Here is a 57,671-nt window from a genome sequence, read left to right on the forward strand (position 1 = left end):
GTCTACTTTGCGGGTTCTCCACAGGTTTCCGTCGAAATCGGTCTAATTTGAGGCTAAACCTCACCTTTAGACCACAGCCTGTGGATAACATTGTGGATAAGCCTGGGGGTTGGTAGATGGCAGTTGTAGATCTCGAACTCTCCCAGTTATGGGGCCGCGTGGTCGAGCATGTTTCGGTGGGTGAACCTCAACACCGAGCATTCTTGGCGATGACCAAACCTTTAGGCCTTCTACAAAAAGAGGGTGGGGCGACCAGTCTCCTGGTTGCCGCCCCGAACGCCTTTGCAAAAGATGTACTTGAGTCCCGTCTTCGCAATGTGATCAATGAAGTGCTCACCGCCGAACTTGGCGAGAAAGCAAATATTGCAGTGATGGTCGATGAAACGATCGAGTTGGCAGATCTGCCCGCTCCTGCTGTTGCTGTTGAGGTAGTCCCCTCTCGTTCGGGTATGGGCCGCGATATCTCTGGTGCTCCTAAATCAGATGAGCTATCCCAATTAAATGCGCGCTATATCTTTGAAACATTTGTTATTGGCTCTTCCAACCGCTTTGCCCATGCCGCAGCGGTGGCCGTGGCCGAGGCGCCAGCAAAGGCTTATAACCCACTCTTTATCTATGGGGAATCTGGCCTTGGAAAGACTCACTTACTGCATGCAATTGGTGCCTATGCCAAGGAGCTTTATGGCAATGTGCGCGTCCGATACGTATCTTCGGAAGAGTTCACCAATGACTTTATTAACTCTATTCGCGATGATAAAGCTACCGCTTTCCAGCGCCGCTACCGCGACCTAGATATTCTGTTGGTTGATGATATTCAGTTTTTAGAAAATAAAGAGCGTACTCAGGAAGAGTTCTTCCATACCTTTAACACTTTATATAACGCCAATAAGCAGATTGTCATTTCATCAGATCGCCCACCTAAGCAGTTAACAACTTTGGAAGATCGTCTGCGTTCACGATTTGAGTGGGGTTTGATTACAGATATTCAACCGCCTGAACTTGAAACCCGTATTGCGATTCTGCGTAAAAAGGCAGCCCAAGATAAGTTAAATGCCCCCGATGATGTTCTTGAATTTATCGCCAGTAAAATCTCTACCAATATCCGTGAGCTTGAGGGTGCTTTGATTCGCGTTACCGCTTTCGCATCGCTAAACCGCCAGCCCGTTGATATGGGCCTTGCTGAAATTGTGTTAAAGGATTTAATCCCCACCAATGTTGCAACTGAGATAACAGCCCCAACGATCATGGCCCAGACTGCGGCTTATTTCAGCCTTACCCTCGATGATCTCTGTGGCACCTCTCGCTCTCGCGCATTAGTTAACGCTCGCCAGATTGCGATGTATCTATGCCGTGAGCTCACCGAGTTATCGCTGCCAAAAATCGGGCAGACTTTTGGCGGGCGCGATCACACAACAGTGATGCACGCCGACCGAAAGATCCGAGAGTTGATGGCAGAGCGCCGCTCGATCTATAACCAGGTAAATGAGTTAACGACGAGAATTAAGCAGCAGACGAAGTAGGTAGGGGTTAGGCGGTAATTGTCCGTTTTCACCCTCTTTACCCCCAAGGTGTGGATAAAGTGTGGATAACTGTGGATATGTAGGGTAAATATGTGGGTAAAGCAGGTTCTACTAAAGAAGGTGTGGGGGTGTTGATATGGATCTAGCGTTTATTCACCTATTCACCCACAGCTTTACCGGGGTTTTCCACACCGTTGTGGGGTTAAATCTAGGTTTTGACCTGGGGTTTTTCCTCTTACCCACAGTTTTACTCTGCGGTTACTACTACTACCTTTACATATATAAATCCCGTTTCCAAGCGGACCATCCCCAAAATAGAGTTAGTTCACTACATACAACCAATCTGATGAGTGCGAGGGCTACGGCGTGAAATTTACAGTGGATCAAAATTCTTTAACCGATGGGGTGAACTGGGTTTCTCGTTCACTCTCCACCCGCCCGATTAAAACCGAACTCCTTGGAATTAAGATTGATGCAACCGGTGATGAAGTCTTTCTCTCCGGCTCTGATTTAGAAACATCGAGCAAAGCACACTTCACAGCAGATATCGCTAATAAAGGCGCAGTACTTGTTCCAGGAAAACTACTAGCTGAAATTTGTAGATCACTTCCTAATAAACCGATCACTATTACATTGGACGGCACCCGAGTACTTGTTACATCAGGGGCGGCTAAATTCACTCTTCCTACACTTTCACTCTCTGAGTACCCAAACCTTCCAGAACTCCCTGAGACAACCGGCAGTGTTGCAAGTGACACCTTTGCAACAGCGGTAGCACAAGTGGCAATAGCTGCCGGGCGCGATGATTCACTACCAACACTTACCGGCGTCCATGTTGAAATAAATGAAGACACCATCACACTTGCTGCAACAGATCGCTACCGTCTAGCGGTACGAGAATTCAATTGGAGCCCGGCCACACCCGGTGTTTCAACAACAGCTCTCATGCGCGCTCGCACTTTAGCTGATGCCGCTAAATCACTCGTTGGAACAAAAAACGTCTCGCTCTCTTTTGCACCAGCAACATCTAATGATCGCCTGGCTGGATTTTCTGGCGATGGTAAAACAATGACATCTAGAATGTTAGACGGAACATTTCCTCCATATCGCCACTTACTACCGACTGAGATGACAACAACTGCCGTTGTTGAAGTAGCACCATTTCTAGATTCAGTCCGCCGAGTTGCGCTAGTAACAGATAAAACAGTTCCACTGCGTCTTGAGTTTAAAGATGGTGGGGTATCACTTGAAGCTGGCGCGGGTGAAGAAGCACAAGCGACAGAGACAATCGATGTGCTGTTAAACGGTGAACCCATTTCTATTGCGTTTAACCCAGTCTTTCTAGCAGATGGCCTACAAGCTGTTGGCACACCTTTTGTGCAGATCTCATTTACTGGTTCAAATAAACCAGCGATTCTCACCGGGCGCACCGAACCAAATGGTGCATCTATTGATAATTACCGCTATCTCTTAATGCCAATGCGCTACGCCTCATAAAGTAAAAACAACAATGCGCGTCACCAAACTAGCGCTGACAAATTTTCGTTCATACCCACATCTTGAACTTGAATTTCCAGCAGGCCCTATTACCTTTGTCGGCAATAACGGCAGCGGCAAAACAAATATCGTTGAGAGTTTGATCTATCTTGCCTATCTTTCTTCCCACCGTGTTGCTAACAATCAACCACTTATCTCACTCGGTGCAGATCAAGCAATCATCCGTGCCGAAATCGAGAGCCAGAATCGCACACTACAAGTCGACCTTGAGATCAACGCGACAAAAACAAACCGCGCAAGAATTAACGGCAATCCGGTTAAATCACAACGCGAGATATTAGGCGCACTACAAATTATTTACTTCTCCCCAGAAGATTTAGATTTAGTGCGCGGAGACCCCACCCACCGCCGCGATTTTCTAGACAAGTTACTCATCACGCAATCCCCACGTTTAGCAGGTGTGATCTCTGATTATGAACGCGTGGTCAAACAACGAAACACACTACTTAAAACCAGGGCGCCAGAAAGCTCACTCATCCCCTGGACAGAACAACTTATTTCCTATGGCGCACAGTTATCGGCAGAGCGCATCAAATTAGTAGATGACCTAAACCCTTATGTGGCAGCAAATTATGAAAACCTCAATGAAGTTAAACCGGCTTCAATTTCATACAAGTCATCGACCGATAACTTGTCTGCAGATATTGCCCACAACGCAGAAATGTTGACGCAACGACAGATAGAAGTAGCACGACAAGAACAAGATCGTGGTGTTTCACTTATTGGCCCACACCGTGATGACCTACATCTACAACTCGGTGATTTTCCAGCTAAAGGTTATGCCAGCCACGGTGAATCGTGGTCGATGGCAATCTCACTTCGTATTGGTGCCTATAACCTTCTTAAATCTGAAGGGGCAGAACCCGTACTTATCCTCGATGACATCTTCGCCGAGCTAGACACCACCCGCCGCCAACAACTCACATCGGTGACACAGATGGCCAAGCAAACATTTATCACAGCAGCTGTTGAATCAGATCTACCAGCCGAACTACTATCTGAGAAGTTCTATGTGAAACCGGGGGTTGTTACCAAGTGAGTGAAAAACCCCAAAGCAAACGAGATTTTGCAGTAGATCTCTTTCGAAGTTACAAAACCGGATTTATTAAAAAGAAGAAAAATGTCGAGCAGCGCTCAAACACCCCCGGAGATCCAACTCTAATTTCTAATGTGTTGAGCGAACTTATCGAAGAACGCGATTGGAATTCCGGGCTAGCTGAAGGAACCCTCTTTGCTACCTGGGCCCAAGTAGTAGGTGCCGACATTGCCCAGCACACAACACCACTTTCATTACTCGATGGCCGCCTGCTCGTGCAGTGCTCATCAACTGCTTGGGCAACCCAACTCAATCTTGTCGGGCCATCCCTACTTGAGACCATCAGGTCTAGTGCGCCCGGTGCACTTGTGGAATCGCTGGATTTCATCGGTCCAACTGCCCCTAGCTGGAAGCGTGGCCTACGCACGATCTCCAATGGCCGCGGCCCCCGCGACACCTATGGCTAACCCCAGGGAATAAAACCCCACCCCTTCCAGTTATACCCCTTGAAACCTGAGTCGACTCGACTCAACTCTTTGCGTAGAATCGACTCAGGTTACAAACCTCGACCCACCCTGGCTCGAGTGGAAATAACGAAATTAAAGAAGGAGCAAGACCATGGCTAGAGCAGTCGGAATCGACCTCGGAACTACAAATAGCTGCGTATCAGTACTTGAAGGCGGAGAGCCAACAGTTATTGCCAACGCAGAAGGCGCTCGCACAACACCATCGATCGTCGCCTTTGCAAAAAATGGCGAAGTTCTTGTTGGTGAAGTGGCTAAACGTCAATCAGTGACAAACGTTGAACGCACAATCCGTTCCGTTAAGCGTCACATGGGTACTAACTGGTCAATCGATATTGATGGCAAGAAATACACCCCACAAGAAATTTCAGCACGCGTACTACAAAAGTTAAAGCGTGATGCAGAGGCCTATCTCGGTGAAACTGTCACAGACGCTGTTATTACCGTGCCGGCCTACTTCAACGACGCGCAACGTCAAGCAACGAAAGAAGCTGGCGAAATCGCCGGCCTTAACGTGCTTCGCATTATCAATGAGCCAACAGCTGCCGCACTTGCCTATGGTTTAGATAAGGCAGATAAAGAACAAACCATTCTTGTATTCGACCTTGGTGGCGGAACCTTCGACGTTTCACTCCTTGAAATCGGAGACGGCGTTGTTGAAGTAAAGGCTACCAATGGCGATAACAACCTTGGTGGCGACGACTGGGATCAAGCACTCGTTGATCACCTTGTTAAGACATTTGGATCTGCAAATGGCATTGATCTCACAAAAGATAAGATGGCGATGCAACGTATTCGTGAGGCTGCTGAAAAGGCGAAGATTGAACTTTCATCCTCTCAATCAGCAACCATCAACTTGCCATACATCACCGTTGATTCTGAGAAGAACCCATTGTTCCTTGATGAAACAATTACCCGCGCACAGTTCCAAACACTTACCGCAGACCTACTTGAGCGCTGCAAGAAGCCATTCCAAGCCGTCCTTAAAGATGCTGGAATTCCTATTGCAAACATTCAATCAGTGGTACTTGTTGGTGGGTCAACTCGTATGCCAGCAGTGGTTGATTTGGTACGCGAGCTCACCGGCGGAAAAGAGCCAAATAAGGGCGTAAACCCCGATGAAGTAGTCGCAGTGGGCGCATCCCTTCAAGCCGGAGTACTTAAGGGTGAAGTAAAAGATGTGCTTCTCCTTGATGTGACACCACTTTCACTTGGTATCGAAACAAAGGGTGGCGTGATGACGAAACTCATCGAGCGCAACACCACAATTCCTACAAAGCGCAGCGAAATCTTCACCACAGCTGATGACAATCAGCCCGCTGTTCAGATTCAGGCCTACCAAGGCGAGCGTGAAATGGCTGCTTATAACAAGAAGCTAGGCATGTTCGAACTCACTGGAATCGCACCAGCACCTCGTGGAGTTCCACAAGTCGAAGTGACATTTGATATCGATGCCAACGGAATCGTTCATGTATCTGCAAAAGATCTTGCAACTGGAAAAGAGCAAGGCATGACTATCACGGGTGGATCTGCTCTTTCTAAGGAAGAGATTGATCGCATGATGGCTGATGCCGAAGCACACGCTAACGAAGATAAGCAGCGTCGCGAAGAGGCCGAGATTCGCAACACTGGCGATTCACTTGTCTATCAGACTGAGAAGTTCTTAACAGAGAACGCAGATAAGTTCACCGAAGGTGAAGCTGCAACAAAGAAGACTGAACTAGATGAGGCACTTGCTGAACTTAAGACTTCTCTTGGCGGTGCCAACTTCGAATCAATTAAGTCAAATACTGAGAAAGTTTCGACAATCTCACAAGCACTCGGTGCGCTCATGTATGCAAATGCAGCAGCTCAAACTGATGGCGCAACAGCAGGGTCGGAAGATCATGTTGAAGATGCTGAAGTTATTGATGCCGAAGAAGCTAACTAATGTCAGAGACAACAGAGGAAGTTGTTGAAGAAACAACACCTGTTGTAGCAGAAGTTGTAGAGGAGGCTGCGCCGGTTCTTGAAACAGACCCGGTTGCAGCCCTCACAGCTGATTTACAACGACTTCAAGCAGAGTATGCCAACTACCGAAAGCGGGTAGAGCGCGATCGCACCCTGGCCCATGAACTAGCAATCGGTTCTGTTCTCACCGAACTTCTTGCGATTCTCGATGATGTTGACCGCGCAAGTGAGCACAACGAACTCACTGGAGGCTTTAAGGCGGTGGCAGATCAGTTAACTGCAATTACCAACCGCATTGGGTTGGAAAAATACGGTACTGAAGGTGAAGCTTTCGATCCACAAATTCACGAGGCTTTGTTACACGACACATCATCTGAAGTCAGCGTTCCCACTGCATCAAAGATTTTGCAACCAGGTTATAAGTTCAAAGAACGCATCTTGCGCCCGGCACGCGTTGCAGTGACTGACCCAGAAAACTAATTAGTTATGGCTGCCAAAGATCTCTATGAGAAGGATTTCTACCAGGTCCTTGGCGTCGATAAAAAAGCTAGCGCCGATGAAATTAAGAAAAAATACCGCTCCTTAGCGCGCGATTTACACCCTGATAAAAATCAAGGAAATGTTGCACTAGAAGAGAAGTTCAAGGCTGTCTCTGAAGCCTATGACATTCTCTCTGATTCAAAAAAACGCGCAGAGTATGACGAAGCGCGTTCTATGTTTGAACGTGGCGGATTTAGAGCACCTACCGGTGGACAAAACTTCCAAGGTGGAGATTTCAATGACATCTTTGGTGGCGGTAACCCACAAGATATTTTTGCCAATCTCTTTGGTGGTGGCGGCAGGCGCGGCCCACGCAAAGGCTCTGATCTACAAACAGAGTCAGCTATTACATTTAAAGAGTCAGTATTTGGCACAACCCTTGATCTCAAACTCAACACCGATGGCAACGGGCCACAGAACATTTCGGCTCGCGTTCCTGCCGGAGTAAATGATGGCGCCAAGATTCGGGTTAAAGGAAAAGGCGCACCAGGTGAGGCTGGCCCTGGAGATCTTTTTATTCAACTACAAGTTAAGCCTCACCCAATCTTTTCTCGCAAAGGCGAGAACTTAGTTCTCACACTCCCTGTTACTTTTGCAGAAGCAGCACTGGGTGCTGATATTAAAGTTCCCACACTTGCTGGCGATGATGTCACTGTGCGATTAGCAGCCGGTACACCTACAGGTCGGGTCTTGCGGGTAAAGGGGCGCGGAATCAAAAAGGGCGCAATTACTGGTGACCTACTTGTCACTATCGAGGTGCAAGTACCTCGAAAGGCAGAAGGTAAGGCGCAAGAGGCAATCAAAGCATTTGCCGCCGCCACGGCACACGAAGATGTGCGCGCCGAATTTATTTCTAAGGCAAAGCTATGACAAAAGATTTGCCACAAGAAGATCATCCAGATGATGATGCTGGACTTTATGTGATTTCAGTTGCAGCAGAACTTTCCGGGCTGCACCCACAAACTCTGCGCCAATACGATCGCTTAGGTTTGGTATCACCTGATCGCACAGTAGGTCGCAATCGTCGCTACTCACTTCGCGATATTGCATCCCTTCGCATGGTGGGCCGTCTTGTCGGTGAAGGAATTAATCACGCGGGTATTAAGCGAATTATTGAGTTAGAGACTGCTGTTGCAAGTATGGCGATGGAGGTTGCAAAGCTGCGCATCGAAGTAGATGCACTTTTGATAGAGAACCCTCCAAAAGGGCTGGCAACACGTAAGAAGAGCGATGTTATTATTTACAAAGAAGAGAGTTAAGCGTTTAAGAACTTAGTTCGCCCAGCCCACTTACCTAAAACCGGTTCTACCGGTGATTTCAATACGCCTTCAAGCAGTGTCGCATAAACATCTCGGAAGTCGGTCGTCACCGCCAAATCACCTTTGATGAGATTTTTTAAGGAAGGTTGGTCTCCATAAAATCCACCTGCGACTCGGTCGCCAATAACAAACATCGGCCCTGAAGTTCCATGGTCTGTTCCTTGGGATCCGTTTCCAACCACGCGACGCCCAAATTCACTGTAAACCACAACTGTTACATCACTAGCTCGAGTGGTGGACTTCAACTGAGCAAAAAAGCGCGAAATTGAATCAGAAACAACCCCCAATAGTTCTGCTTGTGCGTTCGCCTCATTAGCGTGTGTGTCGAACCCGCCTAATGAAACCGACCACACCCGTGTGGGTGCTCCGGCAGATATTAATTTAGAGACCACATCTAATTGTTGTGCGAGATCGCTATCGCCGCCGGCATTGCCACCATTGACGGTAGGCAAATCAGGAATCGAAGGAGCAGGTGCTTTCAAAATAGGCTGAACAGTTGACGAGACTGAGAAAAGATTGCGCATAGAGGTAGCAGCCGCAGCCATAAGTGGAGAATCAGTCCTTGATTTACTAGCTAGTTTCAAACAATTTTGACCAATTGAACCCTTAGGAATGAGTAGTCCACCGAGAGGTAATACCGAACCAGATCTTTTAGCCCCAGCAAATAACGGGGGCAACACAGAACCTAGCGAGATTGCAAGCATTGAATCTTCTGCCTGACCATCAATCCACCTACCAAGCCACCCGGTATTGATCTGATTAGTAGGTGAGGCGCTCTGCCACTTTGCCATGGAAGAAAAGTGAGAGCGATCAGGATTTGGGTAACCAACTCCGCGAACAATTGCGACCTTTTTCTGGTCCCATAAAAGTTTAAGATTTTTCATCGCAGGGTTGAGCGCTAATTCGGCATCGAGTGGCAACATTGTTTCTGGACTATATGAAATATCAGGACGAGATGAAAAATAGATTGGGTCGGTATAGGGAATTACTGTGTTTAGCCCATCATTTCCGCCGTAGAGAGTGACCATTACAAGAATTGGGGTACCTGCGGCAAGTGGTCGACTAATTGCTGCTTGGGCAATTTCATCAACACTCAGCAGCGAAGCGCTAGCGCCAACAGCCACAGTTCCGGCGGTTAACCTCAGGAATTTTCTGCGCGTTAATGTGTCCATGTCATCCTCCTAGGCGTTCACTACATACTCGGGGCTACACAACGCCAAGACGGCAAATTCAAGTGGGTCACTTAATGAGTTACGTAGAGCTGCTTGAGTTCTCGGGCTCCATTGCGCAACACCTAACCAATCGGTACTTGATAGAACTCGACGTTCAACCGGAATCTCCAGCAATCCTCGTAATTGGCTCTGTTTTACCAACCAGGTAGCAAAAGCAATCCGATATTGGGCAGATGCTGAAGATAACCAAGCCTCCCCAGAAGGCCACCCGCCAACACTTGGTGGGTAAAACGGAATCTGCCCTAACTTGTTTAAGTAATTCTTCAACTGGGCAGGCGTTTTTAACTTAGATGGAGTCAGTTCCAGAGCTCGCGCGGCGGAGATAAACCAATCTACCGGGGATTTAACCATTGCATTTTTAGGATCTCGCATCGCAGAATCTTTTGCTACAGCTGCTACCACGCTGGAAATTTCACGATTAGCAAATGATTGGATCCCGGCAAAATTATTTGGCATCGCTTCTGTGCTTGATATGAAGCGATACCAGAGCCTTTCCGAGATGAAACGAGCACAGTCATCTCTTGCCACTAGAAAATCTGAGACTTCTTCGCCAGTAAAATGCTTTGTGGTCCCCAACAAAGTCACTGCCTTTAAATCATGCCGCTTGAGGTTGAAGGTAACGGTGCCGGAACTGTTTGCAATTTGGTATCCAGTCAATGAGCGCGCTATAGCTTTAACATCATCTTCGGAATATCGGTTTACGCCAAGAGTAAAGAGCTCCATGAACTCGCGGCCAAGGTTTTCGTTAGGCGACTTGAAGGTGCTCTCTTGACCATCTAACCAATATTGCAAGGCACCGTCAGTGAGCATTGCCCGCGACATCTCAGCAAAGTTACCTAAAGCATATTTTCGAAAAGTTTCATTCTGCTTATACATAGGCAGTGGATGGTTTATCTTCGAAATCGAAGTGGCCCAATGACCGTGCCAAAACCAAGTCATTCGTTCCGTTAGCCCGTTATCACCAAGGGCCATCCGATCCATCCACCAAGAAATAAGGTTTTCAGTTTGAGATCTCATCCCCACAGCAAATGGAATTATTTCAGGAGTATTTGGCTCAGGCCTTTTACCCAAATCCGTAAAAGTTGGAAGCGTGATTGACGCTAATCCTAAATCCACACTAGGAACTGTTAAGAGCGAGTCACGTGTTGCTGGGACACCCTGCTTCAAGTAAGTGGTGAATTCACCGACACGTGGCCCAAAACCAAACCGGTGCACTAACCGAGAAGTCTCTAATCGGTCTAGGTTCACGAGACCACGTTAACAATGAAGTACCGAAGCGGTAAGGTTCAAACATGAATTCTAAGGGTATTCTCCGGGAACAAATCCGCAACAAAGCTGTTGTCCACGGCAAAGTGATCTTGTCTTCCGGTATCGAAGCTGATTACTACGTAGACCTTCGCCGCGTCACACTCGATCATGTGGCAGCCCCACTTGTAGGTGAAGTGATGTTAGAGCTAACGAAAGATTTAGATTATGAAGCAGTAGGTGGGCTCACATTGGGCGCCGACCCGGTTGCAACAGCGATGATGCATGTGGCAGCGCGTAACGGTAAAAACATTGATTCTTTTGTAGTTCGCAAGGCCGAGAAAGCACATGGCCTACAACGACGCATTGAAGGACCAGATGTGAAAGGTAAGAGAGTTCTGGCTGTTGAAGATACTTCTACAACAGGCGGGTCAGTTCTTACGGCCGTTGAAGCACTGGTAGAAGCTGGTGCAATCGTTGTGGGTGTTGCTGTCATTGTGGAACGCGGTGCGAAACAGAAGATTTTGGATGCAGGATATAAGTACTACGCAGCCTATTCGCTACAAGATTTAGGCCTGTAGTTACTTCATATACCGCTTGGATTGCCACTCTCTAAAGATTTCAATAGCCAGCGGCACTAGCGAAATCAACACGATTAGGCCAACGACACCATAAAGATAATAATTTGCCGAGTTTCCTAGAACATCGCCCAAAAGATAGCCAACTCCGATTGCAACCTCGGTCCAGATAATTCCACCGATAGCGTTCCAAGTTGAGAATGTTTTTCGCTCTAATTGCACAACACCGCAGACCGGGTTGATAAGAGTTCTTCCAAAAGGAATAAAACGTCCGAAAACCAAAGCTTTCCGAGGGCCATACTTTCTTAACCACTTTTCAACAGTTTGGACCATCTTTTGGTTAAAGAAGCGACTATCTGGACGATCAAAGAATTTTCTGCCGTAGGTCCGGCCAAACCAATAACCAACCTCACCACCAGTTATTGCAGCTATTGGTGCGAGAATAAACAACAACGGTGTGGATAATTTAGCGTCTCCCAAAATATCCGCACCTGCGCCAGAAGCAGCAATACCTGCTAGAAAGACAACCTCACCGCCTGGAAAGACTAAACCAATTAAAAGCCCGGTCTCCATAAAAATAATGCCGAGGACCCCAATCAACCCCAAAGTGGAAACCACAGAATTGGCATCCAAAAGGTTTGTCAGGAATTCCATGAGTCCGAGGGTAAGGTAACCGCCGTGATTACGCATCCTTCTGGCGCGCTCGGTGATGAAAAATATCGTCCGCAATTTCACTTCGCCCCTGAAAAAAATTGGATGAATGACCCCAACGGACTTATTTACTACAAAGGTGAATATCACCTTTTCTTCCAACATAACCCAACCGAAAATATCTGGGGGAATATGTCGTGGGGACATGCGGTAAGCACTGACTTACATAAATGGGAAGAGTTACCTGTTGCAATCCCCTGCACAGATGAAGTCGGAATCTTCTCTGGCAGCGCAGTTATTGATCACACAAATTCAACAGGTTTCGGAAGCGTAGAAAACCCAGCAATGGTTGCGATTTACACCGAGCACAAAAATGACAAAAGCAAACAATCTCAATGTTTAGCCTTCAGTCTTGATAACGGTAGAACATTTACTAAATATGAAGGAAATCCAGTTCTTGATATTGGCTCCCCAGATTTTCGCGACCCTAAAGTGCAGTGGGTAGATAACCAATGGCTGATGACAATTGCACGACCAGATCTGCACCAGATTTCTTTCTTCACTTCACACAACCTCAAAGAGTGGAAACACCTCAGCGATTTCGGCCCAGCTGCAGAAGTCGGTGGATGTTGGGAGTGCCCAGACCTACTTCAACTAGGAGATAAATGGGTGCTTATCGTTTCACTCAACCCAGGTGGTTATCAGGTTGGATCTGGAACGCAATACTTTCTCGGGCAATGGAACGGAAAAGAATTTATCGCAGACGATGTAAAAACAAGATGGCTTGATTATGGCCGTGATAATTATGCTGGGATTACTTTTGCCAATGCACCGGGTGGCCGCAGAATATTTCTCGGTTGGATGAGCAATTGGGAATATGCCCACACCTTTCCCACCCAACCTTGGCGAGGGGCCATGACGTTACCGCGAGAACTCTCACTACACGGCGATCGCATTATTCAAACTCCAATTAACCACCCCAACGGTTTTCCTGAAGTTTCATTTACAACATCAGATGGCGCAATCCGCATCTGTGAAAATAATGAACGATATGTCGAAATCGGAGTGCGCAACCAAAAGTTATATGTAGATACATCGCGTGCATGGTGCAATCTAGATGTACCGACGCTGCAAGAGATTGCAATCGAAAAAGGCGAGATTGATATTCGCGTAATTGTCGATCGCGGTTCAGTTGAAGTCTTTGCAGTTGGTGGGGCAATCGTCCTGACGAACTTGGTCTTCCTTGAGACCGCCCTAACCTCAGTCCAGCCCCTTGCTGGCGCAAATAACCTCAAGGCCGCAGGACTGCAAACCACTCACGCGTAAACTGCAAAAATCCGCAAAAAAGCGTTGTAGGAGCGTTATTGCCCAACCTCTCAAACCCTTCGCATCTGGCTTTATCGTTTTCCCACAGTCGGCCAACCTAGGACGCCGGCTAACCTCGAAAGGAAACACTTCATATGAAGAAGTCAATGAAACTCGGAGCACTCGCTCTAGCTTCAACGCTTTCTTTGTCATTGATTGCGGTTGCTACACCATCAGCATCTGCAAACACATGCCCAAGAAAAGCGACAGTAACAATGCTCGGAACAATCAAGCCTGAAATTCAGGATCAGTTCCTTGCAGCAGTTGCTGATTACAACAAGGCACAAAATTGCTACACAGTTAAGTCAGTTCCTGGCGATCGCAAGCTCACATTCCTTCAGAACGTGACACCAATGTATGCAGCCAAGAACGCACCAACAATCATGTACACACTTCAAGAGATTCCAGATATGGCCGACAAGGTTTTGGACCTCAAGTTAACACCTCTTGCACGTCTTGTCTCTAAGAGCCTGCTTGCATCAGGTAACGTCAACGGGCGTCAAGTTGGTGTTCCATCAACAGCTGAAGCATTCGGACTTCTTTACAACAAGAAGGTTCTCGATAAGGCTGGCGTAGACCCATCGAAGATTGCAACTCGCGCAGACCTCGAAGCTGCATTCAAGAAGATCGAAGCTTCTGGTAAGAAGCCACTTCACTTCTCAGCTATCTGGTGGTCACTTGGTGCACACTTCACAAACATCTTCCACACCAATGTAGGAAAGACAAAAGAAGCTCGCCTTGCAGGCTTGGATGCTCTTGTAGCTGGAAAAGCAGACCTTGCAAATAACGCTACCTTCAAGAACTGGGTAGCGACCATGGATCTTCTTAAGAAGTACAACGCAGGCAAGGTAAATCTCACAGATACCGAATATGACGCTTCAATCGCCAACCTTGCAGGAGGCGACTTCGGATTCATGTTCCAAGGTAACTGGACAGAGCCAAACTTGATCACAGCCTCAAAGGGCGATGATTTCGGTCTTATGCCTCTTCCAATCAGCAACAACGCTAAGGATTACGGAAACGATTCAATTCCTGTCGGTGTTCCTGGCTACTTCATGATCGATGCACAGCAGTCAACAAAGTGGCAGCAAAAGGGTGCACTCGACTTCCTAACCTGGCTCTACACATCTCCTGCAGGACAGAAGCGGGTAGCTGGTCCAGTTGAAGAAGGCGGCATGAGCTTCATCCCTGTTTACAAGGGCTTCAAGGTCGAGCCAAAGACTTACATGGCGAAGGAAATTTCAAAATTTGCTTCGGCAGGTAAGACTCTTGACTGGATGAACTCTTACTACCCAGCTGGCCTCCAAGAGGAAGTTGGAAAGGTATCTATGCAGCAGTACTTCACCGACAAGATCAGCGCAGCTGACCTTGCTAAGGCGATTGAAGCTGCATGGAAGGGCAAGCCAAAGACTTGGCGTGGAGAAGCTGCTTAATTGCGCCTCAACCACTTTAACGTCTAAAAAGAAGTAAATAGAATCATCCCGGGGCGAGGAAACTTGCCCCGGGATGATTTCACTTAGGAAGGGGGATTCGAGTGACTCGAGCAAGATCAATAAAGAAATTTTTGAAATTTACTGGCCTTCCACTTGCAATCTTCATCATTGTTCTCGTAGTGCCCTTTGTAAATGGTGTCTATTACTCCTTTACAGATTGGGATGGTTTCAAAACCACCAAATTAGTTGGATTTACTAATTACACAGAATCATTTGCAGATCCAAGATTCTGGTCAACCCTAAAATTCACTGCGCTATTCGTTGTGGTATCACTTGTTTTGGTCAATGCGGTTGCGTTTGGACTGGCACTCATTGTTACCTCAAAGCTCCGAAGTAGAAATCTCCTGCGCACCTTCTTCTTTGTACCAAACCTCATCGGTGGCGTTATCCTCGGTGTTATTTGGCAATTTATCTTCAATAGTGCGCTCGTTGCACTTGCTGAGAAATATGACTGGGAGCCCTTTAAAGAATCCTGGCTACAAGATACAAACAAGGCGTTCTGGGCGCTAATCATCGTCACCATCTGGCAATCATCTGGTTACATGATGATTGTTTACATTACAGGGCTCATCTCAATCGAAAAAGATCTCATTGAAGCCTCTGAAATCGATGGCGCATCTCCACTGCGCGCGCTCTTTTCCATCAAGATTCCACTGATGGCACAAGCCTTTACCATCGCGCTCTTCTTAACGCTGCGAAATGGCTTTATGGCCTACGACGTCAACGTGGCACTTACCGGCGGTGGACCATTTCGCACAACTGAGCTGATTTCACTACACATCTTTGAAGACGCTTTCGCTGAAGGTGATTTCGGTACTGGCCAAGCTAAAGCGGTCATTATGTTCTTAGTAGTTGCCCTGGCAGCTCTTGTCCAAGTAACGATCTCAAAGAGATACGAGGTGCAACGATGAAGACTCGCGCACGTTGGGGTAAACGAGCCACATTCGCAGTCGGCATTACTCTCGCCTTCGCCTATTTCTTCCCATTTTTCTTGGTCTTTGTTAACTCAGTTAAGTTGAAGTATGACATTTTAGAAAACCCATTGTCTTTCCCAGCGCCTATAACTTGGGATAACTTTCAGCAAGCCCTCACTAAGATGGAATTTTTCCGCTCACTTACCAACTCACTCATCATCACGGTCTTTAGCGTCTCATTACTGATTGTCTTCTCTTCTATGCTTGCCTACTACTTAGCGCGCACCAAGACAAAGTCATCAAAGTACATCTTCTTGGGGCTTGTTGCTTCAATGATTGTTCCCTTCCAAGCTTTGATGATTCCATTCATGGCGCTCTTTGCTCCATTTGTTTCCTGGAACAATCGCGCCTCCCTTGTCTTTTTCTATATTGGTTTCGGCGTCGCACTGTCTACTTTTTTATATCACGGTTTTATCTCCACAATCCCTACCGAGATTGATGAGGCAGCATCTATTGATGGCGCTTCAGATATGGAGGCATTCTGGAAAATTATCTTCCCAATGATGCGACCTATCACCGCAACGGTTGCCATTATTAATGCTCTTTGGATCTGGAATGACTTCTTATTGCCGCGTCTTGTGCTCACAAGAGAGACACAGACGCTGCCGTTATCTACCTATCTCTTCTTTGGGCAGTATTCAATTGAATACGGACAAGCGATGGCCGGACTTGCACTGGCTGTTATCCCAATCGTGATCTTCTATTTAATCCTGCAAAGGCAGTTCATTTCAGGTATTTCGCAGGGTGCCATTAAGTAAAGCGCACGGTCAAGTAATTAGTTAATCTTCAATACCGATTGGCGCTGCACTAGTTCAGTCGGCACAACCATCTGCCTTACAACAGATTCTGGCTTTTCAATCAACGCCATCACTTGCGATGCTGCAAGCTGGCCTAAGAAGCGCACGGGCTGCGCAACTGTTGTCAGCCCGAGCGTGACACCGAAATCATGTCCGTCATAACCCACAATTGAAATATCTTCAGGTACGCGCATACCTTTCTTGCGCAGTGCCTGATACACACCAAAGGCCATCTCATCTGATTCACAGAAGATCGCTGTAGGTAACTTCTTACGGTTTAAGAATTCCTCCATCGCAATCTCAGAGGTTGTACTAGTGAAATCTGAATACAGCTCATTTCGTGGATTGAATTCAAGGTCGTTTGCCTGCAAGACCTCCATAAATCCCTGCAAGCGTTGGTTAGCCACTCTAAAGTCGAAAACCGGTTCTTTCTGCCCAGTCATAATCGCAATATCGCGATGGCCCATATCAACCAGGTGCTGCGTTGCAATTCTGCCCCCCAGCACGTCATCAATCGAAACCGATGAGCAGAGCTCACTGGCTACTCCCAGTAACGAAACTGGAATACCGAGATTCAACAAACGCTCGAATTCTTTTTCGCTAGGCGGAAGAGAAATCACAATCAACCCATCGACCTTATCGACCAACTTCTTCTGCATCATCACACGTTCACGCGCATCAACCTGGGCAAAGTTATAGAGCAGCAGATCAAGACCTGCTTCACGTAGCGCCTGTTCAACTCCAGAAATTGATTGCGAGAAATACCAACGCGAGATAAAGGGCGCGATCACACCGATCGTATTTGTCTTCTCGTTTTGCCCACGCGGCAATAAATCTGGGCGGACCGGATAATCTAAATCGCGAGCTGCATCAACAATCTTCTTACGGGTCTTCTCGTTGACATGATGGATTCCCCGCAGCGCGCGCGAGACAGTGGCCGGTGAGACCCCAGCCTTCTTCGCGATTTCGACGATGCCCGACATAAGAGTTAAAGGCTATGCAAAAAACTGCAAAAATCAATACCTCGATCCAGGCTGGAGTTTTCCCCGTAATAGATATGTATATGTACACTCGGGCAATCTGCGCGCCTTGCCCTCGAATGGGGCGCCCTGAATCTCCAACGGAGGAGAACCCATGAGAGCTTCTGCTGCTCTAAGTAATGTCCAAGTAACAGGGACTAACCTAAATATCACCTACATCGTTTTGGCGGTGGCACTTGCTGCCCTTGGTATCGCCTACGCGTTGCGCCAGCAAGTACTTGCGGCCAACGATGGCACTGAGAAGATGCGCGAGATTGCTGAAGCTGTTCAAGAAGGAGCGGCGGCATATCTTGCCCGCCAGTTCCGCACCCTTTCATATTTTGTGGGAATTGTTTTCTTCCTACTTTTTGCACTGCCCGCCGACACAACTGCTATTCGCGTTGGTCGCTCTATCTTCTTCCTTGTAGGCGCTGGCTTCTCAGCTTTGGTTGGTTATAACGGTATGTGGCTCGCGGTTCGCGCAAACGTGCGCGTTGCTGAAGCTGCTCGTCAGAAAGATGGCACCAAGGCAGTTCAGATTGCTTTCCGCACCGGTGGTGTTGTTGGTATGACAACGGTAGGTCTTGGACTAGTTGGTGCAGCACTCGTTGTTATTTTATTCCGCGAGAACGCACCTGTTGTTCTTGAAGGATTTGGTTTTGGTGCTGCGATGCTCGCGATGTTTATGCGCGTGGGTGGCGGAATCTTTACTAAGGCAGCTGATGTGGGAGCAGACCTCGTCGGTAAAGTTGAAAAAGGTATTCCAGAAGATGACCCACGAAATGCGGCAACAATTGCAGATAACGTGGGCGATAACGTCGGTGACTGCGCTGGTATGGCAGCTGACCTTTTTGAGTCATATGCGGTAACACTTGTTGCAGCTTTGATTTTAGGTAAGGCAGCATTCGGTAACGAAGGTCTGATCTATCCGCTCATCGTGCCAGCAATCGGTATCGTCACAGCGGTAATCGGAATCTTCGCAACTCGCTTGCGTTCAACCGATAAGTCAGCAATGACAGCTATTAATCGCTCATTTTTCATGTCAGCGATTATCTCTGCTGGTCTTACCGGCCTTGCAACATTTACGTACTTGCCAGGTAAGTTCAACTTGCTTACTAACTTCTCACCTACGGTGCTAGAAGAGGCAGGCAATATCAATCCACGCGTGCTGGCATTTGGCGCAGTCATTATCGGAATCGTTTTAGCTGCCGCTATTCAAGTACTTACCGGCTTCTTTACTGAAACAGGCAAGCGCCCAGTTAATGATGTGGCAGCCTCCTCTCAAACAGGTGCGGCAACAGTAATTCTGGCTGGTATCTCAGTTGGTTTTGAATCAGCTGTCTACTCTGCAATCTTGATTGCATCAGCAGTCTTCGGCGCCTTCTTACTCGGCGGCGGATCTGTTGTTCTCTCACTCTTTGCTATCGCACTTGCAGGAACCGGACTACTCACAACAGTGGGCGTCATCGTTGCGATGGATACCTTCGGGCCTATCTCAGATAACGCACAAGGCATTGCTGAGATGTCAGGTGATGTGAAGGGTGAAGGTGCACAGATTCTTACCTCACTGGATGCCGTTGGAAATACAACAAAGGCAATTACTAAGGGAATCGCAATTGCTACCGCAGTACTAGCTGCAACGGCGCTCTTTGGTGCATTTACTGATGCCATTAAGGAAGCTGTCATTAAGGCAGTGGGAGTGCAAGATGATGCATGGACGCTCGCAAACAAAGAGTTTGGTGGCATTCTTGACATCGCAGACCCACGCAACTTAGTTGGTTTGATTATTGGAGCCGCAGTTGTCTTCCTCTTCTCAGGTCTAGCGGTGAATGCGGTATCACGTGCGGCAAGTGCCGTTGTTGTTGAAGTTCGTAATCAATTCAAGATGCATCCAGGAATCATGAACGGTACAGAAAAGCCGGAATATGGTCGTGTGGTTGATATCTGTACTCGCGACTCACTACGTGAATTGGTAACACCAGGACTACTTGCAGTCATGGCGCCAATCGCAGTGGGATTCGGTCTTGGCGTTGGTGCACTCGGTGCCTACCTAGCTGGTGCAATCGGCACTGGAACACTGATGGCAGTCTTCCTATCTAACTCAGGTGGTGCGTGGGATAACGCAAAGAAGATGGTTGAAGATGGACATTACGGTGGCAAGGGCACAGAGGCACACGCTGCAACTGTTGTCGGAGACACTGTGGGAGATCCATTTAAGGACACAGCTGGTCCTGCTATTAACCCACTGATTAAGGTGATGAACCTGGTTGGCTTGTTAATTACTCCAGCAATTGTCAGCTTCGCACTTCCGGCGCGATCATCGATGTCACTTGTTATTGCACTCGTTGCAACAGCGATCATTATTGGAGCGCTGATTCGTAATCGTCGTCAATCGACAACTATCGAATACTAAGAGCGAGTAACTTCCCCTACACGCATGGCTAGAGTCCTTAAGAAGCTGGTGATCGTTGAATCACCAGCGAAGGCGCGCAAGATTGGCGGCTACCTCGGCGATGGTTACATCGTCGAGGCTAGCGTCGGTCATATTCGCGACTTGCCGCAGCGAGCTGCTGATATTCCTAAAGAAGTAAAGAAGTTAGCCTGGTCGAAAGAGGGCGTCGATATTGAAAATGATTTCGCCCCTTTATATGTAATCAACCCCGATAAGAAGGCGAAGGTTGCCGAACTTAAAGAGTTGATGAAAGAGGCAGATGAGATCCTGCTGGCAACGGACGAAGACCGCGAAGGTGAAGCCATTGCTTGGCACTTAGTAGAAGTTCTGCAACCAAAGATTCCCATTAAGCGGATGGTCTTTAATGAGATTACCGAAGAGGCAATTAAGGCTGCTGTAGAAAATACCCGCGATCTTGATTACAACCTGATTGACGCCCAAGAAACTAGGCGCGTGCTAGACAGGCTTTTTGGCTACCGACTTTCACCAGTCTTGTGGAAGAAAGTGATGCCACGTATTTCAGCTGGGCGCGTGCAATCAGTTGCCACCAAGTTGATTGTGGAGAAAGAACGCGAGCGGATGGCCTTTATCTCATCCTCTTGGTGGGATTTAAATGCCAAGACTGATCTTGGCTTTACCGCGCGGCTACTCTCGGTTGATGGCAAGAAAGTAGCTGCTACCAGTGACTTTGGCGCCGATGGCGCGGTAAAAGAAAAGTCCCTGAAAGATATTTTGTTATTGGATGAAAAGCAGGCAACCGCACTCACCGAGAGCCTTAAAGGCACACCATTGACTGTGAAGTCGATGGAAGAGAGTCCGCGTACTGAACGTCCTAAGCCGCCTTTTACTACATCGACCATGCAACAAGATGCTGGTTCACGACTTGGGTGGGGCGCCCAGATTACGATGCGTATTGCTCAGCGTTTATATGAAAACGGCTACATCACCTATATGCGTACTGATTCCATCAATTTATCTGAGCAAGCAATCAAAGCTGCCCGCGCAGCCGCTAGCTCGCTCTATGGCAAAGACCATGTTTATGAAAGCGCTCGTGTCTATCAAGGAAAGACAAAGAATGCCCAGGAAGCCCACGAAGCAATTAGACCGGCCGGAGATGTCTTTAAGACACCAGGTGAGTTAGCACCAGAGCTATCACGTGATGAGTTCGCACTCTATGACTTGATTTGGAAGCGCACTGTGGCATCGCAAATGGCTGATGCTAAGAAGATGCAGATGCGGGTTGATTTTGATGCAACGACAGCCGATAAGAAAGCAACCATCTTCCGCGCCAATGGCTCTGTGATTACCTTTGCTGGATTCCTCGCTGCATATGATGATATTGCTAGTGATGAAAACAAGGATGAAGAATCTGAAGATCGCCGCCTGCCTGCCATGACAGTGGGGCAATCAGTCAAAGTTGAGGAATATTCTTGTGAAGGCCACGATACAAAGCCACCTGCGCGCTACACCGAGCCAACACTTGTAAAGAAACTGGAAGAGCTCGGTATAGGCCGGCCATCAACATTTGCCTCCATCATTCAAACAATTCAAGACCGCGGCTATGTCTCAAAGCGCGGGCGCGCACTTGTGCCCACCTTCTTAGCATTTTCAGTAACAGGCCTATTAGAGACTCACTTTACGAAGCTAGTGGATTATGACTTCACCGCATCAATGGAAGAAGATCTCGACAAGATTGCAGCCGGGGAGGCGGGCCGGGTTGATTGGCTCCGTGATTTCTACTACGGCGTTAACGGTGAGCCAGGCCTTAATGAGTTAGCACTTGATTTGGGTGTGATTGATGCGCGTGCCACAAACACAATGAATTTATCTGACACTATTGAAATTCGGGTGGGCCGCTTTGGTCCTTATCTGCAAGAGAACCTACCTGATCAAGATCGCAAGCTTGCCAATATCCCAGAAGGTTTAGCACCGGATGAGCTCACACTTGCTAAAGCAATTGAGTTACTTGCCGCTCCATCAGGTGAACGTGAGTTAGGTGTGGACCCCAAGACAAACTTTGAAGTGGTTGCAAAATCGGGTCGCTTTGGTCCCTACATCACTGAAATCTTTCCGGCAGAACCGGTAGAACTTAACGATAAAGGTGAACCGAAGAAGAAGCGCAAAAAGAAAGATGCGCCAAAGCCAAAGACGGCATCGCTTTTATCAACAATGAACCTAGACACCATCACACTCGATGATGCGCTGCAGCTGCTCTCTCTTCCACGTGTGCTGGGAACTAATAGCGCTGGTGATGAAATCACGGTGCAGAACGGTCGCTATGGTCCATATCTTAAGGCTGGTGCTGACTCACGCACCTTAACTTCAGAAGATCAACTCTTTTCAATCAACCTAGATGAAGCACTTGAGATTTATTCAAAACCAAAAGAGCGACGTCGTGGTGTGGCAAAGCCGCCACTAAAAGAACTTGGTATTGATCCGGGCAGTGAAAAACAAGTCATCATTAAAGATGGACGCTTTGGTATGTATGTCACCGATGGCGAGACCAATGCAACGCTACGTCGTGGTGACACCCTGGAAGCAATGACACTTGAGCGTGGCCTAGAACTACTGGCCGGACGCCGTGCGTGGGAGGCAGAAAATGGCCCATCTCCAAAGAAGTCACGGAAGAAGGCAGCTAAAGCAAAGCCAGGTGCAACTGCGCCGACGTTAACCAAGAACACAGTGAAGAAAGCTGCAACAAAGAAGAAAGCGGCTAAGAAGGCGTCAGGAAAAGCAAAGAAAGATTAATTCAAGAGTTCGTTAAGACTTTCAATCCCAATCGGTCTGCATTCTTAGCCATTTGCTTATCTAATGTAATTAGCCCTCGAATCAAAGTAGAGAGAGTTTCTGCTGTCGCAAGATGGATAGCATCAGCAGACTTTGCTGTGATTTGAGCTGGGTAAGTCTCAGCACGAACAAGAATTGATTCAGTCATATCTACCAATTGAAATTGAGATAAAACTTTTCGGGCCCGTGGAAGTAAAGTTTCATCAAACTTATTTACGCGGCGTAGGACCTCAACTTTAGATAGACGTGAGGTGACTGGGACTGATTCCAAAATATTTTTTAGTGCAAGGGCTTCGGACTCATCAAAAATTACTGCAACTATTGCAGACGAATCAACATACCAACTCAATATCGAGCCTCACGGCGCTCTTTGAGAAACTCAGCTAAGAGACTTCTTCCATCGGGGTTTGGCAGCGGCTCGAAAACCTTTGGGTCAAACTTATCTTTTGCTGGCGTTACTAACCCAGCATCAATGAGATCTTGAATTGATGTCGGTTTAATAGGGTGAATCTCTGCAACCGGCTTTCCCCATTCGGTAACGATGATGATCTCACCGCTCTTTACAAGACCAAGTACTTTTGAGGCTTCTTGACGGAGTTCTCGGACACCGACAGACAATTTCTTTGTGATCATATCTTCAAGGAGAGAAGGGCTTTTAACTTTCGAAGGTGCTTTCTTCACTGCACGGGTTGCACTTTTTTTCGCTGATGTGGCCATGGCTAAATGTAGCACAAAAGTAAAAGTGCTACATTATCCACAGCCCCAGCCACTTACCCCTATCAATAGGAGTTTTTAGCTGCGCCGATACACTTCCGTAATGACCCCCGAGAGATGGCTGCTCACAGGTGGCGCTGGCTATATTGGCGCCCATATCGCAGATGAGTTCATCTGCAGTGATAAATCTGTAGTCATCATTGATTCGCTCTATCAAGGCCTGGAATCCCGCATCACCTTCCTGCGGGCAAAACATGGCCTGGAGATTCCCTTTATCAAGTGCGATATCCGTGATTACAACGAGATTGAAAGCTTAATCCGCGAATATAAGATCGATGGCATCATTCACACCGCGGCTCTAAAAGCCGTCGGTGAATCAATGGAAAAACCAGATGAGTATTTCCAAGTAAACCTAGAAGCAACTAATGAATTAATCGAAATAGCAAAGCGCAATGGCGTGAAGAAATTTATCTTCTCATCAACGGCGGCCGTCTATGGCAGTCCAGACACCATGGAGCCATGCAAAGAAGATGGCCCCAAGGCACCCATCTCTCCTTATGGAGATTCAAAGTATCAAGCAGAATCAAAGGTGACCGCTTTTATTAATACTCCCGGTAACCATGGAACATCACTGCGTTTCTTTAATGTGGTGGGCACCGCAGCACAAGAGCTACTCGATAACTCAGTCGAGAACTTAGTTCCCATTGTTCTAGGCAAATTAAATAAAGGCCAAGCTCCCGAGATCTTCGGCACCGACTACCCCACCGCCGATGGCACATGTGTTCGCGACTATGTCGATGTGCGAGATATTGCCCGCGCACATTTAGCAGCAGCCGATGCCACAACGCCACTGCCACCAGCTATGAATATCGGCACCGGACGCGGGGCATCTGTGCGCGAGATCATTGATTTAGTTCTGCAAGCAACGAATAAGACTGAGACTCAAATTATTCAAAGCCCGCGCCGAGCAGGAGATCCAGCGTTCTTATGTGCCGATGTGGCGCTTGCAAAGAGTGCGATGGGCTTTAGCTCTAAGTACTCACTTGAAGAGAGCATCCGCAGTCTGTTCTAGGCTCTAAAGTCATTATCTGATGCGCCCGATAGACTTCCCTCATGCCAGCTAGCCTGCCCACACCTGCTGCTCCTAAGCAGGATGCCACCCGCAGCGTCCTTGCTATCCCAGCATTTCGCAAACTTTGGAAGGCGATGGTCTTCTCTTCCTTAGGTGATTGGCTTGGTCTGCTTGCAACTACCGCCCTGGCCGCACAACTTTCTGGCGGTTCTTATGCCACTGCAAACTTTGCTATCGCTGGTGTCTTTATTGCGCGATTGTTACCCGCAGTATTTCTTGGCCCCATTGCCGGAGTATTTGCAGATCGCTTTGATCGCCGCCGCTTGATGGTGGTCATCGACATCCTGCGCGCTGCCCTCTATATCTCTATCCCAATCGTGCACACCTACTTCTGGCTCTATGCCGCCATGATTTTGGTTGAATGCCTCACGCTCTTCTGGTCACCAGCGAAGGAAGCATCAGTACCTAATCTGGTCCCACGAGATAAGTTAGAAAATGCTAATCAAGTCTCACTTCTTGCTGCCTATGGCACCGCACCCATTGCTGCAATTCTCTTCACTCTTCTTACTCTGCTCTCAGGCGCCCTTGCAACGATTAGCCCACTGCTACCAACTAACTCAGTAGATATCGCCCTCTACTTCAACGCTCTCTCTTTCCTCTTTGCCGCCTACACAATCCGTGGTCTAAAAGAGATTCCAAAAGGCGCCGCCTCTAAAAAAGATGCGGAGCAGAACATCGGCCAATCACTGCTACAAGGCTGGAAGGCTGTCTCGCAATCAAAGATTATTCGCGGGCTGATCATCGGCATGATTGGCGCCTTCTCAGCAGCAGGCGCCGTCATTGGCCTTGCTCGCACATTTGTAGGCGACCTTGGTGGCGGCGATGCCGCATATGGTGTGCTCTTCGGTGCGGTTTTCACTGGCCTTGCCATCGGTATTGCATTTGGCCCAAAGATATTCGCCCAGTTCTCACGCCGCCGTTTATTTGGCGCTTCTCTTTCAACCGCTGGCTTCTTCCTTGTGTTGCTGGCACTGATTTCAAATCTGACACTGTCAGTCATCATCGTGATCTTCCTCGGTGCCTTTAGCGGCATCACCTGGGTCACCGGCTTCACGATGCTCGGCATGGAAGTCCACGATGATGTTCGTGGTCGCACCTTCGCCTTTGTGCAATCACTGATTCGCATTACCTTGGTAGCAGTCCTGGCCACCGCGCCCATTATCGCTGCCACCATTGGTGAACATAGATATGAATTCCAGAACACCACCCTTGACTACAACGGCGCCCAAATAACTATGTTGCTCGCAGGAGTTATCGCAGCACTGATTGGCTACATCTCCTACCGCCAGATGAAAGACCGCCCACAAGTTTCACTTTGGTCCGATATCGTCGCAGCGTTACAAGGAGAACTTGGCGCCATTACTGGCGCCCAAACCCAGAGCATCTTCATCGCCTTTGAAGGTGGCGAAGGCACCGGCAAATCAACGCAATCTAAGTTACTTGCTAAGTGGTTAGAACAAGAAGCTGAGACCGTTCTTCTGACCCGTGAACCCGGTGGCACCACACTTGGAAAAGATCTGCGCACCATCTTGCTCGGCCACGAAACTGGCGCGATTTCACCCCGCGCCGAAGCGCTGTTATATGCAGCCGACCGCGCCCACCATGTCTACTCAGTTATTCGCCCCGCACTAGACCGCGGCGATGTCGTAATCACCGATCGCTACTTCGATTCCTCTATCGCCTACCAAGGAGCTGGCCGCGTTCTCATTCCCGGTGAAGTAGCGCGCATCTCTAGGTGGGCCACCGAAAGTTTGTATCCAACCCTGACCATCATCATCGATGTTCCAGCCGAGATTGGTCTTGCTCGTCTGCAATCTCGCGATCGCCTAGAGGCCGAACCCACAGAATTTCACGAACGTGTGCGCCAAGAGTTCTTACAGATCGCCATGATGGACCCAGAGCGCTACTTCGTAGTTGATGGCACGCAGTCTGTCGATGAAATCCACAAACAAATCATTGAACGAGTAGCAGAGCTACCAGCGCTCAAGCGCAACGCAGCTGGCCCGCACCAAAATCGTTTACTGCGCCCAATTCGTTTTGCAACGAATGCCGTCACGCATCGGATAAAGAAGTAAGTGAGCTCTGTCTTTGATGACCTAGTAGGTCAAGAACACATCATCGAAATTCTAAAAGCAGCTGTTGCAGCATCCCGCACTGGCATTGAGTCCCAAGAGATGACACACGCTTGGTTATTCACTGGGCCCCCAGGATCGGGTCGATCAAGTGCCGCGGTTGCCTTTGCGCAAGCACTGATCTGTTCAAAGGATGGTTGCGGCACTTGCTCTGATTGCAATGCGGCAAAGACACATGGTCACCCCGATGTTGAAATCATTCGCACTGAAGGTTTATCAATCAAGGTAGAAGAAGTGCGTGAGCTTCTTACCCGCGTTGCCTGGGCGCCCTCTATGGGCGGCTGGCGGGTAGTTGTGATGGAAGATGCTGACAGGCTCACTGAATCAGCTGCTAACGCCCTACTTAAGGCAATTGAAGAGCCTGGCACGAGAACGGTCTGGTTGCTCTGTGCTCCCACCTTGCATGATCTCTTGCCCACCATCCGCTCTCGCTGTCGTCACCTGCAGCTGCGCACGCCATCCCTACAAGCTGTTACCAACGTGCTGGTGGCCAGAGACAAAATCGCCCCAGCGATGGCAGATTTTGCAGCCCGAGTCTCACAGGGGCACATCGGCCGTGCCCGGTATTTAGCAACGAATGAAAGCGTGCGCGGGAACCGCGCTCGCATTATGGCCTTGCCGCTACAACTTGGTTCACTGGCTGCAGCATTTGCCGCTGCGCAAACACTTGTTGACTTAGCAACGGCCGAGGCAAACACATCTAGTGATGAACGAGATGAGAAAGAGATTGAAAAGCTGCAAGAGGCTTATGGAAAAGGTGCAACTGGTCGTGGCATGGCAACAGGCGGCGCCAAGGCGGTGAAAGAGTTGGAGAAGGAACAGAAGTCGAGATCAACAAGGATGGTGCGAGACTCCATCGATGGCGCACTTCTTGATATCGCCACCTTCTATCGCGATGTGATGATGGTGCAATCTGGAAACACCGAATCAATGATTAATACCGATATGCGAGAGGCAATAGAGAGCTACGCCGCCAAATCACCAGCACACTCAACTATTAACAAGATAAGTGCCATCATGGAAGCACGCACCAACCTTGCCCATAACGCAGCACCTCTTGTCACCTGTGAAGCTCTGATGTGCCGACTGGCAAGAGCGTAGATGCAGACTTTCTCCACCAATCCAGGTAAAGCCCTCTCAACTCGCACAGGTAAAATCACAGCAGCTATAACAGTTTTCGCACTCGCACTCTTTTCAACCGTTTCTTACATTCAATCAAGACCAGAAACACCTACAACTCTTGCTGCTTACTACAGCCAGCAGCTGCAATGGCAAAGCTGTTATAAGAATTACCAATGCGCAGATCTTCTTGTGCCCATTGATTACACAGAGTTAAAGACCGGCACTTTTCAGATATCAGTCCTGAAATACCCAACAACGGGTGAGAAAAAACTACGCAGCCTGATTGTTAACCCCGGCGGCCCAGGTGGTTCAGGTGTGGATTACGCCTACGCCGCCGAATACCTCTTTAGTCCTGCAATTCTTGATGCCTATGACATCGTGGGCTTTGACCCCCGTGGGGTCTCGCGCAGCGAGCCAATAGTTTGTTTGAGCGATAAAGAGCTAGATGCCAACTATGCCTCTGATTCAAAGCCAGATAATGAGCAAGAGTTTGCTCAGATCTTGATTGAATCGAAGAAGTTTATTCAGCAGTGCGAAGAGAAAAACAAGCATCTGACTTCATTTAGCACAGCAAATGCCGCAAGAGATATGGATATCTTGCGAGAGGCAGTAGGTGATAAGCAACTGAACTACATGGGTAAGTCTTATGGCACATTCCTTGGCACCCTCTATGCCCAATTCTTTCCAGACAAAGTGGGTCACATGGTGCTAGATGGCGCAGTAGATCCCACTATCTCTAACTTCCAGCAGGGGCTTACACAAGCAATTGCTTTTGATAAAGCATTTGCAGCCTTCGCTGCAGATTGCACTACAAGGAGTAATTGTCCACTACCGAAAGAGAAAAGCGCAGCGATAGCTGAGATGAAGAAGATACTGAGCCAAGTAGCCAAAAAACCAAATAAGAGACTCTCTGAGTCCCTAGTTCTGCTTGGCATAGCAGCAGCGCTCTATGAGAGCGCAACTGGATGGCCAAAGCTTCGCAGAGCGATTAAAGACGTGAAGGAAGGCAAAGGCGACAGGTTCTTAGCGTTAGCCGATGAATACACGGGGCGCACAGAAGAGGGTGACTACACCGCCAATGAATTTGATTCTGGTGCAATCATTGATTGTTTAGATTTCGCAGGTGCACGCAGCGTTAAACAAATGAAAGAAGATGCAAAGATATTTGCTGAGCAAGCACCGCTCTTTGGTCCCTACCTGGCCTATGGCGGGCTGGTCTGTCAGTACTTTGACACACCTAAAGCCACGGAAGTTGTGCCCACAAAGACTGCCAACCCGATTGTCATTATTGGCACAACAGGTGACCCGGCCACGCCTTATGCATGGGCGCAGGGACTGCACAAGATCCTGACTAATTCAGTTCTTATCTCACTGATAGGTGATGGCCATACGGGGCAAGGGCAGGGTAATAAGTGTGTTGATGGGCAGGTGGATGATTTCTACCTCACCAATAAGAGCCCAAAAACTTCATCCTGTGCTTGAGAGTGGTCATTTGCACCCCCTGCCATGGTGCAGAATTCCCCCATGCGCTTAGATCATGTTTCTTATGTGACTTCCCACGACCAACTAGCTGACACTGTGCAAAGACTAGGTTCACGCCTAGGAAGCACATTTGTAGATGGTGGTATCCACCCACGCTTTGGTACACGTAACTTCACTGCATCACTCAAGAACGGTCAATACATCGAAGTTGTATGTCCGCTTGATCACCCAGCTACAGAACAAACTCCTTGGGGTAAGGCAGTATCAAAGAAAGCTAACGAAGGTGGTGGTTGGTTTACTTGGGTATTCTCAACTAAAGACATTGCACCAATTGCTTCAAAGTTCGGCCGCGACGCAGTTGAAGCGCATCGCACCCGCCCGAATGGAACAGATCTAAAGTGGAAGCAGATTGGCGTAAAAGAGATTGCGGATAACCGTGAATTCCCATTCTTTATTCAATGGCTTTCTGCAGATCACCCTTCACAAGATGGAACACCACTTGCTGAGATCGAAAAGATCGTAATTGCCGACAAGGATCAACTAGCTGATTCTTGGTTCAAAGAAGAAATCCTTGCATCTCTTGGGGACGTAAACATCGAATGGGTCGACCCGGTATCAAATGATGACCAATCTGGGATAGTGGCGGTGCAATTATCTACCCCAACTGGTGTGGTGATTCTCGACTAGTGGCGGATCAATCCCAGGGTAAAGTTGTAATCTGTGATTATTACAAGCAGGCAGATTTTAAGTAAAAACAAAACTGGAATATGGAAGTCTTAATTGAGAATTTGTATAACAGGCGCCAGTGGTTTCTTAGGGTCATGGACTGCCCAACTTCTTGCCAAAGATTTTGATGTATTCGCAATAACCCGGGAACAATCCTCGGCGTTGTCATTGAAATCAAAAAAAGAAATAACCCTAATCTCAGAAAAGGCAGAGAATTGGGCAAGTGTTATCAACGATATTGGACCAGAAGTTTTGATCATGCACCACTGGCAAGGCGTAGGTAATGCATTGAGGAACAGCACTGATCAGTACCTAAATGTAAATCAAGTTAAGTCATTTGTTAAATCACTTAATCCAATTAATCAAGTCATTGGAGTGGGCAGTCAAGCCGAGTTGGGCCCGCGAAAGAATTTGATATTTGATGATGATCCCTCTAATCCAACAACCCATTATGGCCAAGCAAAATGCGAGGCACGAGACTTCCTTATGAATCACTTTGAAGAAACCGAAACGAATTTCAAGTGGGCAAGAATTTTCTCAACGTATGGGGCCACTGACAAAGGAAATTGGCTTATCCCAAGCGTAATCGGGAGCTTGAAGCTTGAAAAACCGTACTCATTAACCAAAGGAACTCAAAAATGGAATTATCTTCACGCATTTGATGCCGCTGAGGCATTCAGAGTTCTAGCGACAGGCGGCGATCCGGGAATTTACAATGTCGGGCATACCAAGGATTGCGTCATTCGAAATGTATGCATCGAAATTGCTGGATTAATGGGTAAGGATTCCGAACTACTCAAGTTTGGAGAAATTCCGATGAGGGCAGATCAAGTCTATAAGTTAGAAGTTTCCACCAAGAAACTACAGAATCTTGGGTGGAGCCCCAAAGTTGAACTAACTCAAGGGTTGATTCATACCATTAAATGGATACTTGGTGAGACCCCAAACCCAATTCAACTGAATAACGGATCATCAATCGATTTCGACAATATGTTCGCTTAGAATAATTCTCAAGAGAGGATTGCTTCGATTCGCGCTTCAACATGCTTGCTGGAAATTCCCTTTAGATCCCGAAGATAAGCTTGGCTCCCCACCACGGAGAGATCGGATTGGTCTGCTGCAATCAGTTCTAGTCGAGTAGAAAAACCAAAGCTATTTAACCGTTCTAATATTGCAGAACCTAGTCCTCCGACGGGAGAATGTTCTTCTAGGGAGACCAGCAAGGAAAAGCTAGATAGTTCTGACAGAAAAGCTTTAGTCAAACCTTCTATTGAAGGAACTAGAAATATTGATGTGTAGATACCCTTAGTGGTTAAATTCCGAGCCGCTGATATTGCCTCATTTGCGATGCTACCTGCAGTTAATATTGCACAATCGTCCCCATCCACAACTTTGTAGGGTGAACGGTCGAATTTGATTGAGTTTGGAGAATGGATTAACGGTTCACCATCTTTGCCCAGCCTCAAATAGGCTGGATTTCGGCTGCTGCATAGATATTCTGTAATAACACGAACTTCTTCACTATCTGAAGGCAGCAGAATTTCTAGATTGGGAAGCGATCTCATCACAGCGATATCCTCTATGGCATGGTGGGTGTAACCCTGACTTCCATATGAATAGCCCGCCCCCACAGAGACGATAACAACAGAATTATTCATCGCACAGACGTCATTTCTGATTTGTTCTAAACATCGCAAGGTTGGAAAATTTCCTATCGAATATACAAAAACCCTTTTCCCTTGCGAAGCCATTCCGGCTGCCATTCCCATCATGGCTTGTTCGGAAATACCAGAATTAATGAATTGTTTAGGTAGCTCTTCAGCAAATTGATCGATTACACCATAGCCCAAGTCACCTGTAATCAGAATAATGTTTGGGTCACTTTTTGCTGCAGCTAGTAATGACTGCATAAAGGCTTTTCTCAATCTTCAATTCCCAAAACCTCAAGTAAAGCCAATTCCAATTCCTGATCGGTAGGCGGTTTGTAATGCCACTTTACGGAATTTTCCATGAAGCTAACCCCCTTGCCCTTTATTGTGTTTGCGATTAGCACCTTGCAAGTGTTTCTTGTCTCGAGCGCCAATTGAATTTCTGCAATTGAGTGACCATCAATTTCGGACACCTGCCACCCAAACGATTTCCATTTCTCTCCAAGCGGTTCCAGAGGAATCGTATTTTCAGTGAGATCCAAAGATTGGATTCTGTTCCTATCAATCACAACTATTAAGTTATCCAGCTTAAACCGGTTTGCAATTAATGCAGACTCCCACGTCGTACCTTCATTACATTCCCCATCCGAAATAACAACTACCACAGGAGACATAACGTTAGAAATTTTTCGTGATAGTGCAACGCCTAAACCATAAGGTAGACCATGTCCGAGAGATCCCGTGGAGAGTTCAACACCTGGGACATCTTTTGAAGTTACATGCCCACCAAGCCTTGCAGAATCGTTACAGTACTCAGCGAGCCAATCTCTTGGAAAAAAATCTAATTCTGAAAGCACTGCATATAGTGCCGCTGCGGAATGACCTTTAGACAAAATTACAATTTCACGATCTAAATCGTTCAATGTGTGATTTTTTGGCGCACTGGGCCTTGCGTAAATTGCCGCGAGTATGTCAACCACCGAAAGCGCTGATGCAACATGCGAAACTTGGGCCCTATGAGTCATCTCTAGAATGCTTTTTCTAGCTCTCTGTGCTAAGAGCACCCCGCGTGCAACATCAGTATCGGAGATCATAAAATCCGCCTTGATTGAACTGAGACACATTCACAATTCAATACTATAGCCTTGGGTCTTAGATAATCCGCGAGGTAGGCTCAAGGTGTTATTAGAATAATTCGGAGGGTGCAATTGAAAGCAGTACTGCTGGCTGGGGGAATGGGCACCCGCCTCCGTGAAGAGACAGAATACCGTCCTAAGCCGATGGTAGAGATTGGTCAGCGACCAATTTTATGGCACATCATGAAGAATCTGTCTACACAAGGTCTTTTCAATTTCGTAGTCTGTTTGGGATATAAAGGGGACTACATTAAGGATTATTTCTTAAACTATGAGGCACGGGTTAATGATGTAACCGTGGAGCTAGGTGCCAATCGTGGGAGAAATCAACTATCCAACTCCGAAGAAACTAATTGGATCGTTACGCTTGCAAATACAGGGCTGGCCACGATGACAGGTGGGCGAATCCACCGCATAAAAAAGTATGTGGAAGGCGAAAGATTCCTATGTACTTATGGTGATGGGTTAGCGGATATAAACCTTCCAGAACTCATCAAGTTCCATGAAGACCATGGAAAAATTGCGACTGTTACAGCTGTGATGCCTACATCGAGATTCGGGGCAATTGAGATTGCAGCCGACGACACAGTTTCCAAGTTTACTGAAAAACCAAAGGGAAATGTATGGGTCAATGGAGGGTTCTTTATTTTTGAACCCGAGATTTTCGACTTCCTGACCCCAGAATGCGTTCTAGAGGATGAACCATTAGAAAAACTCGCGAAAATGGGAGAGCTCGTTGCATATAAGCATGATGGTTTTTGGAAACCTATGGATACTTATAGGGAGAGCATTGAGTTGAATGAGATTTGGGATACCGGATCTGCGCCCTGGAAAAATTGGTGATTCTCAATGAATTCTGAGAAGAATTAAATCCCCAGATGAAAGCAAAAAAATTGCTCATTTCAATAATTACACCTTGTTACAACGAAGAATTGAATGTTGAAAATTGTGTACGCGAACTTCGTGAAGTTATGGAAAAGGAATGTCCGCAGTATGACTATGAGCATATTTTTGTCGATAATGCCTCGACAGATACCACTTTCGAAAAACTCAAAGAAGTAGCCTCGGAGGATCACAAAGTAAAGGTAATCCTTAATAGCAGAAATGTAGGCCCTTTTAGAAATATGTGGCATGGACTCAAGAACGCATCAGGCGATGCACTTATTCCACTCTTACCAGCGGACCTACAGGATCCACCGAGAGTAATTCCTGAGTTTTTGAGACTTTGGCATGAAGGCAATTTAATCGTTCACGGAGTACGTAGAAACCGAAAAGAATTCTTTTTAATGAGGGCGGCTAGGTCTCTTTACTACCGCATCATTCGAAGATTTGCCGATGTTGATATTCCGTTAGATGCAGGTGAATTCATGCTAATCGACAGAAAAATTGCAGATTCAATTCTGAGTCTCGATGATCAATACCCTTACATTCGTGGGCTTGTAGCACAATGTAGGGCTAAGTCTGCATTTGTAAGCTACGACTGGGAGATTAGAAAAAGGGGAAAGTCTCAAAATAGTCTTATTGATTTGGTGGATCAAGCCCTAAACGGATTTGTCTCAACTAGCAAAGTGCCTGCAAGAGTGGCACTCCTTTTTGGATTTTTGTTATCTGCCTTTGGGATTGCGGCATCATTGGTTAATGCGTTTCTCCTTCTCATGAATCGTGAAGGAGTGGCGGTCGGCATTCCTACAGTCATAGTTGCCATTTTTTTCTTTTCCGGGATCCAACTCCTATTCCTAGGACTAATAGGAGAATATGTCCTGAGCATCCACGGCCAAGTTCGAAAATCTCCCCCCATGTTTGATGTCGAACGCATTAATCTAGACAAACCAAAACCAAAGCAGCAAAGTGGAGTAAGGAAATGATTCATTTGGCGTTTCGATTCTGCAATTAGGGATGACATTCCAATCTATTAGTAAAATAAGGTTATGCAAGCACAGGCTTTTGAAAGATTGAGGAACCAGGGTCGACCTGTTTTAATCACAGGTCACACCGGATTCAAAGGCACTTGGCTGACATTGCTTCTTGAGTCACATGGTTTTGAGGTGTCGGGTATTTCGCTTAACCCCGAACCTGAGTCACTCTATGAGAGATTAAACAGGAGAGGCCATATACAGGAACACTTCCTTGATATTCGAGATTTTCAATCGCTGGAAGGTGCTGTCCTCAGCATTAATCCATCGGTCGTTTTTCATCTAGCCGCACAGCCACTTGTACTTGAATCGTACGCAGATCCTCTTGGAACTTTTGAAACGAATGTGATGGGAACGGCAAACCTTTTGGAATCAATCAGTGGTTTGAAAGAGCGAAGTTATGTGGTTGCCGTTACAACAGATAAAGTCTACGAGAATACTGAAAACAGTAGAAAATATAAAGAAAGTGACAAGTTGCAGGGTAAAGATCCCTATAGTGCAAGCAAAGTTGGAACTGAGTCTGTAGTTACTGCGTGGGATAACATGTGGAGGCAAAACTCTTCACACAGAATATGCTCTGCAAGAGCAGGCAACGTAATTGGTGGCGGCGACTATTCTAAAGACAGACTTGTCCCTGACATTATTAGAGCCTTAAAAAACAAGACCGAAGTCCTAGTTCGCAATCCAAAGAGCACCAGGCCATGGCAACATGTTTTGGATCCGTTGTTAGGATACATCTATGCAGCTGATGCCATGATTAATGGCGTCGACGTGAGGCACGTTAATTTTGGTCCTACGGAAGATAGTCTTTCCGTGGAAAAGTTAATTCAATTGGCAAAAGAAGAACTAGGAGACCAAATCTCCTTCACCGTTTCTCAAAATGAAACTCTAGAAAAATTAGAGTCTGGCCTCTTGGACCTAGATTCAACGTTGGCAAAATCGATTTTGGGATGGACTCCAAAATGGAATCAAGAAAAAGCCATCAGACGAACTTTTTCCTGGTGGACGGAAGTTCTTAACAATGGGCTTTCTCCACTTGAGGCTTGTAAAACTGATATTTCAGACCTGAATGGATCTTGTTAGATATTGACCACTAATTTGATTGAATAACTGCTAACCCTTGTCGACAATCAATTCATTTTAGAAGACTACAACTCATCTATGCACTTGAATTTTACTTTTGCGTGGAATTGAAATTCGATATAGTTTTGAATCCAGCAGAGGATAAGGTTACGAGATAAACTCCCAGCAATCCCCACCACTTCCTGTGCGATTCCTCGAATGACGGAAAAAAGAGAACGGTCAAGGGAAAAACCATTGCAGGAATGGCAACAAAGAAATTCGAACGAGATTTCAAAATGGTAGTGATTCGTTGAGAATTCAGAACTAGTAAGAATGCAATTGAAACAACAAAAGCACTTACTACTACATTGTTAGACCATACAAGAAAAGCCCCCATTGATAAAGAACTCAACCAGTTCAAGGGGCGAACAAAATAGAGAATTATTGCGCATACGGAGAAAAAGACTAAATCAGTTGAATGCATCCACGGTGCAAAAAATGTGACAGTGAAAATTATGAGTAAAAAAATTTGCTGCTTTTCCAGATTATTCATTCTCCAATTAGACATTGTTAAAAACGCTGCAGCCAAAAAGAGAGATATAACTATTACAACAGTTAGAAAAGTATTTGAGGTTAGAGAATACAAATGCATTTGATCTCCTGTTCTTGCCCCTCCACCTGCTCGCTTCTGAAGAACTTCCACCCATGTTGTATAAGGGAAGGTGGATGTGAGAATTGAAGAAATAAGTCCTCCTAACAAAATTGATGTAACGCCTCCAATGAGAATGAAAAGCTTTGAGAAACAGATTAAAAGAGAAAAGACCAGGAAACACTGCGGTTTATAGTCGCAACAGATTCCAATAATTAGCCCAGAAGTGAACAGCTGAATATGAGAATTTGAGTTGGCAAGCCTAAGGCTTGTTGCGGCGAGGGCAGCAAAGAGAAGAAACAGTTGCCCGTATTCCAAATTTGCCCTGATGGGGAAGGACAGCAAAACAAGAGTACTGATCAACCAGAGTTTCCTATCCAATAAACTTAAGTTGAGGTTCGGGAAGAAAAGTTTGGAGGTTTGAAATACAAGGTATGGCACAACCGCAATTGACGAGAAACGGACTAGACCAAGCGCCAAATCTTGATCGATTAGCCCCAATGGTGAAATCAATAGAGCAGTCATAGGGCCATTTAGATAGGCGGAATATACAGGGTCTGAAACTGAATCCCACGGGCTTTTCAAGTCCAGAGTCAGTTGGCTGGCTTCATAAAAAATTGGAAAGTCGTTACCTTTACCATTTGCAGTGAAATAAATCAGCTCCGCAATTCCAAAAAGCACAAAAACTAAACCTGGGAAAATTGAATTGAGTTGAACCTTCAGTTTTCGATTATGTCGGTCTAGTAAAGATAACATCCGCCTACCCTAGTACAGAAATACCTCTCCAGCTCCGAAGACTTGATTCACAACCAGAAACCTAAAGGTCTCAATTTCACAATCACCGCCAAGTGTTCTCAAATGATTCTAAAGCAGGCCGAGCACTAACATTAAATTTCAGTTCTACTTTATTCAAGGTGATACGCCTTGCTTTGGTGGGATATTGATACTCTTCGCAGATGGAATCACAAAAAGTGAATCCTGGGCTCGAGGATCTCAGGAAGATAATGTCCTTCACGACCCAGAATGTCGGGGTGCTCGCAGTTCTAAGCCCCACGGGAGAAACTGTACGAGTTTGTACGATTTCCTCTTTTAACACCTATTCAATTTCCCTCGATGGCGAGGGATTTGCTTTACTATGTTTAAGCGCGAACTCATTAACAGGAAAATACTTTAAAGAGCAACAAAGGTCTTCATTTCATTTTCTACCAACTTTTGCGCAAACTATTGCAGAAGATTGCTCTACTGCGAGGGAGTTTGAGCTCGGCACTGGAGGGTGGGAAGCGGAGAACGGTTTCACAACATTTACGCAATCCAAATTTACATTTGACTTGGTCTTGACCCAAGTAATTGAAAGTGAGAATACCAATATATTGCTTTCAAGAATCATGAAGACAACCTCGAAATTTATCGAGGATCCTATTTTGAAGTACCATAACAGAGCTTATATAAAGTAGCATATGGCAATGGAGAAAAAAGAATACACTCTGGGTATTTCTCTAGGCCACGACAGTGGCGTGGCGTTATTGTGCGACGAGCAAATACTTTTTGCGGCAAACGAGGAACGGTTCTCTCGGGTAAAAGGACACTCTGGATTCCCAGCGCAATCCCTTGAATACGTTATAAGTAATTTCGATATTCCAATTGCCAGTGTGGCAATCGATGGAAGATTTGTCGCACCTCATGGCGACGAAGATGCGTATCGATTCGAAGGGCCTGCTCCCGCGCTAATTAAATGGGCGAATGCATCACATTTAGATTCGATACTTCTTGGTTCGAGACTAGGTGTTTCTGTGCTTAGATCTTTTTACATACTTGCGCATTTACCTGCCAGGACAATCCAAAACAAGAAAATCCGGGAGTCCGTAATAGCAAACGCGAAGCTAGGATCATTCAGGAGAATCGATCACCATTTTGCTCATGCAGCGTCAGTCGTGCTCCCTAGAGAGCGAGCTGGCAGGGGAACTGTTGTCACTTTGGACGGAGTTGGAGAAGGGGTCTGTTCAAGAGTTCTCGATTTTGATGGAGGAAAGTTTCACGAAAAATCATGGCAACCTGCCATAGGAAGTCCCGCTTTGATGTACGGATATCTAACTAGAGTTCTTGGCTACAAGATCAATAGACATGAGGGGAAGTTAACAGGCTTAGCAGCATTTGGTTCAGGTGATGAAGTTTATCGGACCTTAAGGAAGTATTTTTCCTACGACAGTGGGAAAAATCTGTTTAAGGCCAAAAAAATAGGATATGGATATCGGGCAATTGAAAAATTGCAGTCTGAACTTTCAGGTATCGCTCCAGCTGAAATTGCGTCTGGAGTTCAAAGAATTTTTGAGGAGAATGTCCTCAGTTACATATCCACACTCCAGTCAGAATTCAAAGGAAATAAGTTGTATTTATCTGGTGGTGCATTTGCAAATGTAAAGTTAAATCAAAGAATTCTTGAGCTTGAGGGAATTTCCGAGATATCAATTGCCCCAAATATGGGTGATGGTGGACTTGCGCTTGGAGCCGCCTCAATGGTTCATAAGTCACATGTCACTCTTGATTCTCTATACTTAGGATCAAAACCCGAAGAAATTGCCCCATTGGAGTTATTCAACCTTGGACTCACTGTTTCACCTGCACATGATGATTTGCCTTTGTCGGTCGCAAAAATACTTGCAGATAAAAAAATAGTAGCCGTAGCCCGAGACCGAATGGAATACGGTCCGAGAGCCTTAGGAAACAGATCAATTCTGTATTCAACATCTGACCGCGAAGTGAATACTTGGCTGAATAAAAAACTTCGAAGAACCGAATTTATGCCTTTTGCGCCTATTTGCCGAGAGGTAGACGCCCATAAGTATTTTGAATTATCAATGCCGCCCGGTGCATATAGCAGCATGACAATTACCTGTAACGTGACTGAGCATTGCAAAAACGTTGCCCCCGCAGTAGTTCATGTAGATGGGACTGCTCGCCCACAAATACTTACAAGAAATCAGAATCCATTCATTTACGACTTGATTTCAAGATATGCAGAAATCACGGGAGAGGGAATTTTGGTTAACACATCATTCAATATGCACGAAGAGCCAATTGTGCGGACAGGACTTCAAGCAGTTAGAGCGTATTTGGATAGCTCTATTGATTATCTTGTGTTAAACGACCAAATCATTTCCCGTGAGGCTAGATAATTTGGCCGTTTAATTCAGGCCATATGTAATAGTCCAACCTTTACGTCCAGTTGGAAGGATGCTAAAAACTCTAAGGCCTGCATCTCTAGCCTCATTCAACACATCTTGCTTCGAATAGTATTTTGCATACCCGGCATTAAGTTGATCGTATAAAGCCAAAATAGATTCATCTTTATCCTTATCTACGAGAATCCGAATTTCGCTGGATGGGGAAAGAAATTTCCCAATCAAAACCATGAGAATACGCAATAATTTTGTGAAAGGAATTCTAAAAAAGCCCAGGTAAGGGAAAATAAATCGAGATAGCTGCAAGAACGCTCTATTGACGTGTCCTATTTCTTTCGAATACACCCATATTACAAACTTGCCAGAGGGGCTCAGCGACTTACTTAAATTTCGGAGCGCATTGATGTTCTCAGGAATATGGTGAAGGACCCCGATAATAAAAATCAAGTCAAATTTTTTCTCACTGTTAAAGTCAAGAGCGGAAGCGCGTGTAAACTTTAAGGTACCTGAAAAATTGGTGATATCCCGATTGAGGTTTTTCTCGAAGTCTTCCTCGGTGATTGATGGGTCAATGCAGTGGATGCTTGAAGGATTTGATGAAATCAAGTGAGAAGTCACCCGGCCTGTTCCACAGCCAACGTCAAGAATGCTAAGGCCAGAGAGATCTGAGGTTCTTAAAATTTCATGAATTCTATAGGTTTCAAAATCTCCTTTTGTTAAAGGGTGGATTTTTGATATTGACAATTTGTGTTGTTCTGAAAAAGATTTGATGGACTTAATTTGCTTATTCATGAGATTCTGCCCGTCAATCTCTTGATTTTTGAAATATTTGCTTGAATACGGTTTCTCTCAAATGGGGTTCAGATCCGCGCCAAATCAAACTATCGTAGTAGTAGTGCAGTAGTTGAATGCTAAGAGGAATAATTAGAATCCATAAATTGACTTCCCTGACTAGTCGGACGTAATCTGAAACGGCGATCAGAGCAAAGATTAGAACAATTAAACCAAGAAACAATGCAACTTTTTGTTGTTTCAGTCTCTGATAGTTAAGTTTTCCAGAATGGATTGAAATGCCTGCGACCAAAGTTAAGTATTGAGACCAGTGCATGGACACCCCAATTACAGAGGCAGTTGTAGGTGAAGCGAAAAGGTATGGGCTATAAAGCAGCGCACCAGTAAAGTACAAAGCAACAGCCTCTTTGCTCATCTTGTCAAGGTTTCTCAAAACTCGATAGGTAAGATAGAGAATCACCAACACCATGATTGTAGGCGTATTAACGATTGTTAAGAAATCCCAAATATAAGTAGTCAGTTTATAAATGAAATTATCTGATTCAAAGTACTGATTGCTGGTTCGAAGAAAACCTATTCCAACAAAGAATATAGAAAACAAATAAATGTCGAACTCAAGTTTGGAATTCTTTCCACCAAATAGTTTTAAGAGACCAATCGATTGTCGGGTTACATGATAAGCCGACATTAGCGCTCCAAGGATTAAGGCGTATTTGAGATTTATCGAGAAAAATAGTGTGTTCACCAAAATGAGAACTAGCGGAATCAAATAGAACTCTCTCTTCTTGGAATTAATGTATTCGCGATTTTCTTCCGTGAAGAAAAAAAGAGTTGCCAGAAAATGAGATTCACCGATTAAAAATATAAACGCAAATGTCACCAGAGGGGCATTCTCGCCTGACAAATTTTCCAGCAAAATGTAAAGAATCGGAATCCAAATCGGGAATATGAGGAATGTCCAGTCAAGTTTCTTTCCAAATACCCTTTTTTCTTGAGTTTTCATAAAATCCCGTTCTAGGCACATCAAGTGGTCAGAAATATCGGCAGAAGTCTCCTTTACCGAATTTACCAGTCAATTATACGACTGATTTGATCTTTGTGGGCCTAGGTCGACTAGACATTCCATGAGAACATTTTCCTAGAAGGCTTCAGGGCCAGTAAACTCAGATCAGACTCAGTCTTTCTATATCAAGGTGGTCACGCAGGAAGTAAAGCGCATAATGATTCAGCTATCTCGATAGCGTGGTCAATCTTGCCTGACTGAATATCATAAAAATTAGGATATGGATTAGTGTGAAAACTAACTCGTTGATCGGTCTTTGAAACAAATGGCTGCAGCGCCCTAATTGCAGTTAGTACATTTGTGAGAGAAATTTCCCCGAGTACTGGTGCGTACATTACTGCTCGTTCAGAAACTTTCTTGAAGCTACTTTCAATCATGTGCTGGTCATCAAAATTCCAACTCCGGGGGACCGATTCACCTACATAGCGGTTCAATACACTGGGGAGTGGGGAGTAAATCAAGAAGTTACCAGAAAATCCACGTGGCAGAATCGTTACAAAATCCCCGTCGACAACTGTCAATCCAAATAGCTTTGCTTTTGAAGATACTTCAAAAACCAAAGTTTGTTGAAATTCATAAACAATCGGGTTTTCGGGGGTGACGTTAATGGTCATTCTATCCTGGCCGTAGGTCGCACGGACGATAAACTCAAAACTACCCTTATCGACACCGTTTGAATTCAAAGTCCAAAGTCTGCCATCGAAGTTGGCCGAAGAAATCTCGGTAGACAACATAATCGGAAGGTTTACTGAGACAGCCGCTTTAAGTGCAAGCTTCCTATAAACCTCAATATCTACGACCGCTTCCTTACAAGCCCACAAGGAATCTATCAATTCAACATTAAAACCGCAGTCCCTCGCACCATTCGGCGAGATCGGCATTATCGGAATTTCCGCCGTTTTCGCAAACTCTACGAAAGCCTCGGTTGAGGTCTGCGTAGACTCGCTTGAGACTGCGTAGTAATTGGTAAATCCCGTCCTTACGCTCCCAGGATATTTTTTGATGAATTTATCAAACCCAAATCTTGATTGTCGAGCAGTTTTCATATCTCGGGGGTAGTGAAGCCCCAGATGTAGCCGATTCTGATTATTCGAAGTTGTTTTGAGCATCACACCATTCTCTTTTTCAAATAGAGTGACCTTGTGACCTGCGCCCATCAAGGCGGTTGCAATCTCCAGCCCGAAAATGCCTCCACCGATGACTGCTATTTTTTTGCTCGCCATCAGTATGAAGGCCCTACTTCCAATACCTCTAAATTAGAAACTGGTTCTCTAAAATCAGAAAATTTCCAAATCTGGATTGCTATCGAGGCTGCATCAATTAGCCCATCCCCAGACTTATCCATATGCGCCTTCACAACTTCTGGGGGCATCTTGCTTTGCATTCCGCTACCCAATATCAACCCTGAATGCAATACTTTAAATTTAATTTTCAACGTTGGCAATAAGCTAAGAGATTTGACAAAATTTTCGATACTAGCTTTCGCGATTCCGTAACAAAAATCATTACTACCTAGTCGAGAGGCTCTTGAAGACATGTAGGTGAATGTCGAACCCTCACCAAATTCTCGATTGAGCATGAGGTCCTTCAAGAACCAAACAGGGACAGAGATGTTTCTCTTAAAATATGAGTCCAAATCGACAAAAGGTGTGTCCATATTTTGGATCCCAGAAATTTCTCCAACCAGATAAATGACTTTTTTGAATTTAACCTTATCTAACTGGCGGAGGGCTTTGTCAACGCTCTCAAGCTCTTCAAAATTTAGATAAATCCAGTTTAAGCGATCAGGGAGGAATTTCTTGTTTTCATTTCTGAATGTGGAATATACTGACCAACCATCACCAAGAGCTAATTCACAAATATACCTGGAAAGGCTCGATGTTCCCCCAATAATCAGGAGGTTTTCAGTTGCAGGCGAATGAACCTTACTGTGACCCGAAGTATTTAATGCTTTCTCGCCCATTGCCCTTCAATCACTATCGATTCTTTAAGTTGAGAATACACCAGTTATTGCTGCGAGGGAAGATAAACGCACCATTTTTGTCTGGAGACAGCTTCGCTTCTCTCGCAAATTATTATGCATATGGAAAAAGTGGAAAAAACAAAATTCGGAGAAAGAAACTTAAGAAGGCGAAAATCGTTTTTGTCGCGGGTCACAATCTTAAGAAGCTAATGGACTCGCACTTTAATGACATACATGCACGAGTGATTATCTGCGGTAATAGCGATGAAAACTTCGATTCGTCAATCGAATTTCCGCCATCGGTAAAATTCTGGCTCTGCCAAAACAATTCTAGGGCAAATACCCAGGATAAGGTCACTATCCCTATTGGGTTAGAGAACTTAAGGCTAGCCAGAGCTGGTTTCCCAAAAGATTTCCAGTCACAAAACAGCAATACAATAGTTGACAGGGTTCTAATGCCACCCATGTGGCCAACAAACCCAAATAGATATCATGCAGTGTATCAAGCGCTGAAAATGCCGAATGTATTTGATGTCTATCGCGAATACATTCCGAACAGTCAGTATGTAGAATTTTTTGGAAGGTATAAGTTTGTTTTTTGTTGCGAAGGTAACGGTTATGAGAATCATAGAGTTTGGGAAAGTTTGTACAGAAATTCTTTTCCGGTCATGCTTGATACCCCTTGGGCCCGCACTCTTATTGATTTAAAGATTCCCATTTTGCTAGTACGCGAAATATCCGAGTTAAATCCTGGATTATTGGAGGAACATTTGGAGATTTGGAAAGATTTTGATCCAAAAAAATGCGAATCTTTATGGCTACCGCATTGGGAAAAAATGGTGCTAGAAAAGATTCGCTCTGAATGACATCTTCAAAGCGTGAATAATCACTTTATAAGTTTGAGCATGACGTTCCAGAGTCCACTAGGTTCTGTATCTCCGAAGTAAACCAATGGAACTTTGAATACTATCTGGTACCCGGTAGATTCAATATCACGAATCACTTTATCGCTGACTCCGCAGAAGAAAACTTGAGAACCAAACTCACTTTCGTTGGCATCGGGTCCCCAATTTACTAGTGAATTGGAGGAAGCAAGATACTTTCCTCCTGCGCCAGCAAAAATTCCATTTTCACACTGAAAAACAGTAGATTCTGGTTTCGCAAATTTTTCTAACTGCAACATGGTCAGATCGAGACTTCTTGCGAACTCGGTAGGACCGGACATCCCCTTTAGCGAAAGACTTTCAAAAGATGAACGAGGTTGTAAAGCTAGAGAAAAAATCTGTGCGGACAGCGCTACGCATAGCCCCAGGAGGACAATTTGAAGGGGCCGGACTGAGATTTTTCTAAATAGCGAGGTATTTCCAAATGCCACAAGAAATCCAATGATGAACATTGGAGAAACGAGCCACAAATGATTTACATCGTACTTAGGATACAACTGAGTCATTACCCCCACGGAGTAGAGCACGCCGAGCGCGTTGGCTGTTGGCACCTGTTTGATTTTGAATGAACCTAGAATAAAAGCAAGGGCCATGATGAATGAAACAGAATAATCAAGGGAATTCAACATATTCCGCGCAAGATCAATTGAGAGGACTTTAGGGTTTCTAAGTGTGAGATCCCCTGTCCTGTCGATTTTAGAAATAAGCAACAGAGTTAGAAACAGCGCAATCATCAGAAAAATGGAAACTGAAATTCCATTCCTAGATTGGATTAGTGATCGAACTGACAGAATTATCAAAGCCAAAAAAACGCAAATTACAGGATACCAAAATAATCCTACGACAAAACTTTTGCTTATCGAAGGGCTGGCATACTCAAAAAAAGACCAAGAAATACATTGAGAGATGAAACTTTTCAAAGCACCATTAAGTTGCAGGATTAGTGCAATCGAAAAAACAGAACCAAAAAAACCGCACACCCAAGGGACTAGCGTTATTCTTAGGTTTTTAACCAGTAAGAAATAACATGAAACAAGTATAAAGATTGCAATCAAATGAATTCGGCCGTAAACGCCGACTCCAATCAACGATGCGGCGATAACTACCCTTATTGGGCTGTTCTGGATCTTTCTTTCCTTCAAATCAACTAAAAGCAGAAATGATGAAATAGAAATAAGTGTTGTATAAATATTTGGCCAAGGAAGAACGGAAGGAATGGCCAGAATCCAAGTCGAGGAGATAAGGTGCGCGGTTCTTCGAGATGTGTAAAGTTTGGCGACATTCCAGATAGCTACTGAAACAAAAATGAAAATCAATAACGCCTGTATTCTCAGATTAATCAGTGATGGTCCAAAAAATCGAAGCCAAAGCCCTTGAATCTCAGGGACCAGCGGTCCGTACTGGGCAAACACATCGCGATTAGGCACACCACTATCACTAATTCTCACGGCAGCGCCGTAGAGAATTCCATCATGGTGTGGGTCGGGATCGAGGCGCATTATGAGCCCCACAACTATGAATTGAAAAGCGAATACCAGGAGATAGCTTGCCTGTCTCAGAGTTGAAAATTTCGTAATCAATCTTTCTCCCAAGTTGGATTCTCAGTATCCGGTAAGGTTAGCGTTGACCCAGCTGGCAAGGCGCTTCATTGAAATTCCAAGTCTTCTTTGAAGATGAATAGAACCTAAACCCTCAATAGGTCAAGTATAGGTAGAAAGATTCGTATCGCAGCCAAAATGTTAATGAATTTATGAGTAAAAAATGTATAGTTGGGTCATACCGACTTGGGGGAATCTTGCAATTTTCATTTAGTTTCAATGAGTACAAGTTAGCAGTCGACCTCAACGAAGATTTCTACGGTGAGGACTTCTGGCAACGAATTTCTAGGTCTGAGTATGAGCCTGACACCTTAGATTTTCTAAAACGAAATTGTGGACCCAATTCGACCTTTATGGATATAGGTGCGGCGAACGGAGCCATGACTCTACTTGCAGCTAGCTTCGGGTCTAATGTCTATTCATATGAACCCGATCCCATGATGAACCGAGTTCTTCGCCGCAATGTCAATTTAAATGAACAGATTAAAGACAAGATTACTGTCAGCAACAGCGCGCTTGGTGCGCAAGACGGAGAAATTGATTTTGCAAAAGGGTCTGACTCCAAGGTCTTATCAGACATTATATTTGCAGAGATTCACAAAGATTCAACTGCTAAAATCAAAGTGATTGCCTTATCTGATGAATTGAATAAGGTTCACCAAGAAGATACTAAACTAGTGATCAAGATGGATATTGAAGGAGCCGAATGGGGGATACTTTCTGATAAAAAAACATTGCAAGGTTTACAATCGCATGGTGCGTTGTTGCTCCTTGCAGTTCACCCAGGATTCTACAGACCTCACAGGAAGTTTTTCCCAGGCTTAACAAGAATTTCATTTGAAATCTGGCGAGCTCGGAATTACTTCGAAGCAAAAAGAATATTTTCAGAAGTTAACAAGCATGCGACGGTCAAGAGAACTAATTTAAACCCCATTAACAATCCAAAGAATTTCGCCTTCATGTGTCTTGTTGGATATCATGAATATGTAATTAACTTTGGAGCGAAAAAGTGAGCGTAGAATGCGCTATCTAATTACCGGGGGTGCGGGATTTCTTGGGTCTCACTTGGTCGAGCGTCTGCTTCTGGATGGGCATAATGTAATTTGTTTGGATAATTTCTATACTGGAACTAAGGATAATCTAAGAAATTTCATTCAAAACGACCAATTAGAAGTTATCAGGGGCGACGTAACTGAACCGTTTTCTTTCGAAGTTGATGCAATTATGAACCTAGCTTGCCCTGCATCTCCGGTTCATTATCAGCGATTTCCAGTAGAAACTACTAGAACAAGCGTCTTAGGCGCACTAAATTCCCTAGATCTCGCACGTAAACTAGATATCCCCGTTTTCCAAGCTTCAACTAGCGAAGTTTATGGAGACCCAACTGTATCCCCTCAAAATGAAACTTACTGGGGGAATGTAAATCCGATTGGAATTAGATCTTGCTACGATGAAGGAAAGAGGGCTGCTGAAACCCTATACATGGATTACAACAGGCAGTATGGAACGAAAATTAGAATTGCTCGAATATTCAACACTTATGGCCCTAGAATGTCAGTTAATGATGGACGAGTTGTTAGTAATTTTATTGTTCAGGCGCTTCAAAATCAACCAATAACAATTTATGGAGATGGATCCCAAACACGCTCGTTCTGTTATGTCACCGACTTAATTGATGCTTTTGTACGCATGATGAAGCTGGAAGGTTCGTTGGTCGGCCCAATAAATCTAGGCAATCCCAGTGAATTTACAATTCTACAGCTGGCAGAAAAGATAATTGAACTGACAGGATCCCGATCACCAATAGAATTTGAGTTGCTTCCCTCAGATGACCCCAAACAACGAAAGCCTGATATTTCACTCGCATCAAGTGCACTAGGATGGAAACCTTCAGTTGAATTGAACGAAGGACTCACTAAAACCATCGAGTATTTCAAAGAAAAAATCAGCAAAGCTAATTAACAAAACGCTTTGTAATTGAACTCGGAGAATTGCTCTGTTTAATTCTGTTGCTTCTCAATCTACCCATCTTCAAGAATCTTAGGTTTGATATTGCAATAAAGAGTCCATCGGCTGCCAGAAACACCGGTTTGTTTATCACTAACATCTCCTCCGCAAATTTGCGCGAAACCATGTAAGCATGTGACCCGGCGCCTGCGTGGTTGAGAACTATTCCGAAGTTAATCTGCTTTTGCTCCTGTAGCAAGAGCCGGGCACACAGAGAGCTATTGAGTTTAAATGCAAAGAAACTCAAGAATTTTAAGAGAGCATCTCGGAAGTTCATGGCTTTGATCCAAATAAAATCCATAGGTGAGTTGTAAAGATAGCCAAGCTGAAGGAAGTCTAACTCCGAATTCTTCATAATTTCCAAACACCTATTCAAGTCAGTATCTCCAAGAATGAAATCATCTTCAAGAATAAGTGCGCATGAATCCTTCGTACTCAAAAACTCGCTAAATACTTTGCATTGAGACTTCCAATTAGCAACCACTTGAGGTGGTAAGTACTGGGAATGTGACTCTGAAATTGAATTCGATTCTACAGCGCTGACTCGAATCAGAGTTTCAGTTCTATTCTCCCATTGTTTCACAACAGAATCCCAGCGATCAGCACGTGTATCTAGGTTTATGACGTATGCTTTCATAATCTAAATCTACACCGGGAGTCGAACAATGAAAACATGGCAACCTGTTGAGCAAAGAATAAGGAAATTGTTTTCAAGGGTGAGGACTCAAATAAACCTGTTGAGGTATCAGTACTTACCTCAGTTTAATCAGAATTACCAAGAATTTACTTCTCATCTCCTTGTTGTAAAGAATCCAAAGTATTCTGAGTTGGCCCAAACTTGCATTAACAGCTTCCTCCATTTTCATCCAAATTCGACCATTGTTTTACACGCGGATAAATACACTATGCCGTCATTAATGACTTGGATTCCAAGAAGCAGATTTTCTAAATCAATTGAGTTAATTTCAATTGAGGAGAAAGAAGAACCTTGGCAAATTCAAAAGTTGAGGTTAATCCTGGAACTTGCGGGAACAAAAGAAATGTTTATGGATGCAGATATGCGTTGGAATGGTCCGCTGAAGGTTGATGTTCAAAACGAAAAGCGGGTACATTTCTTGGTTCGAGAATTTAACTTGGACAGTCACGAAGTTTTTTCAAAAATGATTGCAACCAATGAATTTGAGCGTTTTTCATCTGCAAGCATGTTCAATACTTCATTTGTCTGTTTCTCAGATCTGAGCCTGACAGAGATGGAAAAGGACCAAGTGCTTAAACTGCAGAGAGAAATCGTTTCTTTTGCTCAAGACTGGGAGATAGGGGAAGTCGACAGAGCTTCAGTAATTAGAATTTCAGAGCAGTTGGCTCTCAGTATGTCGGTTACGATTTGGGATAAAGCAGTTGGAACCATTAAGGAGTTTGACGGTTGCAAGGATGGGTCATTCCTCGAATCAAGTTACTTTGGTGCCACAGGTTTCAAGTTTTAATCTAGATATCTAGAAATGAGTTCCCTCCAGAAAGGCATCCATAATTCAGGAATTGAACTTGGATCAAAGTCAGTCAAGTCTTTTTGAGATGCTTTGATCACCTCGTCTAAAGTCCATTCACTAAGGGTGCAAACAAGTGGTTCTAGGTATGGGATTGACCGAGACCAATCATCTTGAAAGATTATGGCTTTTCTCCCTCGATAGATCGTTTCCCATAATCGATGTGTGTCGACTCCGTTGCCTCGCGGACAAGCTACGAATTCAAAGCCTTCCTCAATAATTTTTCGGTATCTTCTTGGGCTGATTCTGGAATGCATGTATTTCCATGTGTCAGGAATGTTTAAAAATCTCTCTTTAATTCCCACGCGAATTGGATGTGTCGCGCTGAATGGCCCGAAAAGTACTCTCCCCCGCGCTGCAGGTGGAATTTTTGTAAATCTGAATAAATTTGGGTGTCCGTTAACACCTAGGCGTAGGTTTTCGACGCCAATTGGCAAGGTAAAAACCTTATGATTATCAGATATGAACGAGTTCTGCAAAAGTAGCATTCTCACACTTGCTGGCAAGTTTGACGGCAAACTCTTAAATTCAAAGTCACTATTTCCCGCGATAATCACTTTAGGCTGAATCAACCCGTGAAACTTCTGGAGAAATTCATCAAGCCTATCGCTTGGGCAAAAAATGACTTTTGCATTAACAATTGCTCTTACGCTTGGCGTGCGCTTCCTATACTTTGGAGGAAAAATGCATACGTCGGCCAAATCGGCGAAAGCGTCAACTGATAAATAAGGATCGGAAATTTTTTTCCACCGATAGATCTGCTTTATGTAAACACCCAAAACATAGGCACGGGATTTCATGAAGGAATACATTTCAACTCCTTCCCATGTCCAAATGCTATGATAAGCCGTGCTTATTTCTGTAAATGAACTCACTCAATTTTGGAATGTATCGCCTCAGGGAGTTATTCACGTTGGCGCCCATGAGGCCGAGGAGTCAGTTCAATATTCTGAAGCGAAGTGGGGCAAAGTTTATTGGGTTGAGGCTCAACCAGACAAAGTCGAATTTCTCAAAAAGAAATTTGTTAACTCCGAAGACTTAGTTTTCGATGCTGCTGTCTGGAGCAAACCGGGAATCCCCCTGGATCTACAAGTAATGACTAACTCAGCATCGACATCACTTCTAAATCTTGGAACGCACAATGAAGCCCATCCGGACATTACATATTCTCATTCCATCAAAGTCACTACACAGATTCTCGAGGATGTCATTCCTAGTGATTCAATAGCCGACTACCTATGCCTTGATATTCAAGGAGCGGAGTTAGAAGCCTTGAAGGGTTTTGGATCAAGAATCAAAGAAATCAAATGGATCTATTCGGAAGTGAACAAAGACGAACTTTATGAAGGATGCTGCCTTGTATCGGAGCTGGATGATTACCTTTCAGGTTTTGGATTTTCTAGATCCGCTACAAGGTGGACTGAATTTGGTTGGGGCGATGCCCTTTACGTGAAGAAGAATATCGAAATCAGGACTCCGCGACTTACGCCTTTGCTTTGGAAAGTTGGGAATTTCGCTTACTATGCAAATCGAAAAATTAAAACTTTCTTGAGGCCTTTAGCTGTTTTGCTGCGAGTGAAAAAATGAATCGAAGGCGTTTAACCGCAAGCAAAATCACCCAGTGCTTCATCCCATAAGTGTTAAATTCAAATCTGCGTTTAAATAGCCTGAGCATGATCCGCTTATTTCGAAGTCCAACAACGTAGTTAAGATGAAAAATGTATGGCTTTGGTGAGCTTAAGCCAGGAAAAATTGGGCGAGTAGCGTATAAGTTAAGGAATGACCCAACCGGAAAGGTGCTTTGCGGCAACAAGCGAATTTTGGAGACACAATTGTTCTCAACATAGTACTTCGTTATGACGTCATCATCGCCTACATGTGAGTTAACTTTTATCATTTCCGTATGATTTTGCTTGCAGGATGAAACTATCTCGCGTGTATGAAGTGAATTCCTAAATGCAACAAATCCCATACAAAGTCTTGGGTTGTCAGGTTCGGTCGTGAAGGATTGAATTTGGATTGCAACTTCCGAATCGCGCGTAAAGACATTTAATAGAGAAGGAACTGGATTGGATACCCAAATCACATCTAAGTCTGAGTAAATAACTACATCAAATTCTTGATCCAATAAAGTTTCTATTAATTGCCACTTTAACTGAACTATCTGATAAAAAAGCGTCTCAGAAAAATCTTTGTATACACCACTTAGATCCAAATTAGGAATTGGCTGGAGCCTAATGAATTGCACCCTCGAGGAAATTTTGAGGTTATTGATATCCTGTTCATTCAAATACCCAACTCGAATTTCAGATTCTGAATTATCCAAAACACTTTGAATTGAAGCGACGGGCAGTTCTTCAATTTGATTAATTACTAGGAATGTAACAACCGTTTTCAAAATTCAGCGCCTTTCATAGGATTAAAATGTACTACCCGTGGGCTCTAAAATCGCCCGCATAACATATAATTGAATAATGGCATTCGAAGAAAACTACGTATTGAGCGTAGTCGTGCCTGTCGGTCAATTGAATGGCCAAATATCCGCTTTGCAATCTTGGATTTCTATTGTCAACAACGTCCAAGTAATTATGGTTCTTGACCACATAGACGATAAGACACGTGAAGCTATTAATTTGGCCTTTGCTATAACTAACCACCCAGGAATTCAAATTTTTGAGGTGGATTTCCGAAATCCAGGTGATTCAAGAAATTTCGGGCTATCAAAGGCAACAGGATCATGGATTCTGTTTGCTGATGCAGACGATGTTCCGCAAATATCTAGCATCGAAGAGGCTATCCATTCAACTAAAGATACCGCAGACATAATTGTTGGCAATTTTGAAACTTTGGCAGTAAAGACTGGGAAAAAAACAAAACATGAAGCTGAGAACTTGCAGGATTTGATTAAACGCCTGCCCAAGAACTTAGGGCTTTGGAGATTCGTCTTTCGAAATCAGTACCTGAGAGAGTCAGGGGTTCAGTTTCCACCGTTATGCATGGCAGAAGACCAAGTCTTTTATTTAGAACTGAATCCTAGAGAAACTCAATTTGAGTTCGCCAACTTAGTTTTCTACTCGTACCATGTTGGGAATTATTACCAATTAACGAATGACCCAGAGAAAATCCAAGATCTACGAATAGCAATCAACTTGAGCCTTCATAAGATCTCACAACGGCAAACTTTTCGAAATTTAGACTTTCTTGCTGCTCAGATCTTCGCCCTATTAGGAAATAGCTCCCAAAGACACCTAATTGGAAATCTTCTTTTCTTACTTGGAATCTCTCCCAAGATAATCAGTCTGTTTGGTCTCGGAAAACTAATTTTAATTTCCACTTACCCTGTGAGGAGGCTTAGATGAGCAATCAAGTTGGCCTAATGGGTGGGCTGGGGAATCAGCTTTTTCAGTTGGCTGCTGCACTTGAAATTTCAGAGAAAACTAGGCAAGAAGTTTTCCTCAACCCGAACGTCGGTCACTGCCGTATGAATAAAAATGGATTGCCTGAAATCGCTAGCTTTAATATTCCAGACAAGATAATGTTGGTAAAAAAGGAGCCTTATGGATGGTGGCTCGGCAAGCTTGTAGGTCATAATCGGAAAATTAGGATTAATCCCACAAAGTTTGAAAAACTAAAGCTTTACAAAGTCATTATTTCGGCAATAACACGAGTACATGTACAACTTATTTTGGGGCGCGGCGGCGCAATTGATGTAATCGAAGAAATTGGGTTTAAGGAAGTCGAGACTTCAAATCTCAATACTTTGTTTATTGGTTACTTTCAAACCTACCGATTTACAAATACAACTCAGAAAGAATTAACGAATCTCACGACAAGAGAGTATGAGTCGGTTCAAAAAACGTATAAGAAACTTGCCGGGATCTCCAACCCTCTTGTAATTCACATTCGCTTAGGAGATTATTTAGTAGAAAGCAATTTTGGTGTCCCGGACCCTGAATATTACGAAGCAGCAATTGAAAAGCATATGTCAATTTTTCCATATGATTCATTTTGGTTGTTTTCTGACGACTTTGACCGAGCAATTAGTTTTATTCCCCAGCGGTATAAACATCTAATTAGGCGTGTATCTGAATGCCAAGATTCTTCCGCAGCAACTTTGCAATTGATGCGATTAGGTAAGGGCTACATTATTGGAAACTCCACTTTTAGTTGGTGGGGAGCCAAGCTTTCACATACGCAAACACCCCTTGTGGTAGCCCCTAAACCATGGTTCAAGGCAATGCCAGAACCTAAGGACATAATCCCGCTAGAATGGATTAGGGTTGAAGCTTGGAAAGACCAAACTGCCTAAATTGAGGACAAACAAATGCTAGGAAAACTCCGAATTTCTTGGCGCAATTCAACAATCAGGCGTTCTGCCTCCGTGCTTACAAAACGAGACAAGAAGAAGATATTTCTTGTCATGCTAGTTCAAATTACTCTCAGCCTACTAGATTTGGTCGGTGTAGCGCTTATCGGCGTTTTGGGCGCTCTGGCGATTACTGGAGTCAAGTCCGCAAGTCCAATAGGAAAAGTTGAAGTAATTCTTGAAGCAATTGGTATCGAAGGCTGGGCGCTCCAAAGCCAAATATCATTATTGGGGCTGCTGGCAGCGGTGTTCTTGGTTGGACGAACCTTTATCTCAATATTCTTAACTCGAAGAGTGCTCTATTTCTTGAGTATGCGTGGTTCTGCAGTAACCTCAAACTTGATTTCAGCCCTCCTGAAGCAAGATTTGGGTTTCATCAATCAAAGAAATAAACAAGAAATTCTATTTTCTGTTACTTATGGAGTAACTTCCATCACCATGAGTGTCCTTGGTGCAGCTGTCACCATAATTTCAGATCTTGCACTCTTATTGATTCTATTAACAGGGTTGTTAGTTGCTGACCCATTTATTGCTGCGTCAACGTTGGTCATATTTGGGCTGATTGGGTTCGGTTTGTATACCTTCATGCATCGCAAGGCCAGAGACTTAGGAGAAATCCAGTCGGTAATGAATGTAGAAAGCGCAGAGAAAATTCTAGACACTCTCAATCTATATAGAGAAATCTCCCTAAAGGATAAATTTCCTCACTACATAGAAGAGATAGCCAAGCTGCGGAGGAAACTCGCAAGCTCTACAGCGGAGTTAAACCTCATGCCAAATATGAGCAAATATATATTGGAAACCGCCGTGGTGGTTTCTGCACTCACCATCGCAGCGATTCAGTTCATTAGATTGGATGCAGTCCATGCCATAGCAAGCCTTTCTATATTTATCGCTGCGGGTAGCAGAATTGCGCCAGCAGTCCTTCGAATACAGCAAGGAACCGTCCAGATAAAAGGCAGTTTGGGAGCGGCAACACCCACACTTAATTTAATTGCAGATTTGAAAAATCTCGATCTTGAGTTGGATGAGGTGAGCACAATTAGGCCGCGAACTGATTTTATCCCTTCAGTAGAGATAACTGATTTAACTTATGTTTACAACGATTCTAAGGCGCGTTCCCTAAATAATGTGAATTTAACATTTGGCGCAGGAAAGCACATCGCAATCGTTGGCCCTTCCGGCGGGGGTAAAACGACATTAGTCGATTGCATTCTTGGAGTACTCTCAACCCAACCTGGACAAATTTCTATTTCAGGATTAAGCCCTCATGAGTGCAAAAAAAGTTTTCCGGGTTTGATTGCTTATGTCCCACAGGAAATTTTCTTAACTTCCGGCACCATCGCACAGAATATTGCAATTTCAGAAAAAGCGGATGAAATAGACGTCCCCAAGATTTGGGCCGCACTAGAGAGTGCTCAACTTTCAGACTACATCAGACAACTTCCAGAAGGAATCAATTCACGCATTGGTGAAAATGGTTCTCATATAAGTGGAGGACAGAAACAAAGACTAGGGATTGCACGCGCTCTTTATTCAAACCCCAAGTTATTGGTATTGGATGAAGCCACAAGCGCGATGGATGGGCAAACAGAATTTGAGATATCAACGGCAATTGCTGGCCTTCGCGGCGATACGACTGTAGTCATGATTGCCCATCGACTTTCAACCGTTCAAAATGCTGATTTAGTGGTTTATATGGCTGACGGGGCAGTTATCGCGAGCGGATCATTTATTGATCTAAAGAGTAAAGTCCCAGATTTTGAAGAACAAGCAAGGCTGCTGGGTTTATAGAGCGAAATGTCCGTTTTGTCCCCTTCCCGCGACAATCTAGGATGGGATTCGTAGAAGCAGATAGAGGCAGCGACGGCTGAGCTCTTCAAGACAAAACCGGTTAATGAAGGATCCAAAAAGTGGCACTTAGCGTATGGACAGTTGCTGAACTGGGGGCTTTTTACACTGAGCACCGTTCAGGGCTACTCGCGCATGCCAATCGAGTATTAAAAGACTCTGCCAAAGCTGAAGAGATCACCCAAGACTCACTTATCAAGTTCATGCTTGCTGCCCCTGAGCTTGAATCTTCAGAGCACGCTCTGTCATATCTACATCGCACCATCGAAAACCTCTGCATCGACTACTTCCGCATGGAAGGGCGCCGTCCAAACCTTGTTGTCCTAGATGATGCCCAGGCTGAAGTAGAAGCTGCGTGGCAGGTATCAGGAGATCACTCAGCAGTTCTTACACAGGCTGAAGATGCCGCAATCATTCGCCAGGCTCTAGCCCTACTTTCCCCAGCAGAGCGCGCAGCGCTAGTTATGTGGGAGATGGAAGGTCGCTCGACCTCAGAGATCGCAGCCGAGCTTGGTATCAAGGAATCTGCCGTGCGCCACACTGTTTCTCGCGCTCGCACATCACTTCGTCGCGTTCTTTCAGAACTTGTTATCGATCACGAGCGTGGTCTTACCGCCCTCGACATGCTTTCAACTACCTATAAGAAAGCAGCAGTCCTTGCCGCTAAGTCTTCTAAGGTCGCACTCTCATTACTATTGGTAGTCACTGCTTTCCTCGGTTTTAACTCACTCACGGGCCAAGAAGGCGTGCTGCCAACAGTCACAACTCAGGAGCCAACGGCTGAGGTTGCAGCTCCCGCTGAAACAACTGAGGCAGCAGCTCCTGCTCCATCTATCTCAAAGCCAGCCAAGAAGTCTTCAACTATGGTCTCTGGCGTATTTATCAAGGGCGCAAAGGCCACCTGGCCTGGCCTTGATTCTGAAGGTATTCCAACAGCTTTCACTGTCACAGGTGAGAACGGAACCCTCGGCAAGATCCGCATTAACCGCAATATCCCCGAGGCAACTGAGCAAGGCACAATTTTGGCCACCCAAGCCATCACTTCCGTGGGTGGACCCAATGTGGCGATCGATCAGGTCATCACAGTTGATGGCAACGGCACAAGGTATGAGGTCGAGTACGTATCCTTTGGAATCAATGGCATCTGGGCGGTAGCGCAAGCTCGCGCCACGAGCGTGGATTTTGAGCGTATGTCCAATGGCCAGTACCTTACGACCGTTACAATTTCCCTACTCTCAACCCCAACTTCAGAGTTGTCTATTGCCGTGGGCAACCGTGGCTATGACCTGGTTGGCGCACCTAAGACGATCACGTCTCGTCTCTTGCTCAACGCGAGCAAGACCCAAATTTTGGCTCAGGCGGTATTAATACCGCGAGCGTAATTAAATAAGTTTCTTCACCGCGTCCGGATACACGGTGGAGAATTTGATTCATCAGCACGTGCGATGAATCGAGCGGAGTCAGGAAACTGATTCCAAAGCCGAGGTACGGAAATTCCGTAACTCGACTATCGAAAGGAAACAAATGTCTACAAAGACAACTTTCAAGCGCATAGCGCTTGTTGCTGTTGCAGCTTTGGGTCTTAGCGTTGTTGCAGTTGCGCCTTCA

Annotated in this window: 53 protein-coding genes (1 of these 53 running past the window's edge); 36 read left to right on the plus strand and 17 right to left on the minus strand. The window is 45.2% G+C overall.

Features of this window, described 5'->3' with window-relative positions:
- Positions 1-116: 116 nt before the first annotated feature.
- The 8 genes from dnaA to A1sIIB142_RS00040 all read left to right on the plus strand — a co-directional run bounded on the left by dnaA (position 117) and on the right by A1sIIB142_RS00040 (position 8,386).
- On the plus strand, positions 117-1,520 hold the full coding sequence (gene dnaA / locus A1sIIB142_RS00005) for a chromosomal replication initiator protein DnaA (RefSeq protein WP_095693156.1): 1,404 nt from the start codon (positions 117-119) through the stop codon (positions 1,518-1,520).
- Positions 1,521-1,886: 366 nt separating this feature from the next.
- Positions 1,887-3,017 carry a DNA polymerase III subunit beta gene (dnaN, locus tag A1sIIB142_RS00010; RefSeq protein ID WP_095693157.1) on the plus strand — a complete coding sequence of 377 codons (1,131 nt, stop codon included), beginning with the start codon at positions 1,887-1,889 and terminating at the stop codon, positions 3,015-3,017.
- Positions 3,018-3,030: 13 nt separating this feature from the next.
- Positions 3,031-4,116: a DNA replication/repair protein RecF gene (gene recF / locus A1sIIB142_RS00015; protein WP_095693158.1), complete on the plus strand. Its 1,086-nt coding sequence runs from the start codon at positions 3,031-3,033 to the stop codon at positions 4,114-4,116.
- Positions 4,113-4,580, plus strand: a complete 468-nt coding sequence (locus tag A1sIIB142_RS00020; RefSeq protein WP_095693159.1) for a DciA family protein — start codon at positions 4,113-4,115, stop codon at positions 4,578-4,580. The genes recF and A1sIIB142_RS00020 overlap by 4 nt, the downstream gene beginning before the upstream one ends.
- 151 nt (positions 4,581-4,731) lie before the next feature.
- Positions 4,732-6,567 (plus strand): molecular chaperone DnaK, encoded by a 1,836-nt coding sequence (gene dnaK / locus A1sIIB142_RS00025; RefSeq protein ID WP_095693160.1) that lies wholly within the window; start codon positions 4,732-4,734, stop codon positions 6,565-6,567.
- Positions 6,567-7,067 carry a nucleotide exchange factor GrpE gene (gene grpE / locus A1sIIB142_RS00030; RefSeq protein ID WP_095693161.1) on the plus strand — a complete coding sequence of 167 codons (501 nt, stop codon included), beginning with the start codon at positions 6,567-6,569 and terminating at the stop codon, positions 7,065-7,067. Before dnaK ends, grpE begins: the two co-directional genes overlap by 1 nt.
- A 6-nt stretch (positions 7,068-7,073) precedes the next feature.
- A complete protein-coding gene (locus A1sIIB142_RS00035) occupies positions 7,074-7,997 on the plus strand; it encodes a DnaJ C-terminal domain-containing protein (protein ID WP_095693162.1) in 924 nt (307 codons plus the stop codon).
- Positions 7,994-8,386 (plus strand): heat shock protein transcriptional repressor HspR, encoded by a 393-nt coding sequence (locus tag A1sIIB142_RS00040; protein ID WP_190283260.1) that lies wholly within the window; start codon positions 7,994-7,996, stop codon positions 8,384-8,386. Before A1sIIB142_RS00035 ends, A1sIIB142_RS00040 begins: the two co-directional genes overlap by 4 nt.
- Here the strand turns inward: A1sIIB142_RS00040 and A1sIIB142_RS00045 are convergent.
- Both A1sIIB142_RS00045 and A1sIIB142_RS00050 read right to left on the minus strand, forming a co-directional pair.
- The gene (locus A1sIIB142_RS00045) at positions 8,383-9,618 is read right to left on the minus strand and encodes a DUF1501 domain-containing protein (protein ID WP_095684213.1); all 1,236 of its coding nucleotides are present in this window, start codon (positions 9,616-9,618) and stop codon (positions 8,383-8,385) included. The two genes, A1sIIB142_RS00040 and A1sIIB142_RS00045, sit on opposite strands and share 4 nt — an antisense overlap.
- 9 nt (positions 9,619-9,627) lie before the next feature.
- Entirely contained in the window at positions 9,628-10,926 is a 1,299-nt protein-coding gene (locus tag A1sIIB142_RS00050; RefSeq protein ID WP_095693163.1) for a DUF1800 domain-containing protein, read from the minus strand.
- A gap of 44 nt (positions 10,927-10,970) precedes the next feature.
- Between A1sIIB142_RS00050 and pyrE the strand changes: the two genes are divergently transcribed.
- Entirely contained in the window at positions 10,971-11,504 is a 534-nt protein-coding gene (gene pyrE, locus A1sIIB142_RS00055) for an orotate phosphoribosyltransferase (RefSeq protein ID WP_095693164.1), read from the plus strand.
- Here the strand turns inward: pyrE and A1sIIB142_RS00060 are convergent, their stop codons facing one another.
- Positions 11,505-12,155, minus strand: a complete 651-nt coding sequence (locus A1sIIB142_RS00060; protein WP_223299194.1) for a DedA family protein — start codon at positions 12,153-12,155, stop codon at positions 11,505-11,507.
- A 24-nt stretch (positions 12,156-12,179) separates the two neighbouring features.
- Between A1sIIB142_RS00060 and A1sIIB142_RS00065 the strand changes: the two genes are divergently transcribed.
- From A1sIIB142_RS00065 to A1sIIB142_RS00080, 4 genes are all read left to right on the plus strand, one after another.
- A complete protein-coding gene (locus A1sIIB142_RS00065) occupies positions 12,180-13,478 on the plus strand; it encodes a glycoside hydrolase family 32 protein (protein WP_095693166.1) in 1,299 nt (432 codons plus the stop codon).
- A 134-nt stretch (positions 13,479-13,612) separates the two neighbouring features.
- A complete protein-coding gene (locus tag A1sIIB142_RS00070; protein WP_095693167.1) occupies positions 13,613-14,950 on the plus strand; it encodes an ABC transporter substrate-binding protein in 1,338 nt (445 codons plus the stop codon).
- A 101-nt stretch (positions 14,951-15,051) separates the two neighbouring features.
- On the plus strand, positions 15,052-15,921 hold the full coding sequence (locus A1sIIB142_RS00075; protein WP_223299195.1) for a carbohydrate ABC transporter permease: 870 nt from the start codon (positions 15,052-15,054) through the stop codon (positions 15,919-15,921).
- Entirely contained in the window at positions 15,918-16,742 is an 825-nt protein-coding gene (locus tag A1sIIB142_RS00080) for a carbohydrate ABC transporter permease (protein ID WP_095693169.1), read from the plus strand. Before A1sIIB142_RS00075 ends, A1sIIB142_RS00080 begins: the two co-directional genes overlap by 4 nt.
- A 17-nt stretch (positions 16,743-16,759) precedes the next feature.
- On the opposite strand, the gene A1sIIB142_RS00085 is transcribed toward A1sIIB142_RS00080, so the two are convergent.
- A complete protein-coding gene (locus tag A1sIIB142_RS00085; protein WP_095684221.1) occupies positions 16,760-17,764 on the minus strand; it encodes a LacI family DNA-binding transcriptional regulator in 1,005 nt (334 codons plus the stop codon).
- 151 nt (positions 17,765-17,915) lie between these two features.
- Between A1sIIB142_RS00085 and A1sIIB142_RS00090 the strand changes: the two genes are divergently transcribed.
- The gene (locus A1sIIB142_RS00090) at positions 17,916-20,213 is read left to right on the plus strand and encodes a sodium-translocating pyrophosphatase (protein ID WP_095693170.1); all 2,298 of its coding nucleotides are present in this window, start codon (positions 17,916-17,918) and stop codon (positions 20,211-20,213) included.
- A 24-nt stretch (positions 20,214-20,237) separates the two neighbouring features.
- On the plus strand, positions 20,238-23,000 hold the full coding sequence (gene topA, locus A1sIIB142_RS00095) for a type I DNA topoisomerase (protein WP_095693171.1): 2,763 nt from the start codon (positions 20,238-20,240) through the stop codon (positions 22,998-23,000).
- A gap of 1 nt (position 23,001) precedes the next feature.
- Here topA and A1sIIB142_RS00100 read toward each other — a convergent pair whose 3' ends face one another.
- Both A1sIIB142_RS00100 and A1sIIB142_RS00105 read right to left on the minus strand, forming a co-directional pair.
- On the minus strand, positions 23,002-23,388 hold the full coding sequence (locus A1sIIB142_RS00100; protein ID WP_190283261.1) for a type II toxin-antitoxin system VapC family toxin: 387 nt from the start codon (positions 23,386-23,388) through the stop codon (positions 23,002-23,004).
- On the minus strand, positions 23,385-23,756 hold the full coding sequence (locus A1sIIB142_RS00105) for a type II toxin-antitoxin system Phd/YefM family antitoxin (protein WP_095693173.1): 372 nt from the start codon (positions 23,754-23,756) through the stop codon (positions 23,385-23,387). The genes A1sIIB142_RS00100 and A1sIIB142_RS00105 overlap by 4 nt, the downstream gene beginning before the upstream one ends.
- A gap of 100 nt (positions 23,757-23,856) precedes the next feature.
- Here A1sIIB142_RS00105 and galE point away from each other — a divergent pair, with 100 nt between their 5' ends.
- From galE to A1sIIB142_RS00135, 6 genes are all read left to right on the plus strand, one after another.
- Positions 23,857-24,825 (plus strand): UDP-glucose 4-epimerase GalE, encoded by a 969-nt coding sequence (galE, locus tag A1sIIB142_RS00110; RefSeq protein WP_095693174.1) that lies wholly within the window; start codon positions 23,857-23,859, stop codon positions 24,823-24,825.
- A 41-nt stretch (positions 24,826-24,866) separates the two neighbouring features.
- Entirely contained in the window at positions 24,867-26,960 is a 2,094-nt protein-coding gene (tmk, locus tag A1sIIB142_RS00115) for a dTMP kinase (RefSeq protein ID WP_095693175.1), read from the plus strand.
- Positions 26,961-28,118: a DNA polymerase III subunit delta' gene (locus A1sIIB142_RS00120; RefSeq protein ID WP_095693176.1), complete on the plus strand. Its 1,158-nt coding sequence runs from the start codon at positions 26,961-26,963 to the stop codon at positions 28,116-28,118.
- The gene (locus tag A1sIIB142_RS00125) at positions 28,119-29,621 is read left to right on the plus strand and encodes an alpha/beta hydrolase (RefSeq protein WP_095693177.1); all 1,503 of its coding nucleotides are present in this window, start codon (positions 28,119-28,121) and stop codon (positions 29,619-29,621) included.
- 42 nt (positions 29,622-29,663) lie between these two features.
- Positions 29,664-30,308 carry a VOC family protein gene (locus tag A1sIIB142_RS00130; RefSeq protein WP_095693178.1) on the plus strand — a complete coding sequence of 215 codons (645 nt, stop codon included), beginning with the start codon at positions 29,664-29,666 and terminating at the stop codon, positions 30,306-30,308.
- Between the two features lie 93 nt (positions 30,309-30,401).
- On the plus strand, positions 30,402-31,349 hold the full coding sequence (locus A1sIIB142_RS00135) for an NAD-dependent epimerase/dehydratase family protein (RefSeq protein WP_095693179.1): 948 nt from the start codon (positions 30,402-30,404) through the stop codon (positions 31,347-31,349).
- 8 nt (positions 31,350-31,357) lie between these two features.
- On the opposite strand, the gene A1sIIB142_RS00140 is transcribed toward A1sIIB142_RS00135, so the two are convergent.
- Together A1sIIB142_RS00140 and A1sIIB142_RS00145 are read right to left on the minus strand one after the other, a co-directional pair.
- Positions 31,358-32,272: a transketolase family protein gene (locus tag A1sIIB142_RS00140; protein ID WP_125898838.1), complete on the minus strand. Its 915-nt coding sequence runs from the start codon at positions 32,270-32,272 to the stop codon at positions 31,358-31,360.
- Positions 32,269-33,090: a transketolase gene (locus tag A1sIIB142_RS00145; RefSeq protein WP_095693181.1), complete on the minus strand. Its 822-nt coding sequence runs from the start codon at positions 33,088-33,090 to the stop codon at positions 32,269-32,271. Before A1sIIB142_RS00145 ends, A1sIIB142_RS00140 begins: the two co-directional genes overlap by 4 nt.
- Positions 33,091-33,204: 114 nt before the next feature.
- Between A1sIIB142_RS00145 and rfbF the strand changes: the two genes are divergently transcribed.
- The 3 genes from rfbF to rfbG all read left to right on the plus strand — a co-directional run bounded on the left by rfbF (position 33,205) and on the right by rfbG (position 36,128).
- Positions 33,205-33,975: a glucose-1-phosphate cytidylyltransferase gene (gene rfbF / locus A1sIIB142_RS00150; RefSeq protein WP_095694106.1), complete on the plus strand. Its 771-nt coding sequence runs from the start codon at positions 33,205-33,207 to the stop codon at positions 33,973-33,975.
- 35 nt (positions 33,976-34,010) lie between these two features.
- Positions 34,011-34,997 (plus strand): glycosyltransferase family 2 protein, encoded by a 987-nt coding sequence (locus A1sIIB142_RS00155; protein ID WP_095693182.1) that lies wholly within the window; start codon positions 34,011-34,013, stop codon positions 34,995-34,997.
- Between the two features lie 63 nt (positions 34,998-35,060).
- The gene (gene rfbG / locus A1sIIB142_RS00160) at positions 35,061-36,128 is read left to right on the plus strand and encodes a CDP-glucose 4,6-dehydratase (protein WP_095693183.1); all 1,068 of its coding nucleotides are present in this window, start codon (positions 35,061-35,063) and stop codon (positions 36,126-36,128) included.
- Positions 36,129-36,219: 91 nt separating this feature from the next.
- Here the strand turns inward: rfbG and A1sIIB142_RS00165 are convergent, their stop codons facing one another.
- Positions 36,220-37,512 carry a glycosyltransferase 87 family protein gene (locus tag A1sIIB142_RS00165; protein WP_095693184.1) on the minus strand — a complete coding sequence of 431 codons (1,293 nt, stop codon included), beginning with the start codon at positions 37,510-37,512 and terminating at the stop codon, positions 36,220-36,222.
- A 200-nt stretch (positions 37,513-37,712) separates the two neighbouring features.
- Here A1sIIB142_RS00165 and A1sIIB142_RS00170 point away from each other — a divergent pair, with 200 nt between their 5' ends.
- Both A1sIIB142_RS00170 and A1sIIB142_RS00175 read left to right on the plus strand, forming a co-directional pair.
- A complete protein-coding gene (locus A1sIIB142_RS00170; protein ID WP_095693185.1) occupies positions 37,713-38,210 on the plus strand; it encodes a hypothetical protein in 498 nt (165 codons plus the stop codon).
- Positions 38,211-38,219: 9 nt separating this feature from the next.
- The gene (locus tag A1sIIB142_RS00175) at positions 38,220-39,929 is read left to right on the plus strand and encodes a carbamoyltransferase C-terminal domain-containing protein (protein ID WP_190283262.1); all 1,710 of its coding nucleotides are present in this window, start codon (positions 38,220-38,222) and stop codon (positions 39,927-39,929) included.
- Positions 39,930-39,938: 9 nt separating this feature from the next.
- On the opposite strand, the gene A1sIIB142_RS00180 is transcribed toward A1sIIB142_RS00175, so the two are convergent.
- The 4 genes from A1sIIB142_RS00180 to A1sIIB142_RS00195 form a co-directional block, all read right to left on the minus strand.
- Positions 39,939-40,727, minus strand: a complete 789-nt coding sequence (locus tag A1sIIB142_RS00180; RefSeq protein WP_095693187.1) for a class I SAM-dependent methyltransferase — start codon at positions 40,725-40,727, stop codon at positions 39,939-39,941.
- Positions 40,728-40,740: 13 nt separating this feature from the next.
- A complete protein-coding gene (locus A1sIIB142_RS00185) occupies positions 40,741-41,730 on the minus strand; it encodes a hypothetical protein (protein WP_125898839.1) in 990 nt (329 codons plus the stop codon).
- Between the two features lie 194 nt (positions 41,731-41,924).
- The gene (locus A1sIIB142_RS00190) at positions 41,925-43,013 is read right to left on the minus strand and encodes an FAD-dependent oxidoreductase (RefSeq protein WP_095693189.1); all 1,089 of its coding nucleotides are present in this window, start codon (positions 43,011-43,013) and stop codon (positions 41,925-41,927) included.
- A complete protein-coding gene (locus A1sIIB142_RS00195) occupies positions 43,013-43,753 on the minus strand; it encodes a Rossmann-fold NAD(P)-binding domain-containing protein (protein WP_095693190.1) in 741 nt (246 codons plus the stop codon). The genes A1sIIB142_RS00190 and A1sIIB142_RS00195 overlap by 1 nt, the downstream gene beginning before the upstream one ends.
- On the opposite strand from A1sIIB142_RS00195, the gene A1sIIB142_RS00200 reads away from it, so the two are divergent.
- The gene (locus tag A1sIIB142_RS00200; RefSeq protein WP_095693191.1) at positions 43,738-44,619 is read left to right on the plus strand and encodes a hypothetical protein; all 882 of its coding nucleotides are present in this window, start codon (positions 43,738-43,740) and stop codon (positions 44,617-44,619) included. The two genes, A1sIIB142_RS00195 and A1sIIB142_RS00200, sit on opposite strands and share 16 nt — an antisense overlap.
- Positions 44,620-44,639: 20 nt before the next feature.
- Here A1sIIB142_RS00200 and A1sIIB142_RS00205 read toward each other — a convergent pair whose 3' ends face one another.
- Complete coding sequence (locus A1sIIB142_RS00205) at positions 44,640-46,196, minus strand: hypothetical protein (RefSeq protein ID WP_125898840.1); 1,557 nt, start codon at positions 46,194-46,196, stop codon at positions 44,640-44,642.
- A 296-nt stretch (positions 46,197-46,492) separates the two neighbouring features.
- Here A1sIIB142_RS00205 and A1sIIB142_RS00210 point away from each other — a divergent pair, with 296 nt between their 5' ends.
- Together A1sIIB142_RS00210 and A1sIIB142_RS00215 are read left to right on the plus strand one after the other, a co-directional pair.
- Positions 46,493-47,308 (plus strand): FkbM family methyltransferase, encoded by an 816-nt coding sequence (locus tag A1sIIB142_RS00210; RefSeq protein WP_190283263.1) that lies wholly within the window; start codon positions 46,493-46,495, stop codon positions 47,306-47,308.
- Between the two features lie 7 nt (positions 47,309-47,315).
- The gene (locus tag A1sIIB142_RS00215) at positions 47,316-48,257 is read left to right on the plus strand and encodes a UDP-glucuronic acid decarboxylase family protein (protein ID WP_095693194.1); all 942 of its coding nucleotides are present in this window, start codon (positions 47,316-47,318) and stop codon (positions 48,255-48,257) included.
- On the opposite strand, the gene A1sIIB142_RS00220 is transcribed toward A1sIIB142_RS00215, so the two are convergent.
- Positions 48,250-48,939 carry a glycosyltransferase family 25 protein gene (locus tag A1sIIB142_RS00220; protein WP_095693195.1) on the minus strand — a complete coding sequence of 230 codons (690 nt, stop codon included), beginning with the start codon at positions 48,937-48,939 and terminating at the stop codon, positions 48,250-48,252. The genes A1sIIB142_RS00215 and A1sIIB142_RS00220 overlap by 8 nt on opposite strands.
- Before the next feature lie 28 nt (positions 48,940-48,967).
- Here A1sIIB142_RS00220 and A1sIIB142_RS00225 point away from each other — a divergent pair, with 28 nt between their 5' ends.
- Complete coding sequence (locus A1sIIB142_RS00225; RefSeq protein ID WP_095693196.1) at positions 48,968-49,786, plus strand: hypothetical protein; 819 nt, start codon at positions 48,968-48,970, stop codon at positions 49,784-49,786.
- Here A1sIIB142_RS00225 and A1sIIB142_RS00230 read toward each other — a convergent pair.
- Entirely contained in the window at positions 49,783-50,658 is an 876-nt protein-coding gene (locus tag A1sIIB142_RS00230) for a hypothetical protein (protein ID WP_095693197.1), read from the minus strand. The two genes, A1sIIB142_RS00225 and A1sIIB142_RS00230, sit on opposite strands and share 4 nt — an antisense overlap.
- A 37-nt stretch (positions 50,659-50,695) precedes the next feature.
- On the opposite strand from A1sIIB142_RS00230, the gene A1sIIB142_RS00235 reads away from it, so the two are divergent.
- A complete protein-coding gene (locus A1sIIB142_RS00235; RefSeq protein ID WP_095693198.1) occupies positions 50,696-51,433 on the plus strand; it encodes an FkbM family methyltransferase in 738 nt (245 codons plus the stop codon).
- On the opposite strand, the gene A1sIIB142_RS00240 is transcribed toward A1sIIB142_RS00235, so the two are convergent.
- Positions 51,384-52,244, minus strand: a complete 861-nt coding sequence (locus A1sIIB142_RS00240) for a putative nucleotide-diphospho-sugar transferase (RefSeq protein ID WP_190283264.1) — start codon at positions 52,242-52,244, stop codon at positions 51,384-51,386. The genes A1sIIB142_RS00235 and A1sIIB142_RS00240 overlap by 50 nt on opposite strands.
- Positions 52,245-52,320: 76 nt before the next feature.
- On the opposite strand from A1sIIB142_RS00240, the gene A1sIIB142_RS00245 reads away from it, so the two are divergent.
- From A1sIIB142_RS00245 to A1sIIB142_RS00265, 5 genes are all read left to right on the plus strand, one after another.
- The gene (locus A1sIIB142_RS00245) at positions 52,321-53,205 is read left to right on the plus strand and encodes a glycosyltransferase family A protein (protein ID WP_095693200.1); all 885 of its coding nucleotides are present in this window, start codon (positions 52,321-52,323) and stop codon (positions 53,203-53,205) included.
- Positions 53,202-54,155, plus strand: coding sequence for an alpha-1,2-fucosyltransferase (locus tag A1sIIB142_RS00250; RefSeq protein WP_095693201.1), 954 nt, complete (start codon positions 53,202-53,204; stop codon positions 54,153-54,155). Before A1sIIB142_RS00245 ends, A1sIIB142_RS00250 begins: the two co-directional genes overlap by 4 nt.
- Before the next feature lie 72 nt (positions 54,156-54,227).
- Entirely contained in the window at positions 54,228-56,006 is a 1,779-nt protein-coding gene (locus A1sIIB142_RS00255; RefSeq protein ID WP_190283265.1) for an ABC transporter ATP-binding protein, read from the plus strand.
- Between the two features lie 119 nt (positions 56,007-56,125).
- Entirely contained in the window at positions 56,126-57,445 is a 1,320-nt protein-coding gene (locus tag A1sIIB142_RS00260; RefSeq protein ID WP_095693203.1) for an RNA polymerase sigma factor, read from the plus strand.
- Positions 57,446-57,587: 142 nt separating this feature from the next.
- Positions 57,588-57,671, plus strand: partial view of a beta strand repeat-containing protein gene (locus tag A1sIIB142_RS00265; protein ID WP_095693204.1) — the beginning only. 1,734 nt of this gene lie beyond the right edge of the window; only the first 84 of its 1,818 coding nucleotides appear in the window; it begins with the start codon at positions 57,588-57,590; the stop codon falls past the right edge of the window.

The organism is Candidatus Planktophila versatilis (genome assembly GCF_002288345.1).
Lineage (GTDB): Bacteria > Actinomycetota > Actinomycetes > Nanopelagicales > Nanopelagicaceae > Planktophila > Planktophila versatilis_A.

Bases quoted from the DNA above. Each gene is read 5' to 3' on its own strand.
- dnaA (WP_095693156.1), top strand. From the start codon at position 117: ATGGCAGTTGTAGATCTCGAACTCTCCCAGTTATGGGGCCGCGTGGTC.
- recF (WP_095693158.1), top strand. From the start codon at position 3,031: ATGCGCGTCACCAAACTAGCGCTGACAAATTTTCGTTCATACCCACAT.
- dnaK (WP_095693160.1), top strand. From the start codon at position 4,732: ATGGCTAGAGCAGTCGGAATCGACCTCGGAACTACAAATAGCTGCGTA.
- grpE (WP_095693161.1), top strand. From the start codon at position 6,567: ATGTCAGAGACAACAGAGGAAGTTGTTGAAGAAACAACACCTGTTGTA.
- A1sIIB142_RS00035 (WP_095693162.1), top strand. From the start codon at position 7,074: ATGGCTGCCAAAGATCTCTATGAGAAGGATTTCTACCAGGTCCTTGGC.
- A1sIIB142_RS00040 (WP_190283260.1), top strand. From the start codon at position 7,994: ATGACAAAAGATTTGCCACAAGAAGATCATCCAGATGATGATGCTGGA.
- A1sIIB142_RS00045 (WP_095684213.1), bottom strand. From the start codon at position 9,618: ATGGACACATTAACGCGCAGAAAATTCCTGAGGTTAACCGCCGGAACT.
- pyrE (WP_095693164.1), top strand. From the start codon at position 10,971: ATGAATTCTAAGGGTATTCTCCGGGAACAAATCCGCAACAAAGCTGTT.
- A1sIIB142_RS00060 (WP_223299194.1), bottom strand. From the start codon at position 12,155: ATGGAATTCCTGACAAACCTTTTGGATGCCAATTCTGTGGTTTCCACT.
- A1sIIB142_RS00070 (WP_095693167.1), top strand. From the start codon at position 13,613: ATGAAGAAGTCAATGAAACTCGGAGCACTCGCTCTAGCTTCAACGCTT.
- A1sIIB142_RS00080 (WP_095693169.1), top strand. From the start codon at position 15,918: ATGAAGACTCGCGCACGTTGGGGTAAACGAGCCACATTCGCAGTCGGC.
- A1sIIB142_RS00085 (WP_095684221.1), bottom strand. From the start codon at position 17,764: ATGTCGGGCATCGTCGAAATCGCGAAGAAGGCTGGGGTCTCACCGGCC.
- A1sIIB142_RS00090 (WP_095693170.1), top strand. From the start codon at position 17,916: ATGAGAGCTTCTGCTGCTCTAAGTAATGTCCAAGTAACAGGGACTAAC.
- topA (WP_095693171.1), top strand. From the start codon at position 20,238: ATGGCTAGAGTCCTTAAGAAGCTGGTGATCGTTGAATCACCAGCGAAG.
- A1sIIB142_RS00105 (WP_095693173.1), bottom strand. From the start codon at position 23,756: ATGGCCACATCAGCGAAAAAAAGTGCAACCCGTGCAGTGAAGAAAGCA.
- galE (WP_095693174.1), top strand. From the start codon at position 23,857: ATGACCCCCGAGAGATGGCTGCTCACAGGTGGCGCTGGCTATATTGGC.
- tmk (WP_095693175.1), top strand. From the start codon at position 24,867: ATGCCAGCTAGCCTGCCCACACCTGCTGCTCCTAAGCAGGATGCCACC.
- A1sIIB142_RS00125 (WP_095693177.1), top strand. From the start codon at position 28,119: ATGCAGACTTTCTCCACCAATCCAGGTAAAGCCCTCTCAACTCGCACA.
- A1sIIB142_RS00130 (WP_095693178.1), top strand. From the start codon at position 29,664: ATGCGCTTAGATCATGTTTCTTATGTGACTTCCCACGACCAACTAGCT.
- A1sIIB142_RS00145 (WP_095693181.1), bottom strand. From the start codon at position 33,090: ATGATCTCCGATACTGATGTTGCACGCGGGGTGCTCTTAGCACAGAGA.
- A1sIIB142_RS00155 (WP_095693182.1), top strand. From the start codon at position 34,011: ATGAAAGCAAAAAAATTGCTCATTTCAATAATTACACCTTGTTACAAC.
- rfbG (WP_095693183.1), top strand. From the start codon at position 35,061: ATGCAAGCACAGGCTTTTGAAAGATTGAGGAACCAGGGTCGACCTGTT.
- A1sIIB142_RS00165 (WP_095693184.1), bottom strand. From the start codon at position 37,512: ATGTTATCTTTACTAGACCGACATAATCGAAAACTGAAGGTTCAACTC.
- A1sIIB142_RS00170 (WP_095693185.1), top strand. From the start codon at position 37,713: ATGGAATCACAAAAAGTGAATCCTGGGCTCGAGGATCTCAGGAAGATA.
- A1sIIB142_RS00175 (WP_190283262.1), top strand. From the start codon at position 38,220: ATGGAGAAAAAAGAATACACTCTGGGTATTTCTCTAGGCCACGACAGT.
- A1sIIB142_RS00180 (WP_095693187.1), bottom strand. From the start codon at position 40,727: ATGAATAAGCAAATTAAGTCCATCAAATCTTTTTCAGAACAACACAAA.
- A1sIIB142_RS00185 (WP_125898839.1), bottom strand. From the start codon at position 41,730: ATGAAAACTCAAGAAAAAAGGGTATTTGGAAAGAAACTTGACTGGACA.
- A1sIIB142_RS00190 (WP_095693189.1), bottom strand. From the start codon at position 43,013: ATGGCGAGCAAAAAAATAGCAGTCATCGGTGGAGGCATTTTCGGGCTG.
- A1sIIB142_RS00200 (WP_095693191.1), top strand. From the start codon at position 43,738: ATGCTTTCTCGCCCATTGCCCTTCAATCACTATCGATTCTTTAAGTTG.
- A1sIIB142_RS00195 (WP_095693190.1), bottom strand. From the start codon at position 43,753: ATGGGCGAGAAAGCATTAAATACTTCGGGTCACAGTAAGGTTCATTCG.
- A1sIIB142_RS00205 (WP_125898840.1), bottom strand. From the start codon at position 46,196: ATGCGCCTCGATCCCGACCCACACCATGATGGAATTCTCTACGGCGCT.
- A1sIIB142_RS00215 (WP_095693194.1), top strand. From the start codon at position 47,316: ATGCGCTATCTAATTACCGGGGGTGCGGGATTTCTTGGGTCTCACTTG.
- A1sIIB142_RS00220 (WP_095693195.1), bottom strand. From the start codon at position 48,939: ATGAAAGCATACGTCATAAACCTAGATACACGTGCTGATCGCTGGGAT.
- A1sIIB142_RS00225 (WP_095693196.1), top strand. From the start codon at position 48,968: ATGAAAACATGGCAACCTGTTGAGCAAAGAATAAGGAAATTGTTTTCA.
- A1sIIB142_RS00230 (WP_095693197.1), bottom strand. From the start codon at position 50,658: ATGTATTCCTTCATGAAATCCCGTGCCTATGTTTTGGGTGTTTACATA.
- A1sIIB142_RS00245 (WP_095693200.1), top strand. From the start codon at position 52,321: ATGGCATTCGAAGAAAACTACGTATTGAGCGTAGTCGTGCCTGTCGGT.
- A1sIIB142_RS00250 (WP_095693201.1), top strand. From the start codon at position 53,202: ATGAGCAATCAAGTTGGCCTAATGGGTGGGCTGGGGAATCAGCTTTTT.